The following is a 57,671-nucleotide window of genomic DNA, read 5'->3' on the forward strand; positions in this document are numbered from 1 at the left end:
GTCGGTGAAGCAGAAGCCCACCCGGCGCCGGACCTGCGCGCCCTTGCGGCGGGTGTCCAGGCCGTCGACCGTCACGGTGCCCGACGTGGGGACGACCAGCCCGTTGATCATGCGCGCCAACGTCGACTTGCCGCCGCCGTTGACGCCGACGATGCCGATGCGGCGCTCGGTGAGGGTGAGGTCGACGTCCGTGAGGACAGGCCGGTCGCCGTAGGCGTGGCCGACTCCGTCGAAGCGGATCTCGGCGCCGCGCGGGTCGGGGGCGCTCGGGCTGGTCACGCCGCCGTGGAACGCTGCCCGCGCAGCGGGGCGATCAGCCCGGGACGCGCGCGGTGCACCTGCGCCGCCACGATCGCGGTGACCACCGCCTTGAGCAGGTCGCCGGGCAGGAAGACCGTGTTGGCGGCGATCGCGCCCGTGACGGTGAGCTCGGTGCGGAGAAGCATCCCGGCGACGCCCACCGCGTAGATCACCCCGATGCCGCCGACGATATTGATGGCCAGCCCCGGCAGCACGCGGTAGCGCGGCATCATCCACGCGGTGAGCAGGCCGATCACGATCACCGCGGGGATCCAGCCGATGAGGAAGCCCGCCGTGGGGCCGGCCAGGGAGGTGAGCGTGGTGCGCCCGCCCGCGAGGACCGGCAGGGCCAGGCCGATGACGATCACGGTGACCACCGCCAGGGCACCCTTGCGCCACCCGAGCAGTGAGCCGGCGAGCATCACGCCGAGGGTCTGCAGCGTGATCGGCACGCCCGCGGACCCGATGGTGAGCTGCCCCGGTAGACCGAGGACCACGATGAGGGCGGCGAACACCGCGATCTGCGCGAGGTCGCGGGTGGCGCTGCGGGCGGGATCGCCCGCGCCGGTGTGATTGGTGGGCGTGGTCACTGTGCTCCTAGGCGTCCGTGGGGCGTGGCCCCGTGATCCGGCCCATTGTCGCGCGTCGGGGCCGACGCGGGAAACCGCCGACGATGAACGACTAAGACGTCATCGTGTTGGGGAGGTGCTTACCGATGTACCCCACGTACACCTTTCCGGAGTCGTCGACGTCGTCGAAGAAGTGCAGCCGAGGACTGATCTGTCCGGAGCGTGCGATCTTGAAGTGCGCTCCCATGAAGGCGCGGCCCGACTCGTCGACGGATTCCGGCACCGGTAGCATGCGGTGCTTCCTGAACTTCGGCATTGTCTTGACGCTGTCGGATTCGTCTGCCGCGAACCTGTTGGCGGAGAAGCCGCGGCACCCAGTAGGGGTCGACGACAGGTAAGCGAACACCCCACCGTCGAAACCACGGTTAATTTTGTGCCTCGCGTAGTCGTCGAGTGCCACGAGTGCGTCCCAGGCCTTCTTGCTCCATGTGCCCAGGGGGTCCTGCTGGTACAGGTCCAACACGGGAGAATCGTCGCCCGTGAAGATGACGTGCTCCAAGGACTCGACGCGTTGAAGGAGTTCCTCGAAGTCGGACGGATACGCGGCGTCGGTTGCATCGGTCGGCTGATCCCACGCATCCTCCGCGAGGCCCGCCTCCTGGAGGAGCATGCGAAGCCGATGAACCTCGAGGCGCGCCGTTCGCTCTTCGGCGCTGACCTCCTCCGTCTGTAGCATCTCGTCCTCGAGCCGAGTGCGAAGCTCACTGATCGCCTCGGCCGAATCGCTGACAGCCGCCTCGAGTAGACCGATGCGCTTGGCCGCAGCCTGGGTCGAGCGGAGCTGCTCGACAGCCAGTCCTCCCAGCTCGCGAATTGTCTCGACAGTGGCCTTCCGGGCATCCCCCCACACCGCGCGAACGGCGCTTGTTACGGCGGACAGAAGCGAAGAATCTTCCTCGGCTCGGCTATCCGAAATGGGCCGTTCGATGACTGCCGCTGCAGAAGCCGCCAGGTCGGCGCCTACATTGTCGGTTTCCGAGGGGGGTGGACTTGAAAGGAGCAGAGCGTCGAGCTGCGACCGAAGCGCGACGTCGATCCTTTGCGCTTTGCGCGGTATCGGCGCCGCGAGTGAGGCCTCCATCGCACGGCTGCCGAGTAGCCCGCGCAGTGTCCGCTGTTTATCAGAGAGGATCCTGCTGGTGGAGAGTATGCGGTGCCGGACCGATGCTGTCACGTCCTCGGTGTCCAGCCCGGGAACGAACGTGCGGAGGGTGCCAGGGGGGACGGCGTAAGCGGATCCGACGCGGGAGTTGAACACCTCGGTGGCCGCTGGATCGAGGACGAAGGCGGAGGCGATACCGACCGTCTGATGGATGAGCCCGTCTACGTAGTCCTTCCATCGTGGAAGGGGGAGCGCGTTGTTACTTCCCGCGACAAAGACGTACCCGCGACGATCTGTATCCTCCAACCAGTCGACCAGTTGATGCACCTCGGTGGAATCGATGATGTGGGCCGCCGAGGTTGCCGGGCAGGAACCATCCGCGGCGTTAAGGACCTCGACTAATCCTCGAACGAGTCGAGGGACACCGGGCTTAAATCCCTCTGGGTTCCGTACATCGACCCACACCCAGCCAGCGCCGCTCGATTCCTGGTGACACGTGACCTGGGTCAACCACCGACCCGAGTCGTTGTGTTCCTCGAACCGGCATCGCACCGTCGACGAGCCGTCCTTCTGGGTCTGGATGATTCGTGTGGCCTCGACGTTCTCGTTGAGCGCGACGACCTCGTTTTCCAGCAATGCGTCCGGGTTCCACTGCTTCTCCTTAAGCCAGGAATAGAGCTGGCCATCGACCAGCCCGAGGAGATCGTGCTGGCCGCTGACTCGGAGAAATGAGCGATACCCGAGTGTGGATTCCCGAGGTCGATGCTCTTCTACAACAGGTGCGCCCATGTCTACTCCTCGGTCCGTGGAACAGCCGGAAGCGCCGTTCTCGCTGTCACCGACGGTCTATCACGGCGCTCCGACATAGTTGGGTGGTTCCCTCGGACATCGAGGAGGCGAGCGGCCCATTCCACGTCCATAGTGGGCACCGCGGCCTCCGGCGCAACGGGTGTGCCGGCGTCGGGCACCATTTGCGTCCGGCCACCCTGAAAGCGTGGTGAAGCCATAGACCGTTTACCGCACTACATGGTGTGCGACCATGACCCGGTGACCAGCGGACTGTCGTTCGACGATTTGCAGCAGGGTGTCCTCGTCGAGGGATTGGCCGACGGCCCGGTGACCGTCGTCGCGGCGATCGAGCAGGGGCCCGGCTGCGTCCACGTGTTCTATCAGGACGCTGACGGGCAGGCGGGGAGTCGTATCCTCTACGCCGACGACCTGCCCGATCTGCGTCTGGCCGCCCAGAAGGCCCGCTGGACGTTCGATGCCGACGGCACCGAGTTCAAGCTCGCCGCCGAGGCCCTGCGCATCCGTAGAGCGGGGTTGTACGACCCGATGATGGCGGTCACCTCCTCGGACGTGGACCCGCTGCCGCATCAGATCCGCGCGGTGTATGAGGAAATGCTGCCGCGTACCGAGCTTCGGTTTCTCCTGGCCGACGACCCCGGTGCGGGGAAGACCATCATGGCCGGCTTGTATCTCAAGGAACTGCAGCTGCGAGGGGACGTTCAGCGGGCGCTCATTGTGGCACCGGGCGGGCTGGTGGACCAGTGGGGAGAGGAGTTGCACTCCAAGTTCGGGATCGAGGTGCAGCCGCTCATCCCCGCCGCGGTGACCAATGGCGCGAGCCCGTTCGACGGCGACGGTGTGATGATCGCGCGGATGGATCAGCTCGCCCGCAACGACGAGCTCCACGACCTGTTGCGGCAGTCTCACTGGGACCTAGTGGTGGTGGACGAGGCGCATCGCATGTCGGCTGCCTGGTACGGGCTGGAACTCAAGCGCACGCGTCGCTATGAGCTGGGCCAGACCCTCAGCGAGGTCTCGCGGCACCTGCTGCTCATGACGGCGACTCCGCACTCCGGTGACCCGGGCGCCTACCGCGCGTTCCTCGCGCTGCTGGATCCGGATCGTTTCGCCGGGCCACAGCCGCCGTCGGCGCCCAGTCCGAGCGCCCAGGGGCTGATGCGTCGGATGGTCAAGGAGGACCTCCTCCGCTTCGACGGCACGCCACTGTTCCCCGAGCGCATTGCCGAGACCGTGCCGTACGACCTCACCCCGGCGGAGCTCGAACTGTACGAGCAGGTGACTCGCTATGTGCGCGAGGAGATGAACCGAGCGGACGCTCTGGACGGGCCGCGCAAGCGCACGGTCGGGTTCGCGCTCACGGTGCTGCAGCGGCGTCTCGCCTCGTCGTCGCACGCGATCGTCCGGTCGTTGGAGCGTCGTCGTGACCGTCTGGAGGCACGGCTCCGGGAGGAGCGGGAGAGGCCGTACTCCGCGGCCGTCGAGGCCGCGGTGCCGTCGGCGGTGCTGGAGGGGGACGAGTGGGACGACGACGAGGTGAGCGCCGCCGAGCTGGAGGCGGCCGAGGAGTCGGTCGTTGACGCCGCCACGGCTGCGCGCAGCGCCGCGGAGCTGGAGCTGGAGATCCGAGAGCTGTCTCGGCTCGTGGTGCTGGCCCGGCGGGTGCGGGACGCCGGCGAGGACCGTAAGTGGGCTCAGTTGCGGACGATCCTCACCGACGAGGTGCTCACCGCCCCGCAGACGGATCCCGAGGCGGGGCCGCGCAAGCTCATCGTGTTTACCGAACACCGTGACACCCTCGATTACCTGCACGATCAGATCGCCACGCTGTTCGGCCGCGCGAACGCGGTGGTGGCCATTCACGGCGGGACGCCGCGCGGCGAGCGGCAGCGCATCCGGGAGGAGTTCACGCACAACCCCGAGGTGCGCATCCTGCTGGCCACCGACGCGGCCGGGGAGGGTCTCAACCTCCAGGCCGCGCACCTGATGGTCAACTACGACCTGCCGTGGAACCCGAACCGGATCGAGCAGCGCTTCGGCCGGGTTCACCGCATCGGCCAGCGGCAGGTGTGCCGACTGTGGAACCTGGTGGCTGACGACACCCGCGAGGGTCAGGTTTTCGCCCGACTGCTGGGCAAGATGGAGGAGCAGCGCCGGGCCTACGGCGGGCGTCTCTTCGACGTTCTCGGGGAGGCGTTCCGCGAGCGGCCGCTGCGCGCGCTGCTGTTGGAGGCGATCCGGTACGGCGACGACCCGGCGCGGATCGCCGAGCAGGAGCGGGTGATCGATGCCGAGGTGTCCAACGGACTCGACGAGCTCCTGGCCGAGCGGCGATTGGCGGAGTCGGGATTCCGGGCGGACGAGTTGCACGAGATGCGCCGGAAGATGGAGGAGGCGCGAGCCCGGCGGCTGCAGCCGCACAATGTGGAGGCGTTCTTCGTCCGCGCCTTCGAGGATGCCGGCGGCCGGATCGTCCCGCGTGAGCGGGGCCGCTTCGAGATCCGCAACGTGCCGGCGCCATTGCGTCACCGGGTGGGAGGGGGGCCGGTGGCGACGCGCTACCAGCGGGTGACCTTCGACCCGGCCGATGCGGGGGGTCTCTCGCGCATCGAGCTGTTGGCCCCGGGGCATCCGCTGATGGACGCGGTCCTCGACCACACCATCGAGCGGCACCGTGAGGCGCTGCGGCGCGGGACCATCCTCGTGGAGACCGAGCGGCTCACTGGTGAGCCGCGGCTGTTGCTGGCGGCGACGAGCACGATCACCGACGGCCGCGGCGCCACGGTGTCGCAGCGGTTCGAGTTCGTCACCGTCGGTCCCGGTGGGCAGATCGAGTCGGGTGGCCATGCGCCGTACCTCGACGCAGAGGCCGTGCCACGCGCCGTGATCGTAGGGTCCGGGCCCGAGGGCGATCCGCGCGTCCGCGACCTCCTCGAACAGCCGTGGCTTGGTGGGGGCACGGTCGATCAGATGACCCGATGGGCGTCGGCGCATCTGCTGCCCGAGCACCTCGCCGAGGCGCGCACTCGCGTGCACGCGCAGGTGGCCAAGGCCGAGCGGGAGATCCGGGCGCGGATGACCGAGACGATCAACCACCTCGACGCCGAGGCGGCCAAGCTCGCCGAGTCGCGGGGGAGGGGCCGGCCGTCCAAGGGTCGCACCCCGGAGCGGCTGCACGCGGACATCGCGGACCTGGAGGCACGTCGCGACGCCCGGTTGGCGGTGCTCAAGGCCCAGGGGGTGGTCCGGCCGGAGACGGTCACCGTCGACGGCGCGGCGTTGCTTGTTCCCGCCGACTGGCTGCGCCCCGAGGTGGCCGCTCATGCTGCCGATACCGCGGCCACGGATCGGCGCGCGGTCGCCGCGGTCATGGCCGCCGAGCGCGACCTCGGCCGCCGGCCTGAGGAGCAGGTGCACAACAACGAGGGCTACGACATCCGTTCGGAAGGCGCCGACGGCGCGGGCGTCTACATCGAGGTCAAGGGGCGGATCGAGGGCGCGAGCACCTTCCACCTGTCCAAGTCCCAGGTGTTGTACGGGAAGAACACGGGCCCCCAGCACCGCCTGGCGCTGGTGGCGGTCTCACCCGATGGTCCCGAATTCGACGAGGTGCGCTACCTGGTGGACCCGTGTCGCGGGATGAGCTTCGGCGCCTTCGAGGCCAGCGGCGTGGAGGGTGATTGGAAGCGGATGTGGGAGCTGGGTGGCCCGCCCGTGTGAGCGGGCCGCCCGCTCCCGGCGATCTGGCCCCGGCGAGCGAACTTCCCGGGCTCCAGCAGCGGAGCGAGTCTCGCTGTGGCCTCGGTCTCCGACTGGGCCTCGATCGGTCGGACGTAGGCCTGATACAGCTCGGGAACCTCTCGCTTCATCCTCGCGACCTGGTCGACACCGGGAGGAACAACCGGCAGGTGCAAGTGGTTCTCGATCAGGTACGCGGCGATGTTGATGGACGAGGAGTCGAGATCATGATCTCGCTGAACCTCGCCATGGCTACCCCGTGACCGGTCGGCCCCGGACCCGGCATCAGTTCCTGCATCCGGCGGTAGCTCGTGTCGTCCCTCAGGTCGAACAGGGAACCCACGCCGATCCAGAACGCCGCGCGGTTGCGCTTCGTCCGCTCGTCCGTCCTCCGGTTCCACATGTGGCTCGGTGTAGCCGTCATCGTCGGTTCCCTCCATCACGTTTTCTCCCCCCTGACATGGGCTGTTTCGCCGTTCGGAGGGTATGTCGCGACTACGACACCCAGTCGCCACCGCACGTCCGTGGGATTCCGCCCTGTGGGTGGGTTCCGTGGGTAGCGCCTTTGCCGATCGCCTAGGCTCCACACCGTGTAGTGCAACGCTGGCCGGCGGTGGCCGGTGTGCCCGACCCCCGCCGAGGAGCCCGATGACCGTGCCCGCAGTCCAGAAGCGCAAGCTCATCGAGGTGGCGCTGCCGCTGGAGAAGATCAATGCGGAGTCGGCTCGGGAGAAGTCGATCCGTCACGGCCACCCGTCGACGCTGCACTTGTGGTGGTCGCGAAAGCCGCTCGCAACGGCCCGCGCGGTGATCTTCGCGCAGCTGGTGGACGACCCGTCCTCGCACCCCGATCGCTTCCCCACCGAAGAAGCAGTCCATGCCGAGCGCGCACGGCTGCACGAGCTCCTGGAGAAGTTGGTGGTGTGGGAGAACACCACCGATGAGGAGCTTCTTGAGCAGGCGCGAAAGGAGATCCGCGACTCGTGCGACGGGAATCCGCCGCCGATACTTGACCCCTTCGCCGGAGGCGGCTCGATCCCGCTTGAGGCCCAGCGCCTCGGGCTGGAAGCGCACGCCTCCGACCTCAACCCGGTCGCCGTCCTCATCAACAAGGCACTCATCGAGATCCCGCCGATGTTCGCCGGACGGCCGCCGGTGTTCCCCGGGACCGTCGACGAACTGGGCGGCTCCTGGCCACGCGCGACCGGCCTCGCGGAGGACGTGCGCCGCTATGGGCAGTGGATGCGCGACGAGGCCGAGAAGCGCATCGGCCACCTGTACCCCAAGGCCACGCTTCCCGGCGGCACCAAAGCCACAGTGATCGCGTGGATCTGGGCGCGCACGGTAACGTGCCCCAACCCGGCCTGCGGGATCGCCATGCCGCTCACGAGCAAGTGGTGGCTCGGTAAGAAGAAGGGCAAGGAGGCCTATGTCGTTCCGCATGTCGACAGCGGGCGGGTCCGATTCACGATCGGGCACGACAGGGCCATGGCGCCCACTGCCGAGACCGACGGCACCGTCGGCCGGACCGGTGCGGTGTGCATCGCCTGCGGCACCGGTGTCGAGCTCAAGTACATCCGAGCCGAGGGACAGGCCGGACGGCTCGGAGCGCAACTCATGGCGACTGTTGCCGAAGGAAAGCGGACCCGAATCTACTTGGCGCCGAACGAGGAGCACGAGCGGGCGGCGGATGTCGGGCGGCCTGAGTCAAGCCCGACAGGTGCACTTCCAGAGCAGGCGTTGGGGTTCCGCGTTCGCGCATACGGGTTCAATGAGTACTCAGATCTCTTCACCCCGCGGCAGCTCACCGCGCTCACGACCTTCAGCGACCTCGTCGGCGAGGCCCGCGAGCGCGTCCTCGCCGACGCCCTCGCCGCGGGCCGCCGAGAGGGCGCGCGCCTGGCAGCCGGCGGCACCGACGCGGCCGCCTACGCCGACGCAGTTGCGACGTACCTGGGTCTAGCAGTGAGCAAGTCCACGAACGTGCACAGCTCGATCACAAGCTGGATGAGCGATCGTGGGGCGTTCCGCGAAGTGTTTGCTCGGCAGGCAATCCCAATGGCGTGGGATTTCGCAGAAGGGGTCCCGTTTGGTACTTCCGGGGGCGCGATGCTTGCGATTCTCGACAAGGTTGCACGTGCTGTCGAGTTTGCGCCTGCGTTGAAACCTGCGACGGTTCTGCAGAAGGACGCGCGATCCGCGGTTGACGCCGCAATCGGTATTTCAACCGATCCGCCGTACTACGACAACATCGGCTATTCCGACCTGTCCGACTTCTTCTACGTGTGGCTCCGGCGGTCGCTGCGCGATGTGCACCCCGAGACTCTCGGCACGATGCTGGTCCCTAAGGTCGAGGAGCTCGTCGCCAACCCCTATCGACACGACGGTAAAGCTGGCGCACACGAGTTCTTCGAGTCCGGCTTCCGCGAGGTGTTCCGGCGAGCACGGGAGCATGCGTTGCCGGACTACCCGATCACCGTCTACTACGCATTCAAGCAGTCGGAGTCGATGTCGGGAGGGGAGTCGTCGACCGGCTGGGAGACCCTCCTCGAGGGGATGGTCCGTGGCGGGTGGGCGATCACCGCGACATGGCCAATGCGAACTGAAGGCAGCGGCCGCATGCTCTCGCAAGGCACCAACGCCCTCGCCTCGTCCATCGTCCTCGCGCTGCGGCCGCGACCGGACGACGCGCCGACGATCGACAAGCGGCGCTTCCTCGGGATCCTCAAGTCCGAGCTGCCGCCCGCGCTCAAGGAGCTGCAGCAGGGCCGCATCGCGCCGGTGGACCTGCCGCAGGCGGCGATCGGGCCGGGCATCGCGGTGTTTTCCCGCTACTCGGGGGTGCTGGAAGACGACGGCTCCAGGATGACCGTCCGCTCCGCGCTGCAGCTCGTCAACCGCATTCTCGACGAGGTGGTGGCGGAGCAGGAGGGCGACTTCGACAACGCCACCCGCTTCGCCCTCGCGTGGTTCCGCCAGCACGGCTTCGCCACCGCCAACTACGGCGAGGCGGACTCTCTCGCCCGCGCCCGAGGCGTCGACGTGTCGGCGCTGCAGCGCTCGGGAATCCTCGCCTCGGGCGGCGGGAAGATGACGCTCCTCGGTCCCGGCGCGATCGGCGAGCAGTACGGCGACGCCGGCTGGGATCCCGCCACGGACGGCGACATCTCGCTGTGGGAACTCGTCGTGCACCTAGCCGCCCGGCTGGAGTCCGACGGCATCGACGGCGCCGGAAGGCTCCTCGCGCGAGCGCAGTCCTCGTCGTCGTCACAGACCTACCTCGACCTCGACCTGGCCAAGGAGCTCGGCTTCCTGCTCTTCTCCCTTGCCGAGGACCGCAAGGACTCGGCGACCGCCCGGCCCTTCAACGCACTCGTCACCTCGTGGGCCGACATCCTCACCGCCGCCCGCACGGGCGTGGTCGAGGACAGCCTGTTCTGACCCGGAGGAAATCGACATGGGATTCCAGACCCCGCAGCACGCGCTACCGGACTTGCTCAAGCGCATCGATTCCGGCGACATCCAGCTGCCTGACTTCCAGCGTGGCTATCGCTGGGACTCGGAGCGGGTCCGCTCGCTCGTGCTCACCGTGATCCGCGGCTACCCGCTCGGTGCGGTGATGACGATGTCCGCCGCCAACCAGGACGTGTACTTCAAACCGCGTACCTTCGCCGGCACACCTCCCGGTGCGGCCTCCGCGGCGCCGACCGAGCTGGTGCTCGACGGACAACAACGGCTCACCTCGCTGTATCAGGCACTCCACGGAGACGGCGTCGTGGAGATCGTGGACCCCAATGACGAGGACAAAACCTCTACCGTCCGCTTCTTCATCGACATGAACAAGGTCGGTACCGATGCGGATCTCCCCGACGATGCGGTCTTCGCGACCCCGGCGGACGGGGTGATTCGGACCAACTTCAATCGGGACGTCGTGCAGGATCTCTCCACACAGGTCAAGCAGATCGAGGCACGCGCGTTCCCGGTGAACCAACTGCTGGGAACGGGCGGGTTCTCCTGGCTTCTCGACTTGGATGACCGGGACCTCCAGCAACGCTTCAACGCTGCGGTGATCGTGCCGGTGAGCTCCTACAAGATCCCGGCGATCACCCTGGACGCGGACACCACCCGGGGGGCCGTCACAACGGTCTTCGAGAAGGTCAATACGGGAGGCATGCCCCTCGACGTCTTCGAACTCCTCACCGCGACCTACGCCGGTGATAGGGCGTATCAGGACGAGCACGGGATCGATTTCCGGCTCCGCGACGACTGGGCACTGACTGAGGAGGTCATCGACGCCCATCCGGTGCTGGCAGGCTTCGACAAGGCAAAGTTCCTCCAGGCTGTCACTCTCCTGGCCTCGCACGAGGGGACGCGGCCCACCACGGCCAGGCGCGACGACATTCTGCGCCTGCCGCTGGCAGACTACGTTGGCGCCGCCGGGCGCATCAGGAACTCGCTTGCCTGGGTCGCGAGCTTCCTGAGGCGTGAGTACATCTATACGGCGGACGATCTGCCCTACCCGACACAGATCGTGCCGCTGGCGGCCATCCATGCTGTGCTAGGCGACGCCGTCGGTACGCATGCGGCCGCGGCGCGATTGCGGCAGTGGTTCTGGTGCGGCGTGCTCGGCGAGCTCTACAGCTCGACCACCGAGACCCGATTCGCGCGCGACGTCGACCAGGTGGTCGCCTGGGTGACGGACGGCTCCGGGCCGGCTCCGATCACCATCGCCGATGCCGGTTTCTACCGTTCTCGGCTCCTCAGCGTCCGCACCCGTAACTCGGCGGCGTACAAGGGGATCTACGCGCTGCTCATGGCCGACCAGAGCAAGGATTGGATTCTCGACCAGACCTTCACCCACACGATGTACGACGAGAAGAACGTCGATATTCATCACGTCTTTCCCAAGAAGTGGTGTACCGATCGTGGTATCGAACCCGGCGTCTACAACTCGATCCTCAACAAGACTCCCCTCGCGGCATCGACCAACAGATCGATCGGCGGCCTTCCGCCGTCCGTCTACCTCGGCACGGTGGCCAAGGGATCGGGACTGAGCGACGAGCAGGTCGACACGATCGTGGCCGGCCACCAGATCGACCCCGCGCTACTGCGCGCAGACAACTTCGTGGAGTTCTACCGGGACCGCACGAAGAGGCTGTCTGCACTGGTCGAGGCGGCCATGGGTAAGAAGTCGGTCGACGATATCGACCCTGAGTTCTTCGAGATGATCCTGCGGAAGGAATGACCTCATGGCACTGAGCAACCGCGACCGCCTCGATCGCGGATTCACCGCACTCGCCCGCGGGCTCGACGCGTTCCTCCGCCGGGCGCTCGGTCCCGAACTCGGTGGGACCACGTGGCTCGACATCATGGAGAACGTCGACCTCAAGAAGGGGCTCGTCCGGCCAGGGGACTACACCGCCAACGACCCCTCGGTGGCGCTGAATTTCATCACCGAGAAGTACACGGCCAAATTCAAGACCGGCTGGTACCCGCTCGGTAAAAAGCTCAGCCGCTCGCAGGAGGCCCTGGCTTCGGAGCTCCGCGACACCCGCAACACGTGGGCGCACGAGGTGGCCAAGGGCTTTACCAACGACGACGCCTACCGAGCGCTGGACTCCATGGAACGGCTCCTGCGCGCGTGCGGTCAGCCGAACGAGGCGGCAGAGGTGGCGGTCCACCGTCTCGAAGTGCAGCGCGCCGCCGCCGACCGATCCGATCGTGCCGTGAGCAGGGCCGCAGGACTTGCCGAGGCGATGGGGGACAACCTTCCCGCGTGGCGCGACGTGCTCGCGCCCCACCCGGACGTCGCGTCCGGGCAGTTCCACGCCGCCGAGTTCGCCGCCGACCTGCACACCGTGGCCTCCGGCCGGGCGTCGGACGAGTACGCCGATCCCGTGGCCTTCTTCGAGCGCACCTACCTCACCGAGGGGCTCAAGGACCTCCTCACCCGCGCGGCACGGCGCCTGTCCGGCGACGCCGGCGCAAGCCCGGTGGTCAATCTCCAGACCACCTTCGGCGGCGGCAAGACGCACTCGATGCTCGCCGTATGGCACCTCGCGTCGGGACAGCCGGCGGCGGCGTACGGGCAGGACATGCAGGAGCTGCTCACAGGGCTCACCGTGCCGTCGAAGGTGCAGCGCGTGGCGCTCGTGGGTAATCACCTCCAGGCCGGCGCTCCCAACGTGATGCCCGACGGCACCGTGTGCAACACGCTGTGGGGCGTGCTCGCGTGGCAGCTCGGCGGCACGGCCGGCTTCGCCCGGGTGGCCGAGTCCGACCGCACCCGCACCAACCCCGGTGACGCGTTGCGGCAGCTGCTCGTGGAGTACGGGCCGACAGTGATCCTCATCGACGAATGGGTGGCCTACGCTCGCGAGCTCTACGGCCGCGACGACCTCGCCGGCGGTACCTTCGACACCCAGTTCACCTTCGCCCAGACCCTCACCGAGGCCGCCAAGGCCGTGCCCGGAGTGCTGGTCCTCATCTCGATCCCGGCATCGGCGGAGATGAACGAGGGCGAGTTCGTCACCAACGACGAGGAGGTGGGCGGCGCCCACGGCCGCGAGACCCTCTACCGGCTACAGCGGGTCGTTTCCCGTGTGGCCGACCAGTGGCGTCCGGCGGACTCCGACGAGTCGTTCGAGATCGTCCGCCGACGCCTGTTCACCCAGCCCGACCGCGAGACGCTCGGCAAGATCTCGGCCGTGTCCAAGGCGATGGTCGAGTACTACCGCAAGCACACCCAGCAGTTCCCCAAGGACGCCCAGTCCAACGAGTACGAGAAGCGTATCCGGGCCTGCTACCCGATCCACCCCGAGCTGTTCGACCGGCTCTACGCCGACTGGTCCACACTCCCGCGCTTCCAGCGCACCCGCGGCGTGCTGCGGCTGATGAACGAGATCATCCAGGCCCTGTGGGAGTCCGAGGCCTCGGCACCGCTCATCATGCCCGGCAACGTGCCGCTGGCCAACGAGCGCGTGGTCTCCGAGCTCACGCAGTACCTCGAGGACGCGTGGAAGGCGATCATCTCCACCGACGTCGACGGCCCCAACGCCATCCCCACCCACGTCGACTCCGAGTCGCCTCTCTACGGGCGCCGACACACCGCGCGGCGCCTGGCGCGGACCGTGTTCATGGGCGCCACCCCCGGACTGCGAAGCGCGCACAAGGGAATCGATCGCTCGCGGGTGTTCCTCGGCACCGCGATACCGGGCGACAACCCGGGGAACTTCCACTCCGCGCTGGAGACCATCGCCGACCGGGCCACGTACTTCTACACCGGCGGCCAGGCGTACTGGTACGACACCCAGGCCAACACCACACGCACCGCCGCCGACTACGCCGAGGGGCTCTCCCACGAGGACGTCTGGGCTGAGATCGAAAGACGCCTCCGTGCGCACCAGACCACCTCCGCGCAGGGATTCCAGGCGGTCCACATCGCGCCTGAGAGCCCCGCAGACGTACCCGACACCGACGTGGTTCGACTCGTCGTGGTGCCGCCGCGATACACGCAGACAGGCAAGAAGCCCGACGGAGCCGCGGGAGAGTACGTGCGGAGGGTCCTGGAGTCCAAGGGCTCGTCCGCGCGAACGCACCGGAACATGCTGCTCTTCCTGGCCGCCGACTCCAAGCGGGCCGAGGAACTGGAAAGCACCGTTCGCAAGTATCTGGCGTGGCAACACATCGTGGCCGGTGCCGACACCGCCCTCGACCTCACGGCCAACCAGAAGGCCCAGGCCACCGAGCGCGCGGCACAGTTCGATCAGACCGCGGGCGACCAGCTCCTCGGCACCTACATCTGGCTGATCTGGCCGGAGCAACTCGACCCCGCTGGACACCCCACCCTCGGTGCGGAGAAAGCGGAAGGCGCCGGATCCTCATTGGCCGAACGGGCGGCGGAGAAGGCCCGCACGGCCTCCCAGCTGTCGGTGGTCTACGCGCCGTCGCGCATCGCGATGGACCTCAACGGTGATCTCGGTCAGGTGTGGCGACGCGACCGGGAGATCAGCGTGGGCACCCTGTGGGGCTACTACGCCGCCTACGCCTACCTTCAGCGGCTGCGGGATCGGACGGTTCTGGAACAGGGGCTGGTGAGCGCACCCGACGATCTCATGAGCGGGTTCGCCCTGGCGGAGGCCAAAGACGGTGACCGCTACATCGGCTTGGTCCTCCCGGAGGACGCTCAGAGGCCGGTCTCGTTGCCGGATTCTGCGCTGGTGGTGGACGTGGAACTCGCGCGGGCGCAGCGGGAGGCCGAGTACGCGGCAAATCGACAGGCGGCTGTCTCGACGAACGGGGAAACGGGCGACACGGGGGCGGGCTCGCCCAGCTCGGAGGAGGGTGGAGGAACGACTGATCCGACAGACTCGACCACGACCTCCGCGGGCGGCGATGACCCTGTCGTCGTCACGCGTCGGCCCACGCGGTACTACGCCAGCTTCGCCGTCCCGGAGCTGAAGCCCTCGGGGAAGATCCAGGAGGTCCTCACCGAGGTGGTGGAAAACCTTCGGAGGCAGCACGGGTCCACGGTGCGGGTCTCGCTGGAGATCGAAGCCGAGGCGACCGAGGGCTTCGACGAGGGCACGATACGAACGGTCCGGGAGAACGGGACGACGCTAGGGCTGGACGGGAACAGCTTCGAAGAGGAGTGACAGTGGGAACCGGTACGGGCGGGCTGCCGTGACGAGGGGAGTCTGTGACGTAGTGAACTGTTAGCGTCAACCTCATGTCGACGCCGCATGTTACGCCACTGGGTGATCCCACCGATCATCTCGACGGCGATGAGGTTCTCGGTGCCCCCCGTTGGGCGCAGATCGTCACGATGCTGTGGGCGATCTCCAGGTCGCGGGGACCGTCGAGCGATCTTGCGTCGTACTCGACGGGGGCGCGGGAGCTGCAGGACATGTTCGAGACCTACCGACCAGATGCCGAGTTGCCCGACACCCGCGCAGTGTGGGCATCGATGGGACGGAGCCTGTGGTGGTCCACGGATCTTTACCCGGATGCGACCGGCTCGCTCGCAGCGGTCGAGGCGTATGACACCGAAGGGGGCCTCAGCAGGCGTGCCGCGGCGCTGGTGTCAGCCGATGCGGACTGCGCGGAGGCCGTCTATGCGCTGGTCAAGGAGCTCGAATGGACTCCGACTGTGGAGGAGCTTCTTGATGTCCTGGCCTTTTCCGACTTCGTCACCTTCACCAGCGAGAAGGAGAAGACGGTGGCTACGGAGTGGCCTGGGGTCCTGGACGTCGAATCTGCATGGGGGAGCCAGGATCTCGCGGATGCTGCCGGCCACGGAGACTGGGACACCGTCCTCGAGTTGATCGACGCTTCCATCGCCGCAGGTCGAAACCTCGTCAACACGTGGCGCCCGGGTGGGATCTCGTGGTCAGCCCCGATTCATCAGGCTGCACGACAGGGGGCGCCTACGGAGGTCGTCCGCCAGTTGCTCAACCGTGGTGCGTGGCTGTTCTTGGTGGACGCGAACGGTGATTCCCCGCTGGATCTCGCGGTGATCCACGGGCACAGTCACCTCTACGAGATCCTCGATTCGCCGAGCACAACACGGTGGGAAAGGGCGGTGTTCAACAGTCTCGAGAGCCACTTCGTCGAGGGAATCGGACAGCTCCTCGCCGGTGAGCAGCTCCCGCGGATGCGTCCGCCCGTACTCGAGGTCTTGGAGGAGAACGGCGGAGTCCTCACATTTTCGCCGGGGCCGCAGTGGCCTGACATCCAGATCTGGGTGAACGAGAACAAGCTGTATCTCTTGAAGGACGACGCCGAGTCGCCGGGTGGCGCGGAACTCCGAATGTGCAGTCTCGAGGGAGAATGGTCTTCGGAGGCATGGGAGGGATCCGGCGTCGAGGACCCGGAGCAGCCGGATGAACAGGCGCCGGAAGAAGGCGATCGCTTGGCGCACGGCGATCGCGATGACGACGGGCAGGGTAGCGATGCCCCGGAGGCCGATGCGACGGAGACTGGTGCCCCAATCTACGGAGGCGACCGCATCATCACCGGGACCTCGAAGAGCAGTGGATTGGTCTACGTCATCTGCCCACGTGACAAGTTCGAGAAGCTGCTCAGGATGCCTGCACTCCAGGGCAGCTCCATAGGAATCGTCCTGACCCGACGAGGCCCTCGTTGCCGCTGGCACGTGCTCGGACGGCGGTGGCGACAGCACATCCCCGCCTTACGCGACGACGCGATCGAGGAAGGATGGACGGATCTCGTCCTCTTCTCCTCGGTGTTCAGACGCAAGGCGATGAACGAGCAACTGGAAGGACTCATCCAGCTCGAGGCGTCTACCGGGAAGTCGCCAGACGAGAACCCCGAGACGAAGGAACGCCTCGTTGACGAGGTGGGCGTGACCGATGCATCGGTGCTCATGCGGAGATGGGCGCTTCTCTCGAGATCGATGGCGAAACACGGACTGAGTCCGACGCATTTCCCTGATTCGGAAGAAGTCGAGGACGTCAGCCTTGTCCAAGGATTCCTCGGAAGGGGGGACAGACCGGATACCAGCGTCGGCCACCACAAGGAATTCCCCGAACCGTTGGTGATGATGCTGCAGACGACGACGGTGTCGGCGATCGGGCAGTGGGACGGCTCCACCATGGTCGTCAAGGCGGGTTCGCAGGCCGCTCGATCACATAGCTCGAAACAGCAGGAATACTACATTGACCTCCGGAAAAAGCTGGTCCGCGCGGGAAAGCTCGTTTCATCGGGATCAACTCTGACCTTCACTCAGGATCACCGCTTCGACTCGCCCACCGCGGCGGCGAACATCATCGTCGGATCTTCGGTCAATGGGCGGAAGATCTGGCGGGACGGCGACGGTCGGAACATCAACGACCACGAGGGCGGGGCGAAGTGGAGAAAGGCCACCTCATAGCAGGGTAGTGTGATCGCAGTTCGTGGCGGGCGTCGAACCCTCAGCGGCGCAAGCGTTCGGCGGCCGACGTCTGTGCCCTGGCCTCGAGTGAGGCCAGGGCACAGGGTGCGTACAGAGCAGTGGCGGTCAGTTCCCGGCGTCGGCGTCGGTGCCGCCGTCGACGATCTGCGGCTGCTCGGACGCCCGCGCGCCGTGCGTCACCGAGATCTTGCGGGGCTGGGCCTCCTCGGCCACCGGGATCACCAGGCGGAGCACGCCGTCGGTGTAGTCGGCCTCGATCCGGTCGGTGGCCAGGCCCTTGCCCAGCGCGAGCTGGCGGGCGAAGGTGCCCGACTGGCGCTCGTGCATGAGCCACTGGGCGTCACCGCCGGCCGGGGCGCGGCGCTCGCCGCGGACTGTGAGGGTGCGGTCCTCTACGTCGATGTCGATCGAGGCCGGATCGACACCGGGCATGTCGATCAGGCCGACGAAGCGGTCGCCCTCCTTGTACAGGTCCATAGGCAGGGTGGCGGAGCCATTCACGGAGCGCAAGCCCTCTCCCAGAAGGCGGTCGAGCTCGCGGAACGGGTCGAAGCGGTTGCTGGTGGCCATGGCTGGTCTCCTTCGGGACTGGTCGTCTCGCCCCCGGCGGCCCCGGGTGGCACTCGCTTCAACCCACGCACAGAGTTGAGTATTCCCGGCTCAGGTAAAGGTCTGGTGTTCGTCATTCGCCGAGGGGGTGTACGAGGGTGGGTCGCGCTGATCGGAGTACGGGTCGCGCACAGAGAAAGTAGCCTGGATTAAGCGAGCGCCCACGATGCCGCGGGCCTTCGGGATGCGGGGAGGCGTGTGATGACACAGGGTTCTGGCCCGCGGTGGGACGACGACACCATGTACGACGGAGGTCGGTCCGGAGGTGGATACCCGGGCGGAGGCGCTCAGTGGGGACCGCCACCGACGTCCGAGTTCGCCCCGGTCGCGCCACCGGCATACGGAACCACTCCGCCGCGCAGGGGAATGTCGGCCGGCCTGGCCGTTCTTCTCACGCTCATGGCCGTGACGATCGTGGGGCTCATCGCTGCAGTTGCGTTTTTCGTGGTCCCCAGCCTCACGGGATCATCGGCTGGGCCCACGACCTCGACTGTCGTGGCCACCGCGACCGCCCCCACCGCCCCGGCGGACCCCGGCGCGCAGGTCGCCCCGGCAGCACCTGCCCAGCCAGGAAGGGCCGCCAAGCCGTCGGGCGCCTACGAATGCTCCGATTCCGGCGGAGGCGCCTACTCGCGGTCGGCCGTGGGGTCCTCCGTGACGTCGTGTGACTTCGCCGTCTCCGTGCGCTCGAGCTATCTGGGCGCGGGTGGGAACGGAGGCCCGATGGTGGTCACGGCGTACAGCCCGGTCACCGGTATCTCCTACACGATGTCCTGCACGGGCGGGACCGTGGTGACCTGTTCTGGCGGGAACAACGCCGTCGTCCACATCTACTGATGGCGGCCGACGCACGGCGGTCGCGGGTTCGTGCACTGACGGTCGTCTCCGGAGGATCCCTCGCCCTGGTCCTCGGCGCCTGCGGCGCGATGGGCCCGGCTGGCAGTGACGTCGTGGTGGTCACTTCGGTCACGACGATCACGCCCGGGAGCCCCTCGCAGGGAGGCGTCGGGGAGGACCCGCCCGAGCCGGTCGGATCACCGACGGAGGCCACCCCCCGAAGTGACCCGATGCCGCCGACCGCCGGAGGGCTGGACGATCTGGTGTCCGCTGCGGCCGGGTTCACCGGAATCGCCGTGACACCGGTCGGAGGCGGCGCGCCGGTCGACGCCGCGGGGGCGTGGACCACAGGCGTCGCGTGGTCGACCATCAAGGTTCCCCTCGCGGTCGCCGCCGCCAGATCCTCACCGCAGGCACTCGAGGCGTCCGCCTCCGCGATCACCTCGTCGGACAACGCTGCGGCGCAGGCGCTGTGGGACGGGCTCGGGGGCGGCGGCACATCAGCCGCAGCGGTCGGTGCCGTGCTCGCAGAGGGCGGAGACCCGACGTCCCAGGTTCCGTCGCAGACCACCAGGCCCGGGTACACGACCTTCGGTCAGACCCACTGGGCGCTCACGGACCAGGCCCGGTTCGGGAGCCGCCTACCGTGCCTGGGCGGCGCGGGACGCGTGGTGGGCCTCATGGGGCAGATCGCGCCTGACCAGCGCTGGGGCCTCGGTCGGATCCCCGGCGCCCGGTTCAAGGGCGGCTGGGGACCGGGGGAGACCGGCGGCTACCTCGTGCGTCAGTTCGGCATCGTCCCAGCGGCCGGCGGCGACGTTGCCGTGGCCATCGCCACCGACGCGCCCTCCTTCGAGGCGGGCGTCGCCACCCTGTCCGGCGTCGCCGACGCGCTGGCACCACGACTGGCGGCGATGCCCGGCGGTTTCTGCTGACGTCCGGGCGGATCGAACAACCGATGCGGTCCAGCAGGTCAGACCCGCGGTAGCGCGGGCAGGGGGATCATCCCGGTGCTCTCGGCGTGGATGCCGCCACCGACCGCGGCGGCCGAGCCGAGGAGCGACGCGAAACCGCCCATGGATCCTTCGCCGTCGGTCAGCGAACCCAGGTCGAGCGAGCCGACCCCGGACGGGGTGCACTCGCCGGCTCTGGATACGGCAGTGCGCAGACCGACCCCGTCGGTAGCGGCGTCGTCGGCCCACAGCACGCGGACGCGGGTGGCGGTGCCCTCGGTGCCGTTGACCGTGCACTCCACGGTCTCGGTGCGGGTGGCGAAGCCCTCGTTGGCGATGTTGGCCATCCCGGCGGGACGGATGTAAACGGTGCCGTCCGTGACCCACTCGGTGCCGTTGAAGGTCATCTCGAGCGAGCGGCCCTCGCACACCTCGTCGCAGAGTACTCGGAGCGTCTCGCGGGCCTCGTCGTAATCGAGGGCCATGACCCCCTGGAACGGCGACTGGTAGGTCTGCACCTGCGACACCGCGCCGTCGGCGCCGAGCCTCACGAAGTGCACCTTGCCGGTCCCCTCGACGCCCACCGCGTAGACATCACCCGGGATGCCGCGCAGGTACTCGACTGCTTCCAGGCCGGCATTGGCTCCGATCTCGCCGACGATGTCCGTCAGGTCGTACTCGACGGTGGCGTTCAGGGTGCCCTCGTCGCCGGACTCGGGCAGCGAGAAGCGCAGGATCGACGGCCGACTGGTGCCCTTGTCCGCGTTGTTGCGCTCGGTGGCCACGTAGATCGCGCCGCCGGCGCCCACGGTCACGCCCTCGGCGTCCGGGATCCCGGTGCCGTCGGTGTACTTGAGCTCGTAGGTCCGGGTCACCGAGTAGCTGCCCTTCGCCCGGTCATAGGCGAGCACGTAGAGGGTCCCGGTGCCGTTGTTCACCACGTACGCGGTGCCGTCGGCGGCGATGTCGACCCCCGACATGTCGTCGCCGGCGAGGTCTCCGCCGAGCGCGACGGCCTCGATGGTCTGCGGATCCAGCGGCCACGGTGACGTCTTGACCGGCTCCTCGACGTTTGCGGAGGCGTTGCGACCACTGCGTGTCGGCTCGGCGGTCTCGGCGAACTCCCCGGTCTTGTCCGGGATCCGACCCCACGTGGTCGCGGCGTGACCGCTCCAGGTGGTGGAGTCCACCACGGTGCCGGCGGCATCGCGCAGCGTCACCGTGTCGTTGGCACCCAGGCCGAATCCGAGCGGGCTCTCGTCGGTGTAGACGGAGAGGTAGCCGCCCGACTCGATCACGGTGCCCTCGGCGAACGTGTACGGGGCGTGGGTCGCGTCGTTGTCGATGAGCGTCCAGCCGGAGATATCCAGCTCCTGATCGGCGTTGGTGTTGGCTAGCTCCACCCAGTCGCCCACGGGGTCTCCGTTGGACTCGACCTCGTTGATCACTATGTCGGCGGCGGTGGCCGGGGGCGCGCCCACCGCGAGCGCGGGCACTCCCACGACGGTGGAGGTTGCGAGTGCGAGGACGAGGACGCCGGAGGACAGTGGGCGCAGGCGCATCGGAGGGCCTTTCAGGCGAATCGCTGTGAGTAGGTCGGCGCGAACCGTACGGGCCCCCGGTGCCCGGGAGCAGGACGGGATGTGACGACGACCTGAACTCCGCGTGGAGGCGCGGCTACCGGCCGACGGACTCGGTGGACACGGCCCGCTCATGGGTTCGCCGACCCTGCTGCTGGCCGACGAGCCCACCAGCGCGCTCGACTCCGAGGCCGGCGCCGCCGTGATGGAACTGCTGCTGGGCGTGGTGCGCGAGTTCGACGTGGCGCTGATGCTGTTCACCCACGACACCGCGGTGGCCGCGCAGTGTGACGAGACGGTCCGGATGGTCGACGGGGGCGATGGCGTGAAGAGCGGCCGCAGTCGGGCGGGCGACACCGTCGACCGGCGTCGAGCCCGTGTCACCGGCCGACATCGGATGGATCGCGCCAGGCACACCCGCATAGGCGGCGTGAAGTGGCCACAACAGCGGGCGCACCTAGACTGGGACGGGCATTCGCGTGCCCGCCGGACTGTCGATCCGGGTGGTTCACGATGCCCGTCCTCCGCGACCCCATGGAAAGGCCTCACCATGCTCTCCCGCATCGATCTGCGCGGTCGAACTCTCGGCACCGCCGAGCTGCGCCGCACGCTCCCGCGCGGTGCCGCGGACGTCGACTCGGTCGTCGACACCGTGCGCCCGGTGGTCGAGGCGGTCCGCGAGCACGGAGCCGGGGCGGCGCTCGATTACGGAGCGACGTTCGATGGCGTGCGTCCGACGGCGGTGCGCGTCCCCGCCGAGGTGATCACCGAGGCGGAGAAGACCCTCGAGCCCGGAGTCCGCGCGGCGCTCGTCGAAGCCATCCGCCGCGCGCGCATCGTCCACTCCGCCCAGAAGCGCACCGATACGGTCACCGAGGTCGCCTACGGCGGGTTCGTCACCGAGAAGTGGATCCCCGTCGAGCGGGTGGGGCTCTATGTCCCGGGAGGCAAGGCCGTCTACCCCTCGAGCGTCATCATGAACGTCGTCCCGGCCCAGGTCGCCGGCGTCGGATCGCTCGTCGTGTCCTCACCGCCGCAGGCCGACTTCGGAGGATGGCCGCACCCGACCATCCTCGCCGCGTGTTCACTCCTCGGAGTGGACGAGGTCTGGGCCGTCGGCGGCGCGCAGGCCGTCGCGCTCCTCGCCTACGGAGGGGAGGACACCGATGGCGCGGTCCTCGAGCCCGTCGACATGGTCACCGGCCCCGGCAATGTTTACGTCACCGCCGCCAAACGGCTGTGCCGCAGCGTCGTGGGCATCGACTCCGAGGCCGGCCCCACCGAGATCGCGGTCCTCGCCGACGAGACCGCCGACCCGGTGCACGTCGCCTACGACCTCATCAGCCAGGCCGAGCACGACTCGAACGCCGCCAGCGTCCTGGTCACGGACTCGGAGACGTTCGCGGACGCGGTCGACCGCGAGATCGAGGCCCGGTACGACGTCACCCTCAACTCCGAGCGCGTGCGCGAGGCACTCGAGGGGCCGCAGTCGGGCATCGTCCTGGTCGACGACATCGACGCCGGTCTCAAGGTGGTCGACGCGTACGCCGCCGAGCACCTCGAGGTGCAGACCCGCGACTCCGCCGCCGACGCCGCGCGCGTCCGCAACGCCGGCGCCGTCTTCGTCGGCGCCTATTCGCCGGTCCCGCTCGGCGACTACGCCGCCGGGTCCAACCACGTCCTGCCCACCTCCGGCACCGCCCGCCACTCGTCGGGCCTGAGCGTGCAGACCTTCCTCCGCGGCATCCACATCGTCGACTACGACCAGGCCGCCCTCAAGGAGATCGCCCCCACGGTCGTGGCGCTGGCCGACGCCGAGCGGCTGCCCGCCCACGGCGAGGCCGTGCGCGCCCGCTTCGAGGACCTCGCCGCGGGGCGGGACGAGCGATGACCGCCGGCCCCCGCCCCGGCGTCGGCCTCGACGCCCTGCCGCTCCGGGACAACCTCCGAGGCCAGAGCGCGTACGGCGCGCCCCAGCTCGAGGTCCCCGTCCAGCTCAACACCAACGAGAACCCGCACCCGCCCGGCCCCGCGCTGGTCGCCGACATCGCCGCAGCCGTGTCCGCCGCCGCGACGGACCTCAACCGCTACCCCGACCGCGACGCCGTCGGACTGCGCACCGACCTGGCCGCGTACCTCACCCGGCAGACCGGTGTCGCCGTGGACGTCGACATGGTGTGGGCCGCCAACGGCTCCAACGAGATCCTCCAACAGCTGCTGCAGGCGTTCGGTGGTCCCGGGCGGTCGGCCATGGGGTTCGTGCCCAGCTACTCGATGCACCCCATCCTCGCGTCCGGCACCGATACCGAGTGGATCCCCGTGCCTCGGGGCGAGGATCTGTCGATCGACGTCGACGCCGCGTTGGCGGCGATCGACCGCCACCGGCCGGACCTGCTGTTCGTCACCACCCCCAACAACCCCACCGGTCACGTCGTGGACCTCGACGACCTGCGTCGACTGCTCGACGCGGCGCCCGGCATCGTGGTGGTGGACGAGGCGTACGCGGAGTTCTCCCCGTCGCCGAGCGCCTGCACCCTGCTGGCCGAGTATCCGGCGAAACTGGTCGTGTCGCGCACGATGAGCAAGGCCTTCGCGTTCGCCGGCGGTCGCCTCGGCTACTTCGCGGCCGATCCGTCCTTCGTCGAGGCGGTACTGCTCGTGCGACTGCCGTACCACCTGTCGATGATCGCGCAGGCCGCCGCCCGCGCCGCCCTGCGTCACGCGGACGAGACGCTGGCCTCGGTCGCGCTCCTCGCGGAGGAGCGCAAGCGCGTCACCGCCGGACTCGAGGCGCAGGGCTACGAGGTGCTGCCCAGCGAGGCCAACTTCGTGCTCTACGGCCCGTTCGCGGACGCCGGACGCGCGTGGCAGCGCTACCTCGACGCCGGAGTGCTGATCCGTGACGTGGGCATCCCGGGTCGGCTTCGTGCGACCATCGGGCTCGAGCACGAGAACGACCGGCTGCTGCAGGTGAGCGCCGACCTGGCGGCCGATGAGATCGCCACCGGAACCGAGGAGAGACGATGAGCGAGCACAACGCGCGGCGGGCACGCGTCGAGAGGACGACCAAGGAGTCGTCGATCGTCGTGGAGATCGACCTCGACGGCACCGGTCAGACCGACATCTCGACCGGGGTGCCGTTCTTCGACCACATGCTCACCGCCTTCGGGCAGCACGGCGCCTTCGACCTCACGGTCCGCGCCACGGGCGACATCGAGATCGAGGCTCACCACACCGTCGAGGACACGGCGATCGTCCTGGGCCAGGCGTTCGGTCAGGCACTGGGGGACAAGCGCGGGATCCGACGTTTCGGACAGTGTTCGATCCCCATGGACGAGACGCTCGCGGAGGCCGTCGTCGACGTCTCCGGCCGTCCCTACTGCGTGCACACCGGTGAGCCGGACATGATGCTCGGGTACCTCATCGTGGGCCACGACAGCGCGCCGTACGGCACGGTCCTCAACCGGCACGTGTTCGAGACGCTGGCCTACAACGCCCGGATCGCCCTGCACGTCCGCGTGCACTACGGACGCGACCCGCACCACATCACCGAGGCGGAGTACAAGGCCGTCGCCCGCGCCCTGCGCGCCGCCGTCGAGCCCGACCCGCGCATCACGGGGATCCCGTCGACCAAGGGCGCGCTGTGATGGCGGCGTGAGTGCTCGAGTAGAGAACCCGGGGGCGTTCGCACGCCTCGCCCGCACCCCCGGCGTGCCCGCGGCCTTCGTCCTCGTCCTGCTCGCCTTCGGCGGTTTCTCCCTGCTCCTGCCGGTCGTCCCGCTGGCGGTCGTCCGCGGCGGCGGCAGTGAGCTCGTCGCCGGCGCCACCACCGGTGTCTTCATGACGGTGACGGTCCTGTTCCAGTTGGCCACCCCCCGGCTCACGGGGGTCATCGGGTACCGCTGGGTCCTCGGGATCGGCAGCGCACTGCTGGGCCTGCCCTCGGGCCTGCTGGCGGTCTTCGACGGGTCGTTCGCGGTGCTGGCCATCAGCGGAGTGCGCGGCGCCGGCTTCGGCATGATGACGGTCGCCGGTTCCGCGCTCGTCGCCGAACTGGCACCGCCGGGGATGCTGGGACGCGCGACCTCGCTGATCGGCCTCGCCGTGGGCATCTCCGAGGCGCTCTTCCTGCCGGTCGGGCTGTGGCTGCTCGACCTGTTCGGGCTGCCGACGGTGGCCTGGGCCGCCACGGCCTTCGGCGTCGTCGGACTCGTCGCCGCGGTGCGTCTGCCACACGTCTTCCCGACCCCGCCCGAGGGGACCGACCACGAGGGGATGGGACCCCGGAAGGTGCTGTTCCTGCTCGCCGGACCGTTCCTGGTGATGGTCGCGGTGACGCTGCCCTACGGCGCGGCGGCCTCGTTCCTGTCGCCGGCCCTCGACTCGATCGTCTCCGGCAGCGGCGCCGTCGTCGCCGGGCTGGGGCTCGGCCTGCTGGGCGCCGGCGTCATCGTCGGCCGCACCGTCGCGGGACTCGTGTCGGACCGGCGCGGCCCCGGCGCGCTGGTGTGGCCCGGACTGGGTGTCGCAGCTCTCGGAATGCTGGGCATCGCCTGGCTGTTGACACTGGAGGCGAACCCCTGGTGGTTCCTCGTCCCGACCGTGGTCTTCGGCCTCGGGTTCGGCGCCATCCAGAACGAGGCCCTCGTGGGCTCGTTCGAGCGGATGCCGCGGTCCCGGCTGGGCACCGCGTCCGCGTCGTGGAACATCTCCTTCGACGCCGGCACCGGGCTCGGGTCGGTGGTCATGGGTGGGTTCGCGGGTTTCGGTTACGTCGTGCTGTTCACGGTCGCGGCCGGGATCGTCCTCGTGGTGGGCGGCCCGGCGGCTGTGGGAACACGCCGCACGCGGCCCGTACGAGATCTGGCCTCAGACGACAGCGGCGATAAGGTGAACTCATGACGAAGACGGCCCCGCGGGTGGCGCTCCTGGACTACGGCTCCGGCAACCTGCGCTCGGCTCACCGCGCTCTCGAGCGTGTCGGCGCCCGGGTGGAGCTGACCTCCGACCCGCGCGTGGCGACCGAGGCCGAGGCGCTCGTGGTGCCCGGCGTCGGTGCGTTCGCCGCCTGCATGAAGGGCCTCGAGGCGGTCAAGGGGCCCCGCATCATCGGAGAGCGTCTCGCGGGCGGTCGCCCGGTCCTCGGCATCTGCGTGGGTATGCAGGTGATGTTCGAGCGCGGAACCGAGTTCTCGGACGGCGAGCACGAGGACTCTCCCGGCGCCCCCGGCTGTGGGGAGTGGCCCGGTGTCGTGGAGAAACTCGACGCCCCGGTCCTGCCGCACATGGGATGGAACACCGTCGAGGCGCCCGCGAGCACCGTGCTGTTCGCCGGAATGCCCGCCGACGAGCGCTTCTACTTCGTGCACTCCTACGGCGTCCAGCGGTGGGAGATGGAGCCCTCCGACCACCTGCGCGCCCCCGACGTCACGTGGGCGGAGCACGGGACCCGGTTCATCGCCGCGGTCGAGAACGGCCCGCTGTCGGCCACCCAGTTCCACCCCGAGAAGTCCGGGGACGCGGGCCTGCAGCTCCTCGAGAACTGGATCCGCTCTGTCGCCTGAGAGCGACCGCGGCCCGGCCGCGGTGTCGTTCGCCGCGCTCGCCGTGGCGGTGGCGGGGGCGGGCGTCCTGGTTCTCGCGCTCACCGCGCTCGCGGTCGCACTGCTGCCCCTGCCGCCCGCCGGGCGCGCGGTCGTCGCCCTCGTCGGGGTCGTCGCGACGGTGGCGGCGATGGGCCTGACGTCGCGCCGGATCACCGATCGCGCGATCCGCGCCGAGTACGGCGAGGAGCCCGGCGGGCAGGCGGAGCGCCCCGCTGACGACGGACTAGGCTGATGCCCGTGACCAACGCCAGATACCTCGAACTCCTGCCCGCCGTCGACGTCGCCGACGGGCAGGCCGTCCGCCTCGTCCAGGGCGAGGCCGGGACGGAGACCTCCTACGGTGCACCGCTCGACGCGGCGATGCAGTGGCAGAACGACGGCGCCGAGTGGGTACACCTGGTGGACCTGGACGCCGCGTTCGGACGGGGCACCAACCGGGAGCTCCTCGCCGAGGTCGTGCGGGCGCTCGACGTCAAGGTCGAGATGTCCGGCGGGATCCGCGATGACGAGTCGCTTGAGGCCGCGCTCGCCACCGGCTGCGCGCGCGTCAACCTGGGCACAGCCGCGCTCGAGAACCCCGAGTGGTGCGCCTCGGCCATCGCCCGCCACGGTGACCGCATCGCGGTGGGTCTCGACGTGCGGGTCATCGACGGCGAGCCGCGGCTGCGCGGCCGGGGATGGGTCTCCGACGGCGGCAACCTGTGGGAGGTCCTCGAGCGCCTCGACAAGGACGGGTGCGCCCGCTACGTCGTCACCGACGTGTCCAAGGACGGCATGCTCAACGGGCCCAACCTGGAGATGCTCTCCCAGGTGTGCGCTGCCACCGACGCGCCGGTGGTGGCCTCCGGTGGCGTCTCGTCCGTCGCGGATCTCGAGGCCATCGCCTCGCTGGTGCCGCAGGGCGTGGAGGGGGCCATCGTGGGCAAGGCCCTCTACGCCGGTCGGTTCACCCTTCCCGAGGCGCTCGCCGCCGTCAGCGGCCGCTGAATCCGTCGAGCGCCGTGTTCACCCGGTAGCTCCACCCCCGCCCGACCTCGAGCAGGAGGCCCGAGATGTCAGATCAGACCGGAAACACCCTGCCGACGGATCTCCCCGTCGACCCCGCCGAGGCGCTCGCGCTGGCGACGCGGGTGCTCGACGAGGTGACGCCCCGGTTCGTCGAGGGCGTCGGCGCCCCCGGCGTCCAGAACAAGGGCGCACGGAACGACTTCGCCACCGAGCTGGACCTGGAACTGGAGCGCCGGATCTCCGACGCGCTGCGTGAGGGGACGGGCCTCGAGGTGCACGGTGAGGAGTTCGGCGGCCCGCCCGTGAACGAGGGCACGCTGTGGGTGGTCGACCCGATCGACGGAACCGCCAACTACTCGCTGGGCATCCCGACGGCGGGCATCCTCGTCGCGTTGGTCCACGAGCGCCAGCCGGTGCTCGGCCTGACGTGGCTGCCGTTGCTCGGCCTGACGTTCACCTCGATCGCCGGTGGGCCGCTCATGGAGAACGGCGTCGAGTCCCCGCGGATGTCGGACGTCTCCATCCGCGACGTGGCACTCGGACTCGGCTCTCTCAATACCGGCGCCCGGACCACGTACCCGCCGGCCTACCGCCGCGAGGTGTTCGAACAGCTCACCCTCGACGCCGCGCGGACCCGCAAGTTCGGCTCGACCGGTGTCGACCTGTCGTTCGTCGCGTCAGGGCGGCTGTCCGCCGCGGTGAGCTTCGGCAACTACGCCTGGGACAACGCCGCGGGCGCCTCCCACATCCGTGCCGCGGGCGGTGTCGTCACCGACCTCACGGGTGGACCGTGGTCCATCGACTCGCCCTCGCTGCTGGCGGCGGCCCCACGCGCCCACGCGGAGGTGTTGGACACGGTTCGGCAGCTCGGTGAGCCGGGGAACTTCTTCGAGGCCGGTCGACGCCGGTCCACGCCGGAACCCGAGAGTCCGCGCCCGTGGCTGGCCGGGGAGCGGTGATCCGGCCATGACACTCGCCACCAGGGTCATCCCGTGTCTCGACGTCGACGCCGGCCGTGTGGTCAAGGGCGTGAACTTCCTCGATCTCCGCGACGCCGGCGATCCCGTGGAGCTCGCCGCGGCCTATGACGCGCAGGGAGCGGACGAGCTCACGTTCCTCGATGTCACCGCGTCGTCCGCGGGTCGCGGCACCATGATCGACGTGGTCCGCCGCACGGCCGAGCAGGTCTTCATCCCACTCACCGTGGGCGGCGGCGTCCGTGCCGAAGAGGACGTCGACCAGCTCCTGCGGGCCGGCGCCGACAAGGTCAGCGTGAACACCGCGGCCATCGCCCGACCTGAGCTACTCGGTGAGCTCAGCCGGCGCTTCGGTTCGCAGTGCATCGTGCTCTCCGTCGACGCGCGCACCGTGCCCGAGGGCTCAGAGCCGACGCCGTCGGGGTGGGAGGTCACCACGCACGGTGGCCGCCGCGGCACCGGCATCGACGCCGTCGAGTGGGCCCGGCGCGGGCAGGAGCTGGGCGTGGGGGAGATCCTGCTCAACTCGATGGACGCCGACGGCACCAAGGAGGGTTTCGACCTGGCGATGGTGCGGGCGGTCCGTGAGGCCGTGTCGATCCCCGTCATCGCCTCGGGAGGCGCGGGCGCGGTGGAGCACTTCGCGCCCGCCGTCCACGCCGGGGCGGACGCGGTGCTGGCCGCCAGCGTCTTCCACTTCGGGGAGATGACCGTCGGCGACGTCAAGAAGGCGCTCGCGGCCGAGGGGATCACGGTCCGATGACCGCGCACGTCCTGGACCGGTCCATCGCCGAGCGGCTCTCACGCAATGCCGACGGCCTGATCGCGGCCGTCGTGCAGGACGCCACCTCGGGTCGGGTGCTCATGATGGCGTGGATGGACGACGCCGCACTCGCCGAGACCCTGGCGACCCGCCGCGGCGTGTACTACTCGCGCTCGCGGGGTCAGCGTTGGGTGAAGGGGGAGACCTCGGGCCACGTGCAGCACGTCCGTAGCGTGGAGATCGACTGCGACGGGGACACCGTCCTGCTCCGGGTCGACCAGACCGGGGCGGCGTGCCACAACGGCACGACCAGTTGTTTCGACACCGCCACACTTCTCGGGGAGGACTGATCGCCGTGCCGTTCATCCAGATCAACCAGCTCGACGGGATGACCGCGGAGGGCAAGGCCCGCGTCATCGAGGCCGTCACCGCGGCGTACGCGGAGGCCTCGGGCAAGGACCCCGCGAAGGTGTGGGTCCACGTCAACGACATGCCGCACGACTCCTTCGGCATCGGCGGCAAGGCCCTCGGATGAGCACCGCGACCACCACGTTGGAGCAGTTCCGCGCGCTCGCCGCGGGGCACCGGGTGGTGCCGGTCGTACGCACGGTGCTCGCCGACTCCGAGACCCCGCTGTCGGCGTACGTCAAGTTGGCGGGGGACCGCCCGGGGACGTTCCTGTTGGAGTCGGCCGAACACGGGCGCTCCTGGTCGCGGTGGTCGTTCATCGGCTGTGGCGCGGCGGCCGCGCTGACGGTCGACGAGGCCGGCGAGGCGACGTGGTGGGGCAGCGTCCCCGCCGGCGCCCCGACCGGCGGTGATCCGCTGGACGCCCTCCGGCGGACCCTGGAGCTGCTGCGGACCGACCAGATCGTGGGCCTGCCGCCGCTGACGTCCGGGATGGTCGGATACCTGGGGTACGACATCGTCCGCAGGCTCGAGCGGATCGCGCCCGACACGGTCGACGACCTACGGGTGCCGGAGCTCGTCCAGTTGCTGGCCACGGATCTGGCCGCCTTCGACCACCACGAGGGCCGGATCCATCTCATCGCCAACGCCGTCAACTGGGACGGCAGCGACGAGCGGGTGGACGAGGCGTATGCGGACGCGGTCGAGCGGCTCGAGTCGATGACGGGGCGTCTCGCCGAGCCCGGCGCCGGCGGGGTGAGCGTGTTCGACACACCTGATCCGCGGGTGCGTCGTCGCACCGACGAGCCCACCTATCACGCGCGGGTCGCCGACATCATCGAGCAGATCCACGCGGGCGAGGCGTTCCAGGTGGTGCTGAGCCAGCGCTTCGAGGTCGACACCGACGCCTCGCCGCGCGATGTGTACCGCATCCTGCGGACCACCAACCCCAGCCCGTACATGTTCCTCATGACGATCCCGGACGGCACGGGGCCGGACGGGTTCGGCGGGACGGCGTTCACGATCGTGGGATCGAGCCCGGAGGCTCTGGTCACCGTGGTCGACGGCGTCGCCACGACCCACCCCATCGCGGGGACGAGGCCCAGGGGTGACGACGACGAGCACGACATCCTGCTCGCCAAGGACCTGGTGGACGACGCCAAGGAGAACGCCGAGCATCTGATGTTGGTCGACCTCGGGCGCAACGACCTGGGCCGCGTCTGCGTCCCGGGCACGGTTGAGGTGACCGAGTTCCGCCAGGTGGAGCGGTACAGCCACGTGATGCACCTCGTGTCGACGGTGACGGGGCGCCTGGCCGACGGGCGGACGGGCATCGACGCGGTGACCGCGTGCTTCCCGGCCGGCACCCTCTCGGGTTCCCCGAAGCCGCGGGCCCTGCAGATCATCGAGGACCTCGAGGACACCCGCCGCGGCGTGTACGGCGGCGTGGTCGGCTACGTGGATTTCGCGGGCAACACCGATCAGGCCATCGCGATCCGCTCGGCGGTGATCAAGGACGGCACCGCGTTCGTCCAGGCCGGGGCCGGCATCGTCGCCGACTCGGTGGCGGCCTCGGAGGACGCCGAGTGTCGCAACAAGGCGATGGCGGTCCTGCGGGCCGTCTCCGCCGCGGAGACGCTGCGGCCGGCAGGGGAGTCCCGGTGAGCCGTCGCGCCCGGCTCCTGGTGCCCGTCGTCCTGCTGCTCGTCGGCGCGGCCCTGCTGTGGATCGCATCCCGGATGGTGTGGCTCGACGTGGCCGCGTTCAACGACCAGTCGGGTGAGGCCCGGCGCGCGCTCACCGGCGCCGAGTGGCAGCCGGCTCTGGTGCCGCTCGCGCTGGGCGCCCTGGCCGCCATCGCGGCGGTGGCGTTGGTGCGGGGGCTCGCGGCCCGCGCCGTGGGAGCGGTCATCGCCCTGCTCGGGATGGCGGCCGTCGCGTTGCTGATCTCGTCGGTGGGCGGCGTCGACGCCGAGCGGGTCCATACGGTGATCACGAGTGACGAGGGGGTCGCCCGGACCAACGCGGGGCCGGGCGCCGAGGGCTCCGAGTCGATCCCGGAGTGGTCCCGGATCACCGAGTTGTCGACCCGGCCGGTGGGCCCGTCGCTCACCGGCGCCGGCGCGGCCGCGCTGCTCGCGGCGGGGATCGTCGTCCTCGCGCGGCCGGCGCGTCCGGTGCGGCGCGACGACCGGTACGTCACGCCCGCCGTACGCCGCGGAACCGGCGGAGAACCGAGGGATGGCGCGGACGGCGACGCCGGTCGTGACCTCTGGTCGGAGCTCGACGAAGGACGCGATCCGACCGGTTGACCGCGACGGGGTGGACCCGATTCGGGAACCCGGCTCCGGACCTCTATTGTTGATCTCGATCACACTTTCCGCCCCGATCACTGCTGAGGGAGGTCACGGTGGGTACCGTGCTGGACTCGATTCTCGACGGGGTCCGCGAGGACGTCGCGGCCCGCGAGGCCGTCATCGACCTGGAGTCGGTGAAGAAGGCGGCCCTGTCCGCCCCGGACCCGCTCGATGCGCTCAAGGCGCTGCGCGACCCGGGTGTGGGCGTCATCGCCGAGGTGAAGAGGGCGAGCCCGTCCAAGGGGGCGTTGGCCGACATTCCCGATCCGGCGGTGCTGGCCCGCATGTACGAGGACGGCGGGGCGCGGATCATCTCGTGCCTGACCGAGGAGCGACGCTTCCACGGCAGCCTGGCCGATCTCGACGCGGTCCGGCGCGCGGTCGACATCCCGGTCCTGCGCAAGGACTTCGTCGTGGGGCCGTACCAGATCCACGAGGCGCGGGCGCACGGAGCGGACCTGGTCCTGCTCATCGTGGCCGCCCTCGAGCAGGACGCCCTGGTGTCGCTGCTGGACCGTACCGAGTCGCTCGGGATGACCGCGCTGGTGGAGGTCCACACCGAGGAGGAGGCGGACCGCGCCCTGGAGGCCGGAGCGAGCGTCATCGGCGTCAACGCCCGCAACCTCAAGACCCTCGAGGTCGACCGGGACGTGTTCTCCCGCATCGCACCGGGCCTTCCGTCCGACGTCGTGAAGATCGCCGAGTCGGGTGTCCGGGACGCCTCCGACCTCCTGGCGTACGCCAGCGTGGGTGCGGACGCGGTCCTCGTCGGCGAGGGGCTGGTGACGCAGGGCGACCCGCGTGCGGCCTGCAACGCGCTGGCCACGGCGGGTGCTCACCCCTCCTGCCCGCAGGGACCCCGCTAGGCCCCGGTGGTGGGCTTCCGGCAGACTGGGAGTCGTGAACTCCAAGGATCTGACGTCACTGCCCACCATGGGGGAGGTGCTCCGGACAGCCACCGGACACGAGCCTGACCAGCGCGGCCACTGGGGGGCGTTCGGGGGCCGTTACGTTCCCGAGGCGTTGATGGCGGTCGTGGACGAGGTGACCGACGCCTACGCCAAGGCCCGCGCGGACGAGGAGTACCTCGACCAGCTGGACCGGCTGCAGAAGCACTATTCGGGTCGGCCGTCCCCTCTGTACGAGGCCACGCGGTTCGGCGAGGAGATCGGCGCCCGGGTCTTCCTCAAGCGCGAGGACCTCAACCACACCGGCTCGCACAAGATCAACAACGTGCTCGGTCAGGCGCTGCTCGCCCAGCGGATGGGTAAGAACCGCGTCATCGCGGAGACCGGCGCCGGCCAGCACGGGGTGGCCACCGCCACCGCGTGTGCGTTGCTGGGGTTGGAGTGCAAGATCTACATGGGCGCGGTCGACGTGCGGCGTCAGGCGCTCAACGTCGCCCGGATGCGTCTGCTGGGTGCGGAGGTCGAGGCGGTGGAGATCGGCTCGGCCACCCTCAAGGACGCGATCAACGAGGCGATGCGGGACTGGGTCGCGCACGCCGACGACACCTACTACGCGTTCGGCACCGCGGCCGGGCCGCACCCGTTCCCGACGATGGTCCGCGACTTCCAGCGGATCGTCGGTGCCGAGGCGCGGGTGCAGATCCTCGAGCAGGCGGGACGGCTGCCGGACGCCGCGGTCGCCTGCGTCGGCGGTGGTTCCAACGCGATCGGCCTGTTCCACCCGTTCATCGAGGACGAGGCCGTGCGCCTCGTCGGCTGCGAGGCCGGCGGTGACGGTGTGGAGACCGGGCGTACCGCGGCGACCGTCAACGCCGGCCGGCCCGGCGTGTTCCAGGGCTCGTACGCCCACCTCATGCAGGACGAGGACGGTCAGACGATCGAGTCGCATTCCATCTCCGCCGGCCTGGACTACCCGGGCGTCGGTCCGGAGCACTCGCGGCTGTCGGAGATCGGTCGCGCCGAGTACCGGCCGATCACCGACGCCCAGGCGATGGACGCCTTCGCGCAGTTGTGCCGTACGGAGGGCATCATCCCGGCCATCGAGTCCGCGCACGCGGTCGCGGGAGCGGCCCAGCTCGCCGCCGAGGGGGTCGGCCTGCTCCTGGTCAACGTTTCCGGCCGCGGGGACAAGGACGTCGACACCGCCGCGCGGTGGTTCGGGTTGTTGGGCGGTGGTGAGCCGCCGGAGGCCGGGGTGGATTCGAGCCAGGGTGCCGACGACGGCGAGGGTGCGTACGCGGACGGGGGAGTCGAGGGATGAGCGTTCTCAGCGACGTGTTCGAGCGGTGCCGGGCAGAGAACCGGGCCGCGCTCATCGGCTACTACCCGGCCGGGTACCCGACCCTCGAGGGATCGATCGAGGCGGTCCGGACGATGGTCGAGGGCGGCTGCGACATCATCGAGGTCGGCATCCCCTACTCCGACCCCATGATGGACGGCCCCACCATCCAGGCCGCCGCGGACACCGCCCTCGAGGCGGGATTCCGGGTCGCGGACACCTTCGAGGTCGTCCGGGCGGTTGCTGACGCCGGCGCGGTGCCCGTGGTGATGACCTACTGGAACCCCGTCCTGCAATACGGGGTCGACCGCTTCGCCGCCGATCTCGCGGCGGCCGGCGGCACCGGCGTGATCACTCCCGACCTCATCCCCGACGAGGCGGACGACTGGATCGCCGCCTCCGATGCGCACGGCATCGACCGGGTATTCCTCGTGGCCCCGTCGTCCACCCCGGAACGGCTGGCGATGACGCTGTCGCGCACGGGTGGCTTCGTCTACGTCCAGGCGGTGATGGGGGTGACCGGCGCGCGTGACGTCGTTTCGGACGCGCCGCGCACGCTCACCCGGCGCGTACGCGAGATATCCGATCTGGCCTGTGGTGTGGGTCTGGGTGTGCGGAACGGCGACCAGGCCGCCGAGATCGCCTCCTACGCCGACGGCGTCATCGTCGGCTCGGCGCTCATCACGGCGGCGACCGAGGGGCCGGACGCGCTCAGGCGTCTGACGGCGGAGCTGGCCGAGGGTGTTCGCCGCGGGGTGTGGTCGTGATCCCGAGTCCTCCCCAGGGCGTGTGGGAGATCGGCCCGTTCCCCTTGCGCGCCTACGCGTTGTGGATCATCCTCGGCATCGTCATCGCCGTCTGGTGGGGCGAGAAGCGATGGGTCGCGCGTGGTGGGCGGGCGGGCGTCGTGCTCGACACCGCACTGTGGGCGATCCCGTTCGGTCTCATCGGCGGGCGCATCTACCACGTGGCCACCGACTGGTACCGCTACTTCGGCGAGGGTCGCAACCCGGTCGACGCGCTGAAGATCTGGGACGGCGGCCTGGGCATCTGGGGTGCCGTCGCGTTCGGTGCGCTCGGGGCCTACATCGGACTGCGGCAGCAGGGGATCCGGGCCCTCGGCGCACTGGGGGACTCGATCGCGCCGGGCGTCGTGCTCGCGCAGGGCATCGGCCGTCTCGGGAACTACTTCAACCAGGAGCTCTACGGACGCGAGACAGACGTGCCGTGGGCCCTGGAGATCTACCAGCGCTACGACGAGGCGTACGGCTACTCCGAGACCATCGGGCGTTCCACCGGGCAGGTGCTGGCGACGGTGCACCCCACGTTCCTCTACGAACTGCTGTGGAACGTCCTCGTCGCGGTCGCGCTGGTGCTGATCGACCGCCGGTTCAGGCTCGGACACGGCCGGCTCTTCGCCCTCTACGTGGCGCTGTACTGCTTCGGCCGGTTCTGGGTCGAGTTGCTGCGCGCCGACGCCGCCACCGAGGTGTTCGGCCTCCGGATCAACACGATCGTGTCGCTGGTCGTCATGATCGCCGCGCTGCTGTACTTCTGGCGTGCCCGCCGCGGCCGTGAGGCCCCCTCGGAGCTGCGCGCTCCCGGCGATCCCGTGGACGAGTCGGTGGGGGACGGCCCGACGGACGCACCCCCGTTGTCCGGCCGTTGACGTCGGGTTAACCGGCCAGCCGGTCGAGGGGACTAGATTGGGTCGGGTGAATCGTCGTACCAAGATCGTCTGCACCCTGGGTCCCGCCGTCGCCTCGGAGGCCGGCATCCGTGAGCTGGTCGACGCGGGGATGGATGTCGCCCGCCTCAACTTCAGTCACGGAGAGCATGCCGACCACGAGGCCAACTACAAGTGGGTCCGCAAGGCCTCCGACGAGTCCGGACGCGCGGTCGGCGTGCTCGCGGACCTCCAGGGCCCCAAGATCAGGCTGGGCCGGTTCATCGAGGGCCGGCACGAGTGGGCGGAGGGCGACCACGTCGTCATCACCGTCGCGGACGTCGAGGGCACCAAGGACCGCGTCTCCACCACGTACAAGGGTCTCGCGGCCGACGCGCGCCCGGGGGACCGCCTGCTGGTGGACGACGGGAACATCGGCTTGACCGTCGAGCGGGTCGAGGGCGACGACGTGCACTGCGTCGTCACCGAGGGCGGCACCGTGTCCAACAACAAGGGCGTCTCGCTTCCGGGCATGAACGTCTCCGTGCCCGCACTGAGCGAGAAGGACATCGCCGACCTGAGGTTCGCCCTCGCTCTGGGCGTCGACTTCATCGCGTTGTCCTTCGTGCGGTCCCCCGCGGATGTCGACCTCGTGCACGAGGTGATGGACGAGGTGGGCATCCACGTCCCCGTCATCGCCAAGCTCGAGAAGCCCGAGGCCGTCAAGAACCTCGAGTCCATCGTGCTGGCGTTCGACGCCATCATGGTGGCGCGCGGCGACCTGGGCGTCGAGCTGCCGCTGCAGGAGGTCCCGCTGGTCCAGAAGCGGGCCATCCAGATCGCCCGCGAGAACGCCAAGCCGGTCATCGTGGCCACGCAGATGCTCGAGTCGATGATCACCAACTCCCGGCCCACGAGGGCGGAGGCCTCCGACGTGGCCAACGCGGTCCTCGACGGGGCGGACGCGGTCATGCTCTCCGGCGAGACCTCCGTGGGCAAGTACCCCATCGACGCCGTGCGGACGATGTCCTCGATCGCGCTGGCTGTGGAGTCGGATTCCACCGCCGCACCCGACCTGGTCCACATCCCGCGCACCAAGCGTGGCGTGATCTCGTACTCGGCGCGCGAGATCGGCGAGCGGCTCGGGGCGAAGGCGCTCGTCGCGGTCACCTCCACCGGTGACACCGTCCGGCGTCTCGCCCGCCTGCACAGTCACCTGCCACTCATCGCCATCACCGGCGATCCGCGCATCCGCAGTCAGCTGTCGCTGACGTGGGGAACCGAGACCTTCCTCACCGACCGCGTCACCGAGACGGCGGAGCTGGTGAAGGTCACCGACGAACTCCTGCTCCCGGTCGAGGGATACAACGAGGACGACCTCATCGTGATCGTCGCCGGCAACGTGCCGGGGGTGGAGGGGTCGACCAACTTCATCCTCGTGCACCGGATCGGCGAGGCCGACCACTGAACAGGGCGGGGACGAGGCGTCGACCGCCTGTAGTCACCATCTGATAACACCCGGAAGCGCCGGTGAGCACCCCGCTCACCGGTGCTTTCGTCTGAGTTCGTGCTTTTGACGTGACAGCGCCGAGACAATTCTGTTACCTTCTTGGAGGCCACCGGGGAAGCCGGTCGGCTCACCGCTTCACCCCTCTAGACCCCGAGGTTTCCCCTGATGTCCGACGCCACTCGCATCACCTTCGCCGAGCTCGCAGACCGACTCGGCGTCGAGGGTTCCGGCGCGACCGCCGGTCGCCACCGTGCAGCCCGTTCCTCCAACGCCGTGGGCCGCCTCGTCGCCGGCACCGTCGCCGGCGCGGCCCTCACCGGCGGCGCGGCCCTCGCCGCCGCCCCCGCCGCGTCCGCGCAGTCCGCCGAGATCGGCGTGGACCAGCTCACCGAGATGGCGCAGGGTGTCGTCCAGGGCATCGGACTCACCCCCGAGCAGCTGCGCGAGTACGCGATCGACCCGGCGATGTTCGGTTCGCTCGGCCTCCCGGCCGCCGGTGGTGCGCACGCCCCGACCTACGGCCCGATCACCTCCGGCTTCGGCCCGCGCTGGGGCACGTTCCACAACGGCACGGACTTCGGCGCCCCGATCGGCACCCCGATGTTCGCCGCCAAGTCGGGCACCGTCGTCGCGGCCGGGCCGGCGTCCGGGTACGGCCAGTGGATCCGCATCCAGACCGACGACGGGCACCTCCTCGAGTACGGCCACAACGATCAGAACTACGTCTCCGTGGGGCAGCGGGTCAACGCCGGCCAGGTCATCGGGACGGTCGGCAACCGTGGCTACTCCACCGGGCCGCACCTCCACTTCGGTGTGCGGAACCCGGCCGGCCAGTGGATCGATCCCGTGCCGTGGCTGCTCGCCAACGGCATCGCGGTCTGATCGCGAGGGCCTCGCCGTCTGACCGGGCCATCCCGGCTCACGCACGCACTGCGCCCCGCCTCCTCTGAAGGAGGCGGGGCGCATCGCTTTGTGCGGCCGGGCTCCGTGCGCTTCTGACAGAGTGGGTGGGGAGTATCCACATCTAATCGAGAGGCGATCCATGTCGCAGACCGTGAAGGGCGTCATCGCCCGCAGCAAGGGTGCCGAGGTCGAACTGGTCGATGTCGTGGTGCCCGATCCGGGGCCCAACGATGTCATCGTTCGGGTGCAGGCGTGCGGCGTCTGCCATACCGATCTGGCGTACCGGGACGGCGGCATCAACGACGAGTACCCCTTCCTCCTCGGCCACGAGGCCGCAGGAGTCGTCGAGACCGTCGGGGACCGCGTCACGCACGTGGCCGAGGGTGACTACGTCGTCCTCAACTGGCGGGCGGTGTGTGGCGAGTGCCGTGCCTGCAAGCGCGGGCAGCTCGAGTACTGCTTCAACACCCACAACGCGTCGAAGCCGATGACCCTCACCGACGGCACCGCGCTCACGCCCGCTCTCGGTATCGGGGCGTTCATCGACAAGACGCTGGTCCACGAGGGCCAGTGCACGAAGGTCGATCCGTCCGCCGATCCGGCGGTCGCCGGTCTGCTCGGCTGTGGCGTGATGGCCGGCATCGGTGCCGCGATCAACACCGGCAAGGTGACCCGCGGCCAGTCCGTGGCCGTGATCGGGTGCGGCGGTGTGGGCGTCGCCGCGATCGCCGGCGCGCGACTCGCGGGCGCCTCCGAGATCATCGCGGTGGACATCGACGACACCAAGCTCGAGTGGGCCAAGGACTTCGGGGCGACCCACACGGTCAACTCGACCTCCACGGACCCCGTCGCCGCGATCCGGGAGTCCACCGGCGGTTTCGGCGCAGATGTCGTGATCGACGCGGTCGGCCGGCCCGAGACGTACGAGCAGGCGTTCTACGCCCGCGACCTCGCCGGCACGGTCGTCCTCGTGGGCGTCCCCACGCCGGAGATGCGCCTCGAGCTCCCGCTGCTGGACTTCTTCGGCCGCGGCGGGTCCCTCAAATCCTCCTGGTACGGCGACTGCCTGCCCGAGAGGGATTTCCCGATGCTCGTCGACCTGCACCTGCAGGGTCGACTCCCGCTGGAGAAGTTCGTCTCCGAGCGGATCGGCATCGACGCCGTCGAGGCGGCGTTCGACGCCATGAAGTCCGGTTCCGTGCTGCGATCGGTGGTGACGTTGTGAGTGAGATCTACACCAGCGCCGGCTACGCCGGTGGACTGCGTATCGAGAAGGTCATCACGAGCGGGATCTTCGCGCTCGACGGCGGCGAATGGGAGGTGGACAACAACATCTGGATCCTCGGGGACGACTCCGAGGTGTTCGTGATCGACGCGGCCCACACGGCCCAGCCGATCATCGACGCCGTCGGAGGGCGGAAGGTCAAGGGCATCCTGTGCTCGCACGCCCACAACGACCACATCACCGTCGCCCCCGAGCTGTCCGAGAAGTTCGATGCGCCGATCCTCGTGCACCCGGGCGACAAGATGTTGTGGGACGAGACGCATCCCGACGTGTCCCACCGTGAGCTGCAGGACGGTCAGCAGTTCGAGATCGCGGGCACCCGCGTCGACGTGATGAACACCCCCGGGCACTCGCCGGGCTCGTGCGTGTTCCACGTTCCCGAGGCGGGTGTCCTGTTCTCGGGCGACACGCTGTTCTCGGGCGGGCCGGGCGCCACCGGGCGCTCGTACTCGGACTTCCCGACGATCATCACCTCCATCCGCGAGCGGATCCTCACGCTCCCGGCGGAGACCCTCGTGCACACCGGTCACGGTGACGGCACGAAGGTCGGGGACGAGTCCCCGCACCTCGAGGAGTGGATCAGGCGCGGGCACTGATACCCCGCGCAGAACCAGCCGGCCCGCGGTGGCCCGCCCGGTGTGACGCCGGGTGGTGTCGCCGCGGGCCGGTCCCGTCCCGGCGGGCCGACCGGCTGTCAGACCCACCGCTCGGCGGGCCGATACGGACCGCCGACGTCGGGCAGGATGGGAGTGGTCTGACGCGTCCACTGGGCGCCACCCTCGCAACCGCGTCGGGTGCGAGAGGGTCGGACCCACGAGGAGGAGTCACCGACATGGCCAGGGTCACCGCAACCAACACCATCGTCATCGAGGCACCGGTCGATGCCGTGACCACGGCGATCGCCGACTACGCCCGGGTCCGGCCGCGGATCCAGCCCGAACAGTTCAGCGCCTACCGGCTGATCGAGGGCGGGCAGGGCCACGGCACCGTCGCGGCCTGGAACCTGCAGGCGACGAAGAAGCGCAACCGCGACGTCAAGGCGACCGTGACGGTGGACGACGCGGGCGCGCACTGGTCGCTCGTGGAGAAGGACGAGAACTCGTCCATGGCCACCACGTACACCGTCCGCGAGGCCACGGGCGGCTCGCTCGTCGAGATGACCACGTCCTGGGACGGAGCCGGGGGAGTGGGCGGGTTCTTCGAGCGGACCTTCGCGCCGGCCGGCCTCAAGCGCATCCAGCACCAGCTGCTGACCAACCTCAAGGCCGACATCGAGGGATAGCTCCCTGGGGCGGGTGCTGAACGGCGTAGCGCTCCGGCCACGGTGCGGAACGGTGCGGCGAGGTGGTGCCCCCGGTCGGACTCGAACCGACACTGGACGGGTTTTGAATCCGTTGCCTCTGCCAATTGGGCTACGGGGGCGAGCGCGGCGAGCCGCTGGTCGGTGAGTCTAACCGACGACCGATGAGCGCCTGTCCGACGCCCGCCCTAGAGTGGCCGTGTGAGCACCACGAGCCAGACCACAGACGCCACCACCGCCGCCCCCGCTTCCGCCGCCCAAGGGGAGGGGCCGGCGAGGCTGCTGTTGCTGGACGGGCACTCGCTGGCGTTCCGCGCGTTCTACGCACTGCCGGCGGAGAACTTCTCCACCGCGTCCGGTCAGCACACCAACGCCGTCTACGGCTTCCTGTCGATGGTGGCCAATCTCGTCACCGAGGAGGAGCCCACCCACCTCGCCGTGGCGTTCGACGTCTCACGGGCCACGCTGCACCGCACGGCCGAGTACCCCGAGTACAAGTCGACCCGTTCGGCCGCCCCGGAGGAGTTCAAGGGGCAGATCGAACTCATCCAAGAGGCGCTCGCCGCCCTCGGGGTACGGACGCTCTCGCTCGAGGGGCACGAGGCCGACGACATCATCGCCACGCTCGCGACAGGCGCCGCGCACTCGGACGACGCCCGGATCCTCATCTGTACCGGTGACCGCGACGCGCTGCAGCTCGTCTCCGACGCCGTCACCGTGCTCTACCCGGTCAAGGGCGTCTCGGAGCTCGCGCGCTTCACACCCGAGGCGGTCGAGGCGAAGTACGGCGTCACGCCGGCCCAGTACCCGGACGTCGCCGCGCTGCGCGGCGACAGTTCCGACAACCTGCCGGGGGTGCCGAAGGTCGGCGACAAGACCGCCGCCAAGTGGATCACCCAGTACGGCAGCCTGTCCGAGCTCATCGCGCACGCGGACGAGATCAAGGGCAAAGTGGGGGAGAGCTTCCGCGAACACCTTCCGCAGGTCCAGCTCAACCGCCGGATCACCGAGCTCACCCGGGACCTGGACCTGGGCGTCGAGCTCACCGACCTGGTCCGCTCCACCCCGGAGCGCGGCGATGTCAACGCACTGTTCGACCGGTTGGAATTCGGGCCCCAGGCCCGCGACCGCTTCCTGTCGGCTTTCCTGCCCGAGGGAGCCCCGGAGCCCGCCGCCGAGGTCGAGCTCGAGCAGGCGGCGCTCCTGCACGCCGGCGAGGTCTCGGACTGGCTCGCAGCGCACGCGCCGGCCGGGCAGCGGCACGGCCTCGTCGTCGTCGGCCCCTCCCGGCCCGGTGCCGGTGACGCACAGACCGTCACCATCGCCGCCGCGGGCGGCGCCTCCGCCCACCTGGATCTCGCGGCGATCGGACCCGACGACGAGCAGGCCCTCCAGGGCTGGCTCGGGGACGACGCCGTCCACAAGGCGGTCCACGACGCCAAGGCCGCCACCCACGCGCTGATGGGGCGCGACCTACGTCTCGGCGGCGTCACGATGGACGTCGCACTGGCGGCGTACCTCGTGCGCCCGGGGCAGCGCAGCTACGGACTCGCCGAACTCTTCCAACGCCACCTGCGCCGCGAACTCCCGGAGGCGGAGGCGGCGGAGAAGCAGCTGTCGCTCCTCGACGAGGTCGACGACGCCGAGGCCGCCCAGAGGGCCGCCGACGCCGCCGCGACCCGCGCCCGCGCGGTGGTCGACCTCGCCGAGCGCCTGGACGTGGAGCTGGAGCAGGTGCACGGCGCAACCCTCATGGCGGAGATGGAGCTTCCTCTCGTGCCGGTGCTCGCTCGGATGGAGTCCATCGGCATCGCGGTCGACGCCTCCGCGCTGGACGGACTGCGCGACGACTTCGCCGACCGTGGCCGGCAGGCGGCCGAGGCCGCGTACGCCGCGATCGGGGGCGAGCAGATCAACCTCGGTTCGCCCAAGCAGCTCCAGGTGGTCCTGTTCGAGACGCTCGGGATGCCCAAGACCAAGAAGACCAAGACCGGGTACACCACCGACGCCAAGGCGCTGGAGGAGCTGCTCGCCAAGGAGACGGGCGACACCCCGGGGCGGGCCTTCCTCGAGGCGCTGCTCCTGCACCGTGAGACGACGAAGATGCGCACGACCGTCGAGGGGCTGATCAAGACCATCGGCGACGACCGACGCATCCACACCACCTTCAACCAGACCGTCGCCGCCACCGGCCGCCTGTCCTCCACCGACCCCAACCTGCAGAACATCCCCGTCCGCACCGAGGACGGCCGGCGCATCCGCGGCTCGTTCGTCGTGGGTGAGGGGTACGACTGCCTGCTCACCGCCGACTACAGCCAGATCGAGATGCGCGTCATGGCGCACCTGTCCGGCGACGCCGGCCTCATCGAGGCCTTCCGCACCGGCGAGGACCTGCACTCGTTCGTGGGGTCCCGGGCGTTCGGCGTGCCGATCGACCAGGTCACCCCGGAGCTGAGGCGTCGCGTCAAGGCCATGAGCTACGGCCTCGCCTACGGGCTCAGCGCCTTCGGCCTCGCCGCCCAGCTCGGTATCAGCCAGGGCGAGGCGCGCGAGCAGATGGAGGCGTACTTCTCCCGCTTCGGCGGGGTCCGCGACTACCTCCAGGCGGTCGTCGAGCAGGCCCGGAAGGACGGGTACACCGAAACACTCTTCGGCCGTCGGCGCTATCTTCCCGAGCTCAACTCGGACAACCGGCTCAAGCGCGAGAACGCCGAACGTGCGGCCCTCAACGCGCCGATCCAGGGGACCGCCGCGGACATCATCAAGGCCGCGATGCTCAAGGTCGACGCCGACCTCACCGCACGGGGACTGAAGAGTCGCCTGCTCCTCCAGGTCCACGACGAGCTGGTGCTCGAGGTGGCGCCCGGCGAACTGGACGAGGTCCGTGGCCTGGTGGTGGACCGCATGTACTCCGCGATCGAGTTGGACGTGCCGCTGGACGTGTCGACCGGCACCGGTCCGAACTGGGACTCCGCCGCCCACTGACCGGGCCGGTGCGGGTGGGGGCGACCGGCGCGACGGAACCACGACGCGACAGAGATCACTGGGCCCGAACAGGTCGATTGGTTTTGAGCCGGTCCCCGTATGCCCTAGGTTCATTGCAGATTCGGCTTCCCGACGCCTGAAAGGGCACCCACATGACCCTCACCTCACGGCGCGGCCTGCGTGTTGCCCTTGCCATGACCGCCACCGCAGCCCTCGCCCTGACCGGCTGCACCACCAACACCGAGGGCCCGCAGGATTCCGGGGAGCCCCGCGAGGAGGTGTCGCTGGAGGCCGACGAGTCGATCGCCGCGCTCGTGCCCGCCGAGATCCGCGACAAGGGCGTCATCGTGATCGGCACCAACCCGCCGTACGCCCCCAACGAGTTCAAGGACGAGAACGGCGAGATCGTCGGCTTCGACATCGACGTGATGACCGCCGTCGCCCAGCTCATGGGACTCCGCGCCGAATTCCGCGAGTCGGATTTCGACCGGATCATCCCGGCGATCGAGGGCGGCACCATGGACATGGGCGCCTCGTCCTTCACCGTCAACGACGAGCGCCTCAAGACCGTCGACTTCGTGACCTACTTCGAGGCCGGGATCCAGTGGGCGTCGGCCGCCGGCAACGACGTGGACCCCGACGACGCCTGCGGACTGAGCGTGGCCGTCCAGCAGACCACCGTCTCCGACCAGGAGGACGTGCCCGCTCGGAGCAAGGCCTGCACCGACGCCGGCAAGCCCGCGATCGAGAAGGTCCAGTTCGATTCCCAGGACGAGGCCTCCACGGCCGTTGCGCTGGGCAAGGTCGACGCGATGTCCGCCGATTCGCCGATCACCGCGTACGCCGTCAAGCAGTCCGAGGGCAAGATGCAGCTCGCCGGCGACGTCTTCGACGCGGCCCCATACGGCTGGCCGGTGCGCAAGGGCTCCGAGCTGACCGCGGCCCTCGAGGCCGCCGCCGACAAGCTGATCGAGACCGGCGACTTCGAGAAGATCGCCCAGAACTGGGGCGTCGAGGACGGCATGATCGACGACGCCGAGATCCGGAAGGGCTGAGGGAACGCCAGGTGAGCACCGCGGAGAGGGGGGCCGGGGCCCCCGCGGCGGACGCCCCGGAACCCATCAAGGCCGTACCGCTACGGCACCCGTGGCGCTGGGTGTCGGCGACGATCGTCCTCGTCCTGGTCTTCCTGTTCGTCTGGGGCGCGGCGACCAACCCGGCCTACGGCTGGGACACGTACGCCCGCTACCTGTTCGACACCAGGTTCGGGATGGCCGTGTTCTACACCATCGCGCTGACCGTGCTGTCGATGACCCTGGCCGTGGTTCTCGGCGTCATCCTCTCGGTCATGAGGATGAGCGCCAACCCGGTGCTCAAGGCCGTGGCGTGGGTCTACCTGTGGATCTTCCGCGGAACCCCTGTCTACGTCCAGCTGCTGTTCTGGGGACTGATCTTCACCATCTACCGACAGGTGCAGTTCGGCATCCCCTTCACCGACATCGACTTCATCCGGTTCGACGACACCATGGTGCTCTACTCGGCCTTCTGGTTGGCCGTGGTGGGCCTGGCGATGAACGAGGCCGCCTACATGGCCGAGATCGTGCGGGCCGGCATCTCGTCGGTGCCGGAAGGTCAGGCGGAGGCGTCCACCGCCCTCGGCATGACGTGGGGGCAGACCATGCGGCGCACGATCCTGCCGCAGGCGATGCGCGTGATCATCCCGCCGACGGGCAACGAGTTCATCTCGATGCTCAAGACCACCTCGCTCGTCGTGGCGATCCCGTTCTCCGGGGAGTTGTACGGTCAGGCGCGCGACATCTCGGGCGTCAACTTCCAGCCGATCCCGCTCCTCCTGGTCGCGGCCACGTGGTACCTCGTCATCACCAGCGTTCTCATGGTGGGGCAGCACTTCCTCGAGAAGAGGTTCTCGCGCGGGGCGACCCGCCAGCTCACCGGCAAGCAACTGCGCGCGCTCGCCGACGCGGACGGTCTCACGCCGTCCTCCCTCGCCGCGGCCGAGGCCGCCGACCCGTCCGGAGGTAGGCGATGACGCCGATGGTCAAGGCCGACCAGGTGGTCAAGAACTTCGGTTCCCTGAAGGTGCTCAAGGGGATCTCCCTGGAGGTGGCTGCGGGTGAGGTCCTCTGCCTGGTGGGACCCTCCGGTTCGGGGAAGTCCACCTTTCTGCGCTGCATCAACCACCTCGAGAAGGTCGACGCCGGTCGGCTCTACGTGGACGGCGACCTGGTGGGCTACCGCGAGAAGGGCGACAAGCTCTACGAGATTTCGCCCGCGGAGGCGGCCCGCCAGCGCCGCGACATCGGGATGGTCTTCCAGCACTTCAACCTGTTCCTGCACCGCACCGCGCTCGAGAACGTCATCGAGGCACCGATGCTGGTGAAGGGACAGTCGCGGGCGGAGGCCACCGAGCGTGCCCGCGAACTGCTCGACATGGTCGGGCTCGGCGCCAAGGCCGACGCCTACCCGGCGCAGCTGTCCGGTGGGCAGCAGCAGCGCGTCGCGATCGCCCGTGCGCTCGCGATGGACCCCAAGCTCATGCTCTTCGACGAGCCCACCTCGGCGCTCGACCCGGAGCTCGTGGGTGAGGTGCTCGGCGTGATGCGGGAGCTCGCCGATGCGGGGATGACCATGGTCGTGGTGACCCACGAGATGGGTTTCGCGCGTGAGGTCGCCGACACCGTGGCGTTCATGGACAACGGCGTCGTCGTGGAAGCCGGCAAGCCCGCCGACGTGCTCGCCAGGCCGACTCACCAGCGCACCAAGGACTTCCTGTCGAAGATCCTCTGAGCGCACGCGCCGAGCGCCGGCCGGGATGACCCCGGCCGGCGGGTGTCACGGCAGGGAGGCCACGAAGATCGCGGTGCCGGGGAAGATCCCGCCCCGCAGCGGGCTCCACTGCCCCCATTCCCGGTCGAGCCACTCCGGCCACTCCGGCTCGATGAGGTCCTGAACCACGAACCCGGCGGCGACCAGTTCGCGGATCCTGTCACCCACCGTCCTGTGGTGTTCGACGTAGGACAGCTCGCCGTCGTCGTCGTACTCGGTGTACGGCGAGCGGTCGAAGTACGGGAACACCGCCTGCAGCCCGTCAGGGCCCGGGTCGTCGCGGAAGATCCACCGCATCGGGTGGTTGACCGAGAACACGAACCGGCCACCCGGGCGCAGCACCCGCGCCGCCTCCGCCATCACGCCCGCCGAGTCCGCCACGAAGGGGATCGCGCCGAACGCGGAGAACGCCACGTCGAAGCTCGCGTCGGCGAAGGGGAGCCGCCCGGCGTCGGCCTGGATCAGCGGCACGGAGGCCGCCGGTCCGGACGAGCGGCTCGCCGCCTCCGCGCCCACCCGGAGCATGCCCGCCGACAGGTCCACGGCCACGGCGCGGGCACCCTGCCCGGCGATCCACCGCGCGCACGGCGCGGAACCGCTGCCGATCTCCAGCATGTCGCGGCCCGCCACGTCGCCGAGCAGGTGCCAGTCGCCCTCGTGCAGGCCCTCGGGGCACCAGATGAACTCGCCGTCGGGGGAGTGCGCGCCGAGGAAGTCGCCGTGTTCCTCGTGGTAGTCCGAGGCCTCCGAGTCCCACCACGAGCGCGAGGCTCGGACCGACTCTCCATGTCCGGGGGGGTTTGTGGACGTCACGGCAGAAGCGTACAGTTGACGGTCGCGTGCGTACGCGTTCGCGTTCAGTCCGTCCACCTACGATTCCTATCCACCTCGGAGCACCCCACCCTATGACCACCAACACCACGTCCCCGCAGGTAGCCGTCAACGACATCGGCTCCGCTGAGGACTTCCTCGCCGCCATCGACGCCACGATCAAGTACTTCAACGATGGTGACATCGTCGAGGGCACGATCGTCAAGGTCGATCGCGACGAGGTCCTGCTCGACATCGGCTACAAGACCGAGGGCGTCATCCCCTCGCGCGAACTCTCGATCAAGCACGATGTCGACCCGGGTGAGGTCGTCGAGGTGGGCGACGAGGTCGAGGCCCTGGTTCTCACCAAGGAGGACAAGGACGGCCGTCTGATCCTGTCCAAGAAGCGCGCCCAGTACGAGCGCGCCTGGGGCACCATCGAGGAGCTCAAGGAGAAGGACGAGGCCGTCAAGGGCACCGTCATCGAGGTCGTCAAGGGCGGCCTGATCCTCGACATCGGCCTTCGTGGCTTCCTCCCCGCCTCGCTGGTGGAGATGCGTCGCGTCCGCGACCTGCTGCCCTACGTGGGCCAGGAGCTCGAGGCCAAGATCATCGAGCTGGACAAGAACCGCAACAACGTCGTGCTCTCGCGTCGCGCGTGGCTGGAGCAGACCCAGTCCGCCGTGCGTTCCGAGTTCCTGCACCAGCTGCAGAAGGGCCAGGTCCGCAAGGGTGTCGTGTCCTCGATCGTCAACTTCGGTGCGTTCGTCGACCTCGGCGGCGTCGACGGTCTGGTCCACGTCTCCGAGCTGTCCTGGAAGCACATCGATCACCCGTCCGAGGTCGTCGAGGTGGGCCAGGAGGTCACCGTCGAGGTGCTCGACGTCGACCTGGACCGCGAGCGCGTCTCCCTGTCGCTGAAGGCCACCCAGGAGGATCCGTGGCGGCACTTCGCCCGGACCCACGCGATCGGCCAGATCGTCCCGGGCAAGGTCACCAAGCTCGTCCCGTTCGGTGCGTTCGTGCGCGTCGAGGAGGGCATCGAGGGCCTGGTCCACATCTCCGAGCTGGCCGAGCGCCACGTCGAGGTCCCCGACCAGGTTGTCTCCGTGGGCGACGACGCCATGGTCAAGGTCATCGACATCGACCTCGACCGTCGTCGTATCTCCTTGTCGCTCAAGCAGGCCGACGAGGACTACACGGAGGAGTTCGACCCGTCGAAGTACGGCATGGCCGACAGCTACGACGAGGCCGGCAACTACATCTTCCCCGAGGGCTTCGATCCCGAGACCAACGAGTGGCTCGAGGGCTTCGAGAAGCAGCGCGAGGAGTGGGAGAACCGCTACGCGGAGGCCGAGCGTCGCCACAAGATGCACACGGCCCAGATCGAGAAGGGTCGCGTCGCCGCTGCGGAGGCCGCCGAGGCCGCGCCGACCAACTACTCGTCGGAGTCCGCCCCGTCCTCGCGTCCGGCTGCCGACGCCGGCACCTCCGAGACCACCGGCGGTTCGCTGGCCTCGGACGAGCAGCTGGCCGCCCTGCGCGCCAAGCTCGCCGGCGGAGAGTGATCGTCGCAGCCTGACGGCGCCCCGGGCGCCCGAGAGCATCGGCCACGGCCCCGGAGGGTCGCCCACTACGGTGGGTACCCTCCGGGGCCGCGGTCTATTTCGCGCGCCCGGAGCCGCGCACCCCGGAGCCGCCCGCCCGGATTCGCCCGCCCGGACGGGCGGCCGGACGGTCACCTAGACTCCAGACCATGCTGATGGTGGGTCTGACCGGTGGGATCGGCGCCGGCAAGTCAACGGTGACGGCGGTACTCGCGGACGCGGGAGCGGTGGTCGTGGACGCCGACCGCATCGCGCGCGAGGTCGTCGAACCCGGCAGTCCCGGGCTGGCGATGCTCGTCGCCGAGTTCGGCGAGGACATCCTCGGACCCGACGGTGCGCTCGACCGCGCCGCCCTCGCCGCCAAGGCGTTCGTCGACGACGAGCGCACGGCCGCACTCAACGCCATCACCCACCCGCTCATCGCGGAGCGGACCGCCGCGCTCTACAACTCGGCCCCCGCGGACGCGATCGTGGTGCACGACATGCCGCTGCTCGTCGAGGGCGGGATGGCCCCCGGATACCACCTCGTGATCGTGGTCGACACCCCGGCCGAGATCCGGCTCCAGCGGCTCGTGGAGCAGCGCGGGATGCCGGAGGAGGACGCCCGAGCCCGGATGGCCAGGCAGGCGACCGACGAGGCCAGGCGGGCCGTGGCCGACGTCCTGATCGACAACTCCGGCGACCGGCAGACCACCATCGATCTGACCAACGCTCTCATCGAGCTCAGGCTCAGCCCGTTCGAGCACAATCTACGGACCGGTACGCCGGTCGTCGGGGACCGTACCGTCGTCCCGTTCCGTCCCGAGTGGGCCGGCGAGGCCGAGCGGGCGTGCGCGCGGCTCCGCCACGTGGTGGGCGAGCTCGCCACGCGCATCGACCACGTCGGGCCGACGGCGGTCGACGGACTCGACGCGCCAGATGTCATCGATCTGCAGGTCACGGTGCGCGATGCGCCGGCGGTCGAGTCGGCGCTCGCCAAGCTCACCGGCGCGGGTTACGTCCGCGACCGTTCCAGCGAGCGGCCGTTGTTGCACTGGTGCGACCCCGCGCGCCCACTGGAGGTGTCCGTGGTCGCCGAGGACGACCCTGAGCACGAGTTCGCGCTGTTGATGGCAGAAGTGATCGGTGCCGATCCCGGTGCCCGCGCCGAGTACTCGGAGATCCTGCGCCGGGCGAACCGCGAGGAGACGCGTCGCTTCGAGCGCACGTTGTGCGAGGCCTCGCGCCGCGGTCGCTAGGCCGCCGGCGCGAGGCCGCGAGGCGGAGAGGTCATTCGCCGGGGACGATCCCGTCCACGAGCTCGGAGACCGGCACGCGGCGGACGACTTCGGTCTCCAGCGGTCCGGGGGCCACGCCGCGCGCTGAGCGGGAGCGGTCCGGGAACACCTCCGGTAACCGGGTGCGTACGAGGAAGACGTTGTACGCGTTCCAGGTGGTGACGAGGTAGTACAGGTCCTCACCCTGCGCCCAGGGGTGCATGAAGGCCCCGTAGACGCCGGGGAGCATCGAATAGTCCACCAGCGTGGTCGGGGTGCTCCACGGCCCCTCGGGGCGGTCGGCGGTGCGCAGGACCACCGAGTTGTACCCCTGGGAGTACATGGCCGTGTACTTACCGAGATGCTCGTTCCACATGGTGGAGATCTCGCTGGCCGGGGCGGGCAGGACGCGTCGAGCCTCGCGGATATCGGGCACCCACTCCGCGCCGTCCCAGTATTCGTAGGCGCCGGGGTCGAGCACGCCCGCGGTCGGCGGGGCGCCGGGGGCGTCGAGGTCGTCGGCGGCCGGGGAGCCGTCGAGGGGGACCCGGGCGACGATCGCGCCGCCCTGGCGTCCGGAGGGCGTGAGGTACTCGTAGAGGTGATCGTCGGTGGTGAGGAAGGAACTCATCTGCGCTCCGCGCCACGCGGCGTCGACACCGGGCGACCCGGCGCCCGTGGGGACGGTGTCGGTGATCGGCCGGGCCATCGAGGGCACGACGGTCCAGTTCTCGCCGTCGTCGACGGAGTAGGCCAGTCCGGAGTAGTTGGTGGTCCACGACCCCGGTTGGCCCCAGTGCGCCACGGACATGAACCGCAGGTACTGGACGCCGTTCACGGCGATGCCCGCGGTGGGGATAATGGTCACCTCACCGGGCAGCCCCGAGCGGGGCACGATGGACTTGGCGAGTCCGTCGGTGCCCATGGCGGCGGAGTCGATGGTGAGGCCGTCGGTGAGGTCGGTGTCCGCCGATCGGAACAGGACGTTCGACCGCCATTGGGTCCCGGGGACGGTGCAGTCGCCCATCGTGTCGCCGAACGCCATGAGCACGCGGGGCTCGTCGGGATCGCCGTTGTCCCACATGATGCCGAGGTCGGTACCGCCCACGCCGAAGCGGCTGATGGACTCGGAGGGGCTGGTGGGCCCGGTGACGAGTTGCTCGAACCGGGTGGGGCCGCGCAGGACGGGCACCGTGCCCTCCTCGCCGGTGATCCACGGCGGCATCCCGTAGACCGAGCCGACCAGCGGATCGAGGGAGCCGGACAGTCCGTTGCCGAGCGACCCGGTCTCCAGCTCGCGGACGAGCGAGCCCGAGCGGTCGGCCGAGCCGAGCGCGCGCGAGGCGGAGCCGATCGATCCGGAATCGCCGGACGATCCGAGGGAACCGAGGGACCCGGTGGCCATCCCGGCGCCGGTGCGGTGTTCGAGCAGGGAGCCGAAGTTGCCGAACATCTCGCTGCACGGGCCCGCGGAGGCGGTTCCGACACCGAGGGTGCCGATGGCGGTGACCGAGGCGGCGAGCGTGACGGACGCGGCGGTGAGGGCCCCGGCCAGGCGGGGGAGGGAGCGTGCCACGTCAGACTCCCGGGAGGTCGCGGCGCTCGACGAGCACGGTCTCACCGGTCTCGGCGGGGTCCGGGGTGTTGCGGGTCCAGCTGTCGTCGGTCGTGCGCATCCTGGCGTTGGAGTTCGGGAAGGTCCGCGGCGCGATGTCGGTGAGGTCCGTGTGCATGAGGAAGACGTTGTAGGCGTCCCAGGTGGACATCGTGTAGTAGAGGTCCTCGCCGTCGGTCTCGACGGCGGGGCTCCACGGGTGCACGAAGGCACCGTAGAGGGTGGGGACCTGGCTGTACGAGACGAGGATGTCCTCGCCCGACCACGGGCCCCACGGGTTCTCGGCCTGCGCCATGACGATGTTGTTCTGGCGGTTGTTGTACAGCGCGATGAAGCGGTCCAGGTGTTCGCTGTAGGTGACGGACAGCTCGCTCACGGTGGTGTTGATGGTCGGCGCTCCCAGGACCGGGCGGGCGTCCCGGTGCTCCCGGGACCAGCCGGCGCCGGTCCAGTACTCGTAGGCGTCCATGTCCTCGATATCGGCCTCGGGCACCCGGGCGAGGCGCGCGGAACCGCTGCGGCCCGACGGCGTGAGGTACTCGTAGAGGAATCCCTCGTGCTTGAGGAAGGCGCTCATCTGGCCGTCGGTGTGGCGGGTGAACTCCTCGCCGAGCTCGGCGGGCAGGGGCATCGGCGCGGTGCCGCGGCGGGCGGTGCCGGAGACTGGCTGCCAGTTCTCGCCGTTGTCGGCCGAGCGGGCGAGCGCGGAGTAGTTGGTGGTCCACTCGCCGGGCGCGCCCCAGTGCTCCACGGACATGTACCGCAGGTACTGGACGCCGCCCACCTCGACGCCGGCGGTCGGGATCACGGTGGTCTCTCCGGGCATGTTCGACCGGGGGAGGATCGACTTGGCCATGCCGTCCCGCTCCATGGGCGCGTTCTTGATGCGCATGCCGTCGTGCAGCGTGCGGTCGCGCGAGCGGAAGAGGATGTTGCTGCGCCACTGGTCGCCCGGCACGGAGCAGTCGCCCATGGTGTCGCCGAGGGCCATGTGCACCTGGTCCTCGCCGCCCGCGCCGCCGTTCTCCCACATGATCCCGAGGTCGGTGCCCCAGATGCCGAACCGCTCGACCGTGTCGTTGGGGCTGGTCGGCCCGGTGAGGAGCTCGACGGTGGTGGTGCGGCCCTCGAGCACCGGGATGTATCCCGAGTCGCCGTTGTGCCACGGTGTCGCCGGGCGCCCCGGTGCGCCGATCGAGCCGCCGGAGGAGCCGCCGAGGGACCCGCTCCCGCCGCCGACGCCGGCGGGGGGCCACGGGTCACACGGCGCGGCGGAGGCGACGGGTGCGAGGAGGGAGAGCGCCCCGGCCGCGAGCGATGCGGTGGTCACCGCGGCCAGGGACCGGACGCCCCGGTGGCGGGGACGGCGAGCAGGGGTACGACGACGAGGGGGGCTCCAGGCCACGGTGTTCTCCAGACGACACGACGAGAGGTGAGGAAGAGTCAAGAGTACGGTAGTTGTCGCCTGGGACATCGGTCGGGAGATCGCCGGTGGGCGGGGGTGGACGAGTGCTCGTACGCTGGTGGCATGGCATTCGCGACCGAGATCCCCGACGACGGGATCCCCGCCGACCCGACCGTCCTCTCGTACTCGGAATTCCGCCCGATCGGCGACGTCGAACGCAGCACCAACCGCTTCGAGGTGGTCAGCGAGTTCACGCCGTCGGGCGACCAGCCGACCGCGATAGCCGAGTTGAGCGAACGGCTCGCCCGGGGGGAGCGCGACGTCGTGCTGCTCGGCGCGACCGGCACCGGCAAGTCCGCGACCACGGCGTGGCTCATCGAGAAGGTGCAGCGTCCCACGCTGGTGATGGCGCCCAACAAGACGCTCGCGGCGCAGCTGGCGAACGAACTGCGCGAGATGCTGCCCAACAACGCGGTCGAGTACTTCGTGTCGTACTACGACTACTACCAACCGGAGGCGTACATCGCGCAGACGGACACCTTCATCGAGAAGGACTCGTCGATCAACGACGACGTCGAGCGGCTACGCCACTCCGCGACGTCCTCGCTGCTGTCCCGGCGGGACGTGGTGGTGGTCAGTTCCGTCTCGTGCATCTACGGCCTCGGCACCCCCCAGTCGTACCTCGACCGGTCCGTGTCCCTGGCGGTCGGGCAGGAGGTCGACCGCGACCAGCTGCTCCGCCTGCTGGTGGACGTCCAGTACGAGCGCAACGACGTGTCGATGACCCGGGGCACCTTCCGCGCCAAGGGCGACACGGTCGACATCATCCCCACCTACGAGGAGCTCGCGGTCCGCATCGAGTTCTTCGGTGACGAGGTCGACGCGCTGTACTACATCCATCCGCTGACCGGCGACGTGGTCCGCCGGGTCGACGAGGTGCGCATCTTCCCGGCCACCCACTACGTCGCGGGGCCGGAGCGGATGGCCAAGGCGATCGCGTCGATCGAGGAGGAGCTGGAGGTCCGGCTCGCCGAGCTGGAGAACCAGGGAAAGCTGCTCGAGGCCCAGCGGCTGCGCATGCGGACGTCCTACGACATCGAGATGATGCAGCAGGTGGGGTTCTGCTCGGGCATCGAGAACTACTCCCGTCACATCGACGGCCGGCCCGCGGGTAGTGCGCCGGCGACCCTCATCGACTACTTCCCCGAGGACTTCCTCACGGTCATTGACGAGTCCCATGTGACCGTTCCACAGATCGGCGCGATGTACGAGGGCGACGCCTCCCGGAAGCGCAATCTCGTCGACTTCGGCTTCCGTCTGCCGTCCGCCCTGGACAACCGGCCGCTGACGTGGGAGGAGTTCTCCGACCGGGTGGGGCAGACCGTGTACCTCTCCGCGACGCCGGGCCCGTACGAGATGGGCCGCACGGGCGGTGAGTTCGTCGAGCAGGTGATCCGGCCGACCGGCCTCGTCGACCCCAAGATCGTGGTCAAGCCCACCAAGGGTCAGATCGACGACCTCATCGGGGAGATCCGCGCGCGGGCCGAGCGCGACGAGCGCGTACTGGTGACCACGCTGACCAAGAAGATGTCCGAGGACCTCACGGACTACCTGCTCGAGCTCGGCGTGCGGGTACGGTACCTGCACTCGGAGATCGACACACTGCAGCGCGTCGAACTCCTGCGGGACCTGCGTCGCGGCGAGTACGACGTGCTGGTGGGCATCAACCTCCTGCGCGAGGGCCTCGACCTGCCCGAGGTGTCCCTGGTGGCGATCCTCGACGCGGACAAGGAGGGGTTCCTCCGGTCGAGCACCTCGCTCATCCAGACGATCGGCCGTGCCGCGCGAAACGTCTCCGGCGAGGTCCACATGTACGCCGACACCATCACCGACTCGATGCGGTACGCGATGGAGGAGACCGAGCGGCGCCGCGAGAAGCAGATCGCCTACAACACCGAACACGGCATCGACCCGCAGCCACTGCGCAAGAAGATCGCCGACATCCTCGACCGGGTCGGTGAGGAGCGCGGTGATTCCGCCGACGGCGCGGATCGTCCGGAACTGCTCGGCGCCCGTGCGGTCGGGGACGCCGCCCGACCACGCAAGGAGCTCGAGAAGCTCATCGAGGAGATGACCGAGCAGATGATGTCCGCCGCCACGGACCTGAGGTTCGAGCTGGCGGGCCGGCTCCGCGACGAGATCGCCGAGCTGCGTAAAGAGCTCAAGGGGATGCGCGAGGCCGGAATCGACTGACCCGGACGGTGCGGCCACGCGCGCCCGGCCCCGAGTGCAGAGCGCGCTTACCGCGCACGGTCGCGCCCGCCTGGGACTACGCTGGGTGCAACGTGTTCCCGAGGAGAGGAAGCAAATGAGCGCCTACACCAAGGTGGTGGTGGGAACCGACGGCTCCGAGTCGTCCTACCGCGCCGTCGATCGCGCCGCCCGACTGGCCGCCGACGCCGGGGCGACGCTCGTGATCGCCTGCGCGTACGTGCCCGCCGACCCCCGGTCGGTCAGCCAGGCCGCAGATCAGCTGGGTGACGACGCCTACCAGATCCGTGGCGACAATCCCGCCGAGGACATCGTCCGGGGCGCCCGCGAGCGCGCTCTCGCCGCCGGGGCCACGCAACTCGAGACGCGCACGGTCCGTGGGGCGCCGGTGGAGTCGTTGATCAAGCTGGCCGACGAGGTGGACGCGGACCTCCTCGTGGTGGGTAACAAAGGGCTGAACTCGCTGACCGGGCGTCTGCTCGGATCCGTGCCCGCCGACGCGGCCCGCCGGGCCACCTGCGACGTGCTCATCGTCCACACCACCTAGGCGCTCGCGCCACGCGGCCGGGCCCGGCGGTCGCCGGGTCCGGCCGCTAGTCGCAGAGGTGGGCCCGGCTCGCGTCGATGAGCGCGCGACCGACCCCGGCCGTGTCCCACTCGTCGTTCTGGGACGCGATCGCGCTGGTGAGGGGGCGGATCCGATCAAGGATCGTCTCGGTGTCCGCGCCGTCGTCGATTCCCCGGCAGATGCCGAGACCGACCTCCAGGGTCGTCTCCGCCGTCATCTCGGTCGGCAACCCGAGCCCGGCCAGGTCGGCGAGGAAGGCCCGCTCCTCCTCGGTGCGCAGGGGCCCACCCGTCCCGGGCCGGGCGTCGACCGAGGTATCCGACGCGACGGTCTCCGGCGAGGCCGCCGTGGTCGTCCCGTCGTCGTCCGATCCGTCCGCCGCGTCGCCACACGCCGCCGCGACGGCCGTCAGCGCGAAGAGCACCGTCGCGGCCAGCACCCGTTCACGGACGCGCCTCATGCGCTGAGCTCCCGGTCTCCGGCGGCCAGGCGGTTCCGGATCCCCGCGAGCAGCGGGCCGAAGCCCCCCGGCTGGACCAGGACGAGCTCCTGGGTGGCGCGGGTGGCGCCGACGTAGAGATCCTGCAGGCCCTGCGGCGAGCGCGCGAGCACACGATCCGGATCCACCACCACGACCACGTCGAACTCCAGCCCCTTGGCCAGCGCCAACGGCAGCACCGAGGTCCCGGGCCTGGCCTCTTCCGCGACCTCGGCCAGGGCGGCGTACCGCGGCGGGGTGCCCTCGTCGTCGTCGTCCGGGACCAGGACGGCCACCGCGCGCTCCGACGGCACCGCGCGGATCTCCTCCGC

At 69.6% G+C, this 57,671-nt stretch carries 48 protein-coding genes and 1 tRNA gene (1 of these 49 running past the window's edge); 37 read left to right on the forward strand and 12 right to left on the reverse strand.

Annotated features, from left to right (window positions below; genetic code table 11):
* The 3 genes from KHA85_RS02720 to KHA85_RS02730 form a co-directional block, all read right to left on the reverse strand.
* Positions 1–279: ATP-binding cassette domain-containing protein (locus KHA85_RS02720; RefSeq protein WP_213184726.1), on the reverse strand; the 279-nt coding region annotated here is incomplete at its 3' end.
* Complete coding sequence (locus tag KHA85_RS02725) at positions 276–890, reverse strand: biotin transporter BioY (RefSeq protein ID WP_213184727.1); 615 nt, start codon at positions 888–890, stop codon at positions 276–278. The genes KHA85_RS02720 and KHA85_RS02725, both read right to left, overlap by 4 nt.
* A gap of 91 nt (positions 891–981) precedes the next feature.
* Entirely contained in the window at positions 982–2,820 is a 1,839-nt protein-coding gene (locus tag KHA85_RS02730; protein WP_213184728.1) for a coiled-coil domain-containing protein, read from the reverse strand.
* Positions 2,821–3,078: 258 nt separating this feature from the next.
* On the opposite strand from KHA85_RS02730, the gene KHA85_RS02735 reads away from it, so the two are divergent.
* Entirely contained in the window at positions 3,079–6,558 is a 3,480-nt protein-coding gene (locus KHA85_RS02735; RefSeq protein ID WP_308936836.1) for a helicase-related protein, read from the forward strand.
* 205 nt (positions 6,559–6,763) lie between these two features.
* On the opposite strand, the gene KHA85_RS02740 is transcribed toward KHA85_RS02735, so the two are convergent.
* Complete coding sequence (locus KHA85_RS02740) at positions 6,764–7,000, reverse strand: hypothetical protein (protein ID WP_213184730.1); 237 nt, start codon at positions 6,998–7,000, stop codon at positions 6,764–6,766.
* A 224-nt stretch (positions 7,001–7,224) separates the two neighbouring features.
* On the opposite strand from KHA85_RS02740, the gene KHA85_RS02745 reads away from it, so the two are divergent.
* The 4 genes from KHA85_RS02745 (at position 7,225) to KHA85_RS02760 (ending at position 17,467) form a co-directional block, all read left to right on the forward strand.
* A complete protein-coding gene (locus KHA85_RS02745) occupies positions 7,225–10,017 on the forward strand; it encodes a DUF1156 domain-containing protein (protein ID WP_213184731.1) in 2,793 nt (930 codons plus the stop codon).
* A gap of 16 nt (positions 10,018–10,033) precedes the next feature.
* Positions 10,034–11,821, forward strand: a complete 1,788-nt coding sequence (locus KHA85_RS02750) for a GmrSD restriction endonuclease domain-containing protein (RefSeq protein WP_213184732.1) — start codon at positions 10,034–10,036, stop codon at positions 11,819–11,821.
* Positions 11,822–11,825: 4 nt separating this feature from the next.
* The gene (locus tag KHA85_RS02755; protein WP_213184733.1) at positions 11,826–15,230 is read left to right on the forward strand and encodes a DUF499 family protein; all 3,405 of its coding nucleotides are present in this window, start codon (positions 11,826–11,828) and stop codon (positions 15,228–15,230) included.
* A gap of 74 nt (positions 15,231–15,304) precedes the next feature.
* A complete protein-coding gene (locus KHA85_RS02760) occupies positions 15,305–17,467 on the forward strand; it encodes a DUF4357 domain-containing protein (protein ID WP_213184734.1) in 2,163 nt (720 codons plus the stop codon).
* Positions 17,468–17,593: 126 nt separating this feature from the next.
* Here the strand turns inward: KHA85_RS02760 and KHA85_RS02765 are convergent, their stop codons facing one another.
* On the reverse strand, positions 17,594–18,058 hold the full coding sequence (locus tag KHA85_RS02765) for an Hsp20/alpha crystallin family protein (RefSeq protein WP_063973449.1): 465 nt from the start codon (positions 18,056–18,058) through the stop codon (positions 17,594–17,596).
* Between the two features lie 438 nt (positions 18,059–18,496).
* On the opposite strand from KHA85_RS02765, the gene KHA85_RS02770 reads away from it, so the two are divergent.
* Together KHA85_RS02770 and KHA85_RS02775 are read left to right on the forward strand one after the other, a co-directional pair.
* Positions 18,497–18,934 (forward strand): serine/threonine protein kinase, encoded by a 438-nt coding sequence (locus tag KHA85_RS02770; RefSeq protein ID WP_213184735.1) that lies wholly within the window; start codon positions 18,497–18,499, stop codon positions 18,932–18,934.
* A complete protein-coding gene (locus KHA85_RS02775) occupies positions 18,934–19,869 on the forward strand; it encodes a hypothetical protein (RefSeq protein WP_236885078.1) in 936 nt (311 codons plus the stop codon). The genes KHA85_RS02770 and KHA85_RS02775 overlap by 1 nt, the downstream gene beginning before the upstream one ends.
* A gap of 38 nt (positions 19,870–19,907) precedes the next feature.
* On the opposite strand, the gene KHA85_RS02780 is transcribed toward KHA85_RS02775, so the two are convergent.
* A complete protein-coding gene (locus KHA85_RS02780) occupies positions 19,908–21,449 on the reverse strand; it encodes a lamin tail domain-containing protein (protein WP_213184736.1) in 1,542 nt (513 codons plus the stop codon).
* Positions 21,450–22,017: 568 nt separating this feature from the next.
* Between KHA85_RS02780 and hisD the strand changes: the two genes are divergently transcribed.
* From hisD to KHA85_RS02890, 22 genes are all read left to right on the forward strand, one after another.
* Positions 22,018–23,358, forward strand: a complete 1,341-nt coding sequence (hisD, locus tag KHA85_RS02785) for a histidinol dehydrogenase (RefSeq protein ID WP_213184768.1) — start codon at positions 22,018–22,020, stop codon at positions 23,356–23,358.
* Positions 23,355–24,494, forward strand: a complete 1,140-nt coding sequence (locus KHA85_RS02790; protein ID WP_213184737.1) for a histidinol-phosphate transaminase — start codon at positions 23,355–23,357, stop codon at positions 24,492–24,494. Before hisD ends, KHA85_RS02790 begins: the two co-directional genes overlap by 4 nt.
* A complete protein-coding gene (gene hisB / locus KHA85_RS02795; protein ID WP_007632006.1) occupies positions 24,491–25,114 on the forward strand; it encodes an imidazoleglycerol-phosphate dehydratase HisB in 624 nt (207 codons plus the stop codon). The genes KHA85_RS02790 and hisB overlap by 4 nt, the downstream gene beginning before the upstream one ends.
* Before the next feature lie 7 nt (positions 25,115–25,121).
* On the forward strand, positions 25,122–26,369 hold the full coding sequence (locus tag KHA85_RS02800) for an MFS transporter (RefSeq protein WP_213184738.1): 1,248 nt from the start codon (positions 25,122–25,124) through the stop codon (positions 26,367–26,369).
* Entirely contained in the window at positions 26,366–27,031 is a 666-nt protein-coding gene (gene hisH, locus KHA85_RS02805; RefSeq protein ID WP_007632009.1) for an imidazole glycerol phosphate synthase subunit HisH, read from the forward strand. Before KHA85_RS02800 ends, hisH begins: the two co-directional genes overlap by 4 nt.
* A 22-nt stretch (positions 27,032–27,053) precedes the next feature.
* Complete coding sequence (locus KHA85_RS02810) at positions 27,054–27,305, forward strand: hypothetical protein (RefSeq protein WP_213184739.1); 252 nt, start codon at positions 27,054–27,056, stop codon at positions 27,303–27,305.
* A complete protein-coding gene (gene priA / locus KHA85_RS02815) occupies positions 27,305–28,060 on the forward strand; it encodes a bifunctional 1-(5-phosphoribosyl)-5-((5-phosphoribosylamino)methylideneamino)imidazole-4-carboxamide isomerase/phosphoribosylanthranilate isomerase PriA (RefSeq protein ID WP_007632011.1) in 756 nt (251 codons plus the stop codon). The genes KHA85_RS02810 and priA overlap by 1 nt, the downstream gene beginning before the upstream one ends.
* 65 nt (positions 28,061–28,125) lie before the next feature.
* Complete coding sequence (locus KHA85_RS02820) at positions 28,126–29,040, forward strand: inositol monophosphatase family protein (protein WP_007632012.1); 915 nt, start codon at positions 28,126–28,128, stop codon at positions 29,038–29,040.
* 7 nt (positions 29,041–29,047) lie between these two features.
* A complete protein-coding gene (hisF, locus tag KHA85_RS02825; protein WP_061228790.1) occupies positions 29,048–29,821 on the forward strand; it encodes an imidazole glycerol phosphate synthase subunit HisF in 774 nt (257 codons plus the stop codon).
* Positions 29,818–30,171, forward strand: coding sequence for a phosphoribosyl-AMP cyclohydrolase (gene hisI, locus KHA85_RS02830; RefSeq protein ID WP_007632014.1), 354 nt, complete (start codon positions 29,818–29,820; stop codon positions 30,169–30,171). Before hisF ends, hisI begins: the two co-directional genes overlap by 4 nt.
* Before the next feature lie 5 nt (positions 30,172–30,176).
* Complete coding sequence (locus KHA85_RS02835; protein ID WP_007632015.1) at positions 30,177–30,356, forward strand: tautomerase family protein; 180 nt, start codon at positions 30,177–30,179, stop codon at positions 30,354–30,356.
* On the forward strand, positions 30,353–31,894 hold the full coding sequence (locus KHA85_RS02840; RefSeq protein ID WP_213184740.1) for an anthranilate synthase component I: 1,542 nt from the start codon (positions 30,353–30,355) through the stop codon (positions 31,892–31,894). The genes KHA85_RS02835 and KHA85_RS02840 overlap by 4 nt, the downstream gene beginning before the upstream one ends.
* Entirely contained in the window at positions 31,891–32,541 is a 651-nt protein-coding gene (locus KHA85_RS02845; protein WP_308936837.1) for a TIGR02234 family membrane protein, read from the forward strand. Before KHA85_RS02840 ends, KHA85_RS02845 begins: the two co-directional genes overlap by 4 nt.
* Positions 32,542–32,639: 98 nt before the next feature.
* The gene (gene trpC, locus KHA85_RS02850) at positions 32,640–33,452 is read left to right on the forward strand and encodes an indole-3-glycerol phosphate synthase TrpC (protein ID WP_007632826.1); all 813 of its coding nucleotides are present in this window, start codon (positions 32,640–32,642) and stop codon (positions 33,450–33,452) included.
* Positions 33,453–33,519: 67 nt separating this feature from the next.
* Positions 33,520–34,815 (forward strand): tryptophan synthase subunit beta, encoded by a 1,296-nt coding sequence (trpB, locus tag KHA85_RS02855; protein ID WP_213184770.1) that lies wholly within the window; start codon positions 33,520–33,522, stop codon positions 34,813–34,815.
* Positions 34,812–35,600 (forward strand): tryptophan synthase subunit alpha, encoded by a 789-nt coding sequence (gene trpA, locus KHA85_RS02860; protein WP_213184741.1) that lies wholly within the window; start codon positions 34,812–34,814, stop codon positions 35,598–35,600. The genes trpB and trpA overlap by 4 nt, the downstream gene beginning before the upstream one ends.
* Positions 35,597–36,502 carry a prolipoprotein diacylglyceryl transferase gene (gene lgt, locus KHA85_RS02865; RefSeq protein WP_043568683.1) on the forward strand — a complete coding sequence of 302 codons (906 nt, stop codon included), beginning with the start codon at positions 35,597–35,599 and terminating at the stop codon, positions 36,500–36,502. Before trpA ends, lgt begins: the two co-directional genes overlap by 4 nt.
* Before the next feature lie 46 nt (positions 36,503–36,548).
* Positions 36,549–37,967 carry a pyruvate kinase gene (gene pyk / locus KHA85_RS02870; RefSeq protein WP_007632833.1) on the forward strand — a complete coding sequence of 473 codons (1,419 nt, stop codon included), beginning with the start codon at positions 36,549–36,551 and terminating at the stop codon, positions 37,965–37,967.
* Positions 37,968–38,174: 207 nt separating this feature from the next.
* Positions 38,175–38,891 carry a M23 family metallopeptidase gene (locus KHA85_RS02875; protein ID WP_213184742.1) on the forward strand — a complete coding sequence of 239 codons (717 nt, stop codon included), beginning with the start codon at positions 38,175–38,177 and terminating at the stop codon, positions 38,889–38,891.
* A gap of 160 nt (positions 38,892–39,051) precedes the next feature.
* Positions 39,052–40,137 carry an S-(hydroxymethyl)mycothiol dehydrogenase gene (locus KHA85_RS02880; RefSeq protein ID WP_061915614.1) on the forward strand — a complete coding sequence of 362 codons (1,086 nt, stop codon included), beginning with the start codon at positions 39,052–39,054 and terminating at the stop codon, positions 40,135–40,137.
* On the forward strand, positions 40,134–40,793 hold the full coding sequence (locus tag KHA85_RS02885; protein ID WP_213184743.1) for an MBL fold metallo-hydrolase: 660 nt from the start codon (positions 40,134–40,136) through the stop codon (positions 40,791–40,793). Before KHA85_RS02880 ends, KHA85_RS02885 begins: the two co-directional genes overlap by 4 nt.
* 236 nt (positions 40,794–41,029) lie before the next feature.
* The gene (locus KHA85_RS02890) at positions 41,030–41,479 is read left to right on the forward strand and encodes an SRPBCC family protein (protein WP_063973184.1); all 450 of its coding nucleotides are present in this window, start codon (positions 41,030–41,032) and stop codon (positions 41,477–41,479) included.
* 63 nt (positions 41,480–41,542) lie between these two features.
* Here the strand turns inward: KHA85_RS02890 and KHA85_RS02895 are convergent.
* Positions 41,543–41,619, reverse strand: a tRNA-Leu gene (locus KHA85_RS02895).
* A gap of 79 nt (positions 41,620–41,698) precedes the next feature.
* On the opposite strand from KHA85_RS02895, the gene polA reads away from it, so the two are divergent.
* The 4 genes from polA to KHA85_RS02915 all read left to right on the forward strand — a co-directional run bounded on the left by polA (position 41,699) and on the right by KHA85_RS02915 (position 47,290).
* Positions 41,699–44,482 carry a DNA polymerase I gene (gene polA, locus KHA85_RS02900; RefSeq protein WP_213184744.1) on the forward strand — a complete coding sequence of 928 codons (2,784 nt, stop codon included), beginning with the start codon at positions 41,699–41,701 and terminating at the stop codon, positions 44,480–44,482.
* A 152-nt stretch (positions 44,483–44,634) separates the two neighbouring features.
* Complete coding sequence (locus KHA85_RS02905) at positions 44,635–45,537, forward strand: ABC transporter substrate-binding protein (RefSeq protein ID WP_213184745.1); 903 nt, start codon at positions 44,635–44,637, stop codon at positions 45,535–45,537.
* An 11-nt stretch (positions 45,538–45,548) separates the two neighbouring features.
* Complete coding sequence (locus KHA85_RS02910) at positions 45,549–46,532, forward strand: amino acid ABC transporter permease (protein WP_007632846.1); 984 nt, start codon at positions 45,549–45,551, stop codon at positions 46,530–46,532.
* Entirely contained in the window at positions 46,529–47,290 is a 762-nt protein-coding gene (locus KHA85_RS02915) for an amino acid ABC transporter ATP-binding protein (protein WP_061228777.1), read from the forward strand. The genes KHA85_RS02910 and KHA85_RS02915 overlap by 4 nt, the downstream gene beginning before the upstream one ends.
* 45 nt (positions 47,291–47,335) lie before the next feature.
* Here the strand turns inward: KHA85_RS02915 and KHA85_RS02920 are convergent, their stop codons facing one another.
* Entirely contained in the window at positions 47,336–48,142 is an 807-nt protein-coding gene (locus KHA85_RS02920) for a class I SAM-dependent methyltransferase (protein WP_308936838.1), read from the reverse strand.
* 92 nt (positions 48,143–48,234) lie between these two features.
* Here KHA85_RS02920 and rpsA point away from each other — a divergent pair, with 92 nt between their 5' ends.
* Together rpsA and coaE are read left to right on the forward strand one after the other, a co-directional pair.
* Complete coding sequence (rpsA, locus tag KHA85_RS02925; protein WP_061228776.1) at positions 48,235–49,707, forward strand: 30S ribosomal protein S1; 1,473 nt, start codon at positions 48,235–48,237, stop codon at positions 49,705–49,707.
* Positions 49,708–49,895: 188 nt separating this feature from the next.
* A complete protein-coding gene (gene coaE, locus KHA85_RS02930; RefSeq protein WP_213184747.1) occupies positions 49,896–50,984 on the forward strand; it encodes a dephospho-CoA kinase in 1,089 nt (362 codons plus the stop codon).
* A gap of 31 nt (positions 50,985–51,015) precedes the next feature.
* Here the strand turns inward: coaE and KHA85_RS02935 are convergent, their stop codons facing one another.
* The gene (locus KHA85_RS02935) at positions 51,016–52,578 is read right to left on the reverse strand and encodes a glycoside hydrolase family 183 protein (protein ID WP_213184748.1); all 1,563 of its coding nucleotides are present in this window, start codon (positions 52,576–52,578) and stop codon (positions 51,016–51,018) included.
* Between the two features lies 1 nt (position 52,579).
* Positions 52,580–53,947: a glycoside hydrolase family 183 protein gene (locus KHA85_RS02940; RefSeq protein ID WP_213184749.1), complete on the reverse strand. Its 1,368-nt coding sequence runs from the start codon at positions 53,945–53,947 to the stop codon at positions 52,580–52,582.
* 198 nt (positions 53,948–54,145) lie between these two features.
* Between KHA85_RS02940 and uvrB the strand changes: the two genes are divergently transcribed.
* Complete coding sequence (gene uvrB, locus KHA85_RS02945) at positions 54,146–56,275, forward strand: excinuclease ABC subunit UvrB (RefSeq protein WP_061228806.1); 2,130 nt, start codon at positions 54,146–54,148, stop codon at positions 56,273–56,275.
* A 115-nt stretch (positions 56,276–56,390) separates the two neighbouring features.
* Positions 56,391–56,840, forward strand: coding sequence for a universal stress protein (locus tag KHA85_RS02950; protein ID WP_213184750.1), 450 nt, complete (start codon positions 56,391–56,393; stop codon positions 56,838–56,840).
* A gap of 46 nt (positions 56,841–56,886) precedes the next feature.
* Here the strand turns inward: KHA85_RS02950 and KHA85_RS02955 are convergent, their stop codons facing one another.
* Together KHA85_RS02955 and KHA85_RS02960 are read right to left on the reverse strand one after the other, a co-directional pair.
* On the reverse strand, positions 56,887–57,321 hold the full coding sequence (locus KHA85_RS02955) for a DUF732 domain-containing protein (RefSeq protein ID WP_236885079.1): 435 nt from the start codon (positions 57,319–57,321) through the stop codon (positions 56,887–56,889).
* Positions 57,318–57,671: the 3' end of a HelD family protein gene (locus tag KHA85_RS02960; RefSeq protein WP_213184751.1), read on the reverse strand. The gene runs 2,013 nt beyond the window's last position; only the last 354 of its 2,367 coding nucleotides appear in the window; its start codon lies off the right edge, out of view — the gene reads right to left on this strand; it ends in the stop codon at positions 57,318–57,320. Before KHA85_RS02960 ends, KHA85_RS02955 begins: the two co-directional genes overlap by 4 nt.

This window comes from Dietzia massiliensis, assembly GCF_018390595.1.
Classification (GTDB): Bacteria; Actinomycetota; Actinomycetes; order Mycobacteriales; family Mycobacteriaceae; genus Dietzia; species Dietzia massiliensis.

What these genes read in the sequence shown, in the direction of transcription:
- hisB (WP_007632006.1), top strand. Translation starts at nt 24,491, where the DNA reads ATGAGCGAGCACAACGCGCGGCGGGCACGCGTCGAGAGGACGACCAAG.
- KHA85_RS02775 (WP_236885078.1), top strand. Translation starts at nt 18,934, where the DNA reads ATGGCGGCCGACGCACGGCGGTCGCGGGTTCGTGCACTGACGGTCGTC.
- KHA85_RS02765 (WP_063973449.1), bottom strand. Translation starts at nt 18,058, where the DNA reads ATGGCCACCAGCAACCGCTTCGACCCGTTCCGCGAGCTCGACCGCCTT.
- KHA85_RS02890 (WP_063973184.1), top strand. Translation starts at nt 41,030, where the DNA reads ATGGCCAGGGTCACCGCAACCAACACCATCGTCATCGAGGCACCGGTC.
- KHA85_RS02950 (WP_213184750.1), top strand. Translation starts at nt 56,391, where the DNA reads ATGAGCGCCTACACCAAGGTGGTGGTGGGAACCGACGGCTCCGAGTCG.
- KHA85_RS02760 (WP_213184734.1), top strand. Translation starts at nt 15,305, where the DNA reads ATGTCGACGCCGCATGTTACGCCACTGGGTGATCCCACCGATCATCTC.
- KHA85_RS02745 (WP_213184731.1), top strand. Translation starts at nt 7,225, where the DNA reads ATGACCGTGCCCGCAGTCCAGAAGCGCAAGCTCATCGAGGTGGCGCTG.
- KHA85_RS02820 (WP_007632012.1), top strand. Translation starts at nt 28,126, where the DNA reads ATGTCAGATCAGACCGGAAACACCCTGCCGACGGATCTCCCCGTCGAC.
- trpA (WP_213184741.1), top strand. Translation starts at nt 34,812, where the DNA reads ATGAGCGTTCTCAGCGACGTGTTCGAGCGGTGCCGGGCAGAGAACCGG.
- KHA85_RS02740 (WP_213184730.1), bottom strand. Translation starts at nt 7,000, where the DNA reads ATGACGGCTACACCGAGCCACATGTGGAACCGGAGGACGGACGAGCGG.
- KHA85_RS02790 (WP_213184737.1), top strand. Translation starts at nt 23,355, where the DNA reads ATGACCGCCGGCCCCCGCCCCGGCGTCGGCCTCGACGCCCTGCCGCTC.
- priA (WP_007632011.1), top strand. Translation starts at nt 27,305, where the DNA reads ATGCCCGTGACCAACGCCAGATACCTCGAACTCCTGCCCGCCGTCGAC.
- rpsA (WP_061228776.1), top strand. Translation starts at nt 48,235, where the DNA reads ATGACCACCAACACCACGTCCCCGCAGGTAGCCGTCAACGACATCGGC.
- hisH (WP_007632009.1), top strand. Translation starts at nt 26,366, where the DNA reads ATGACGAAGACGGCCCCGCGGGTGGCGCTCCTGGACTACGGCTCCGGC.
- KHA85_RS02955 (WP_236885079.1), bottom strand. Translation starts at nt 57,321, where the DNA reads ATGAGGCGCGTCCGTGAACGGGTGCTGGCCGCGACGGTGCTCTTCGCG.
- KHA85_RS02880 (WP_061915614.1), top strand. Translation starts at nt 39,052, where the DNA reads ATGTCGCAGACCGTGAAGGGCGTCATCGCCCGCAGCAAGGGTGCCGAG.
- KHA85_RS02730 (WP_213184728.1), bottom strand. Translation starts at nt 2,820, where the DNA reads ATGGGCGCACCTGTTGTAGAAGAGCATCGACCTCGGGAATCCACACTC.
- KHA85_RS02875 (WP_213184742.1), top strand. Translation starts at nt 38,175, where the DNA reads ATGTCCGACGCCACTCGCATCACCTTCGCCGAGCTCGCAGACCGACTC.
- coaE (WP_213184747.1), top strand. Translation starts at nt 49,896, where the DNA reads ATGCTGATGGTGGGTCTGACCGGTGGGATCGGCGCCGGCAAGTCAACG.
- KHA85_RS02905 (WP_213184745.1), top strand. Translation starts at nt 44,635, where the DNA reads ATGACCCTCACCTCACGGCGCGGCCTGCGTGTTGCCCTTGCCATGACC.
- hisD (WP_213184768.1), top strand. Translation starts at nt 22,018, where the DNA reads ATGCTCTCCCGCATCGATCTGCGCGGTCGAACTCTCGGCACCGCCGAG.
- KHA85_RS02840 (WP_213184740.1), top strand. Translation starts at nt 30,353, where the DNA reads ATGAGCACCGCGACCACCACGTTGGAGCAGTTCCGCGCGCTCGCCGCG.
- trpB (WP_213184770.1), top strand. Translation starts at nt 33,520, where the DNA reads ATGGGGGAGGTGCTCCGGACAGCCACCGGACACGAGCCTGACCAGCGC.
- uvrB (WP_061228806.1), top strand. Translation starts at nt 54,146, where the DNA reads ATGGCATTCGCGACCGAGATCCCCGACGACGGGATCCCCGCCGACCCG.
- KHA85_RS02755 (WP_213184733.1), top strand. Translation starts at nt 11,826, where the DNA reads ATGGCACTGAGCAACCGCGACCGCCTCGATCGCGGATTCACCGCACTC.
- KHA85_RS02750 (WP_213184732.1), top strand. Translation starts at nt 10,034, where the DNA reads ATGGGATTCCAGACCCCGCAGCACGCGCTACCGGACTTGCTCAAGCGC.
- hisI (WP_007632014.1), top strand. Translation starts at nt 29,818, where the DNA reads ATGACCGCGCACGTCCTGGACCGGTCCATCGCCGAGCGGCTCTCACGC.
- KHA85_RS02915 (WP_061228777.1), top strand. Translation starts at nt 46,529, where the DNA reads ATGACGCCGATGGTCAAGGCCGACCAGGTGGTCAAGAACTTCGGTTCC.
- KHA85_RS02770 (WP_213184735.1), top strand. Translation starts at nt 18,497, where the DNA reads ATGGCCGTGACGATCGTGGGGCTCATCGCTGCAGTTGCGTTTTTCGTG.
- KHA85_RS02780 (WP_213184736.1), bottom strand. Translation starts at nt 21,449, where the DNA reads ATGCGCCTGCGCCCACTGTCCTCCGGCGTCCTCGTCCTCGCACTCGCA.
- hisF (WP_061228790.1), top strand. Translation starts at nt 29,048, where the DNA reads ATGACACTCGCCACCAGGGTCATCCCGTGTCTCGACGTCGACGCCGGC.